The following is a 44,258-nucleotide window of genomic DNA, read 5'->3' on the forward strand; positions in this document are numbered from 1 at the left end:
AAGAGGGCGTTACCACGCGGAGCGTGGTAACGAGGGCGTCTCTGGCGGCAGTGCCTTTGGGGAGCTCGCCCCCCTGGTTACGACGCTCCGCGTCGTAACCCACCGCCTTGGACGCTCTGCGTCCTGCCCGGGGCGGTGGTGGACGTTTGGCGTGGTTGCCTTCGTTTCGCACGACGCGGAGCGTCGAAGAGGGCGTTACCACGCGGAGCGTGGTAACGAGGGCGTCGCTGGCGGCAGTGCCTTTTGGGGAGCTCGCCTCCCTGGTTACGACGCTCCGCGTCGAAACCCACCGCCTTGGACGCTCTGCGTCCTGCCCGGGGCGGTGGTGGACGTTTGGCGTGGGTGCCTTTGTTCCGCACGACGCGGAGCGTCGAAGAGGGCGTTACCACGCGGAGCGTGGTAACGAGGGCGTCGCTGGCGGCAGTGCCTTTTGGGGAGCTCGCCCCCCTGGTTACGACGCTCCGCGTCGTAACCCACCGCCTTGGACGCTCTGCGTCCTGCCCGGGGCGGTGGTGGAGTTTGGTGTGGTTGCCTTCGTTCCGCACGACGCGGAGCGTCGAAGAGGGCGTTACCACGCGGAGCGTGGTAACGAGGGCGTCACGAGGACGTCTCTGGCAGCAGTGCCTTTTGGGGAGCTCGCCTCCCTGGTTACGACGCTCCGCGTCGTAACCCACCGCCTCGGACGCTCTGCGTCCTGCCCGGGGCGGTGGTGGACGTTTGGCGTGGGTGCCTTCGTTCCGCACGACGCGGAGCGTCGAAGAGGGCGTTACCACGCGGAGCGTGGTAACGAGGGCGAGGGCGTCTCTGGCGGCAACGCCTTTTGGGACCGCTTATCTTGTCCGAACAATTGATTAGTTTTTTCTTCTTCTCCGAGCGAGGGTTTCCTCCCGTGCGGTGGCATCCCCATGCCACCCCCGATACCCTAACGCCTTTTCCCAACCACCCGTTTCGGAGTCGCCATGCTGGACTACCTCTTCTTCGTCGAACCCCCCTTCCGCAAGTTTCTCGCCTTCCTGGAGGAGAAGGGCGTCCCGGTGGAGCAGGAGGTGGGAGAGGAGCAGTTCGAGGTGCGGATTCCCGAGGAGCTCGACGACGACCTGATCGACGCGATCGAGGTGCGCTATGAAGAACTGATGGACGAGGGGATGGCGATGATGGAGGAGGAGGACCACCACGCCGCCGGGGTGGTGGTCAACCTGAAGGATGGCGAGACCGCCTATGCCATCGTCCGTCCGGAGCTGCTCAACCGGGTGCTCGGGGTGATCTCGCCGGAGGAGTTGGGCGAGCTGGTCAACGCGGTGGTCGATGCGGTGGAAAATCCGGATCAGCGTACCTTCTGTCAGCGGCTGCGCGACGGCGATTAGCGTCGGGTGTTGCCCCCTTCGTCTCAGGCCATAGCGTTTTTTTATGACTTGACGGGACGTCCTCCGCGGGACCGCAGGGATGACCGGGCCGCGTGGGGGGTGGGGCAAAAACGCCGAGCAGGGGCGAAACGGGCCACGGAAGGTCCCGTTGCCTGCACTCTTTCCAGGCGCTTTGCGAAAAGCGCGGCGAAAGGGCGAAAAAGCGCTTCGCGTCCACCCTTTTTCATTCATGGCGCGGCCAAAACCGGCCCGTCATCCGATATCGATTTTCGCTACCGCGCCGGTTCCCGCAGGCGCTTCATGCGGCCCTTCCCCGGCCTCCCTGATTGCCCTTTTTTCGGCCGAATTCGCCATTTTTCCGATTCCCGTCGAAAAGGGAGGCGTAATTCGCCGGTAACGTTTCGGCGCGCGCTGCGCCGCACGTCGACGGCCCTCCCTCGGGACCCCCGAACTCCCTGTTTCCCCAAAAAATTTCTGCTTTCGAGCGGCGGTGTGCGGCGATAGATTTTTGCCGCCGATCGCCATGCCGGGAAGGAGGCGGCTTCGCCGTCCGGATTGGGAGGGGTCGGCAACCAAAACCGATCCCTCAACCCCCCATTCGGAGCACGATGCCATGATCGTCGGATCAGTCTATCCCGCCGACCTCTTCGCCAGCGAAGGTTACCCGACGCTGGACCAGTTCCTTCCCGACACCATCTCCGGGGCGATCGGCCGCGGGGTGGTCTCCCGCGCCGATTGGCGCGCCGGCCAGGTGATCGCCCGTTTCACCGGCTGGATTACCCACGAGATCACCCAGCACACCCTGCAGGTCACCCCCCAGCTGCATATCCACGACCCCTGGTTCAGCGGCCTGCTGACCCACGCCTGCTCGCCCAACGCGATCCTCGACATGAACCGCCTGGAGCTGCTCGCCCTGCGCGACATCGCCGCCGGCGAGATCCTCACCATCGACTACACGGTGACCGAGGACCGCCTGTTCAAGCAGTTCCCCTGCCACTGCGGGGCGGCCGACTGTCGCCAGTGGATCACCGGGCGGCGCGAGGAGATCAGCGAAGAGGGGCGGCAGTGGATCGCCGCCGAGCATAGCCACTGAGCGTGGCGGCGGTGAGCGGCGAGTGGTGGAGCCGCGACGATCTCCACTACCGGGACGGCCGGCTCCTGTTGGCCGGTCGCAACCTGGGGGAACTGGCCGCCCGCCTCCGCGGGCCGGTCTTCTTCTACAGCGCCGAGCGGGTGCTCGCGAACCTGCGTCGCCTGGCGAACGCCCTGGCCGGGACCGGCTTGGATGCGCGCATCCACTACGCGATGAAGGCCAACCGCTTCATGCCGCTGCTGGCGCGGATGAAGGCGAGCGGCCTGTGCGGGATCGATGCCTGTTCCCCCGGCGAGGTGGAGTGGGCGCTGCAGTGCGGCTTCGAGGCGGGGGATATCTCCTACACCAACACCTCGGTCTCCAACGACGATTTGGACACTTTGGTGCGCCATCCGGAGATGTGGATCAACCTCGATTCGCTCTCCTCGATCCGCCGCTACGGCGAACGGGCGCCGGGGCGCGCCATCGGCCTGCGGATCAACCCCGCCCTCGGCGTCGGCTACGGCGACAACGAGCTGCTGCGCTACTCCACCCCGGGGGCGACCACCAAGTTCGGCATCTACCGCGAGCAGTTCGAGGAGGCGCTGGAGACGGCGGCCCGCTACGGCCTCCAGGTGAAGGGGATCCACTTCCACACCGGCTGCGGCTATCTCTCCAGCCAGCTGCCGCTGTGGGGGGAGATCCTCGAGCGCTGCCGCGATTTCCTCGACCGCCTCGATCGGCCGCAATTGGTCAACCTCGGCGGCGGCCTCGGCGTGCCCCATCAGGCGGGGGACGAGCCGCTGGACCTGGCGCGCTGGAGCGGCGAGATCCGGCGGGTGTTCGGTGACCGCGGGGTGCGGGTGCTGGTCGAGCCGGGCGACTATGTGGTGAAGGATGCGGGCGTGCTGGTGCTGCAGGCCAACACCGTCGAGGATAAGCGCGACACGCTCTTCGTCGGCGTCGACGGCGGCTTCAACCTGGCCATCGAGCCGGCCTTCTACCACCTGCCCTGCGCGCCGCTGCCCTGCCTGGCGCGCCCGGGCGAGCCGGTGGTGGCGACGATCGCCGGCAACATCAACGAGGCGCTCGATCTGTGGGCGCGCAATGTGCGGCTGACGCCGGTGGAGGAGGGGGATCGGATCGCCTTCATCAACGCCGGCGGCTATGCCAGCGCGATGTCCTCCAACCACTGCGTGCGGGGGCGGTTCAGCGAGTTTCTTCTCGGCTGAGAACGGGCGTTCGATTCGGGATGGAGGTAAGTTTAGAATGACGCCGCCCCGTTGCCGCGCATCATTCAAGGACGAACCCGATGAACCGAATCTCCACCCGTACCTATTGGCTGGCCTCCCTCGTTCTCTCCCTGCTGGCGGTGGTCGCCATCGGCACCCAATGGGCGCAGGTGGAGCGGAAGTACGGCGAGGAGGTGCATCGGGTGGCCGACCAGGCGGAGCTGGAGCGGATGCTCGCCGACACCTCGACGGTGGAGTTCCGCGGTGGTCGGCGGCCGGTGCTGATCCCTACCGGGCTGTTCATCCAGTCGCTGGCCTTCGTCTCGGCCAGTGACGTCAACGTCACCGGCTACGTCTGGCAGAAGTACCCGCAGGACTTTCCCGAGCGTTTTGCCAAGGGCTTCATCTTCCCGGAGGAGGTGGCCTCCGGTGATACCACGATCCAGGAACGCTACCGGGAGCAAGTCACCGATCACGGCAAGCCCTATCAGCTGATCGGCTGGTACTTCGACGTCACCGTCCGCCAATCCTTCGATTATTCCGCCTATCCGCTGGACCTTCCCACCATCTGGCTGCGTCTCTGGCGCAAGGACTTCGCCAACGACGAGCACATCCTCTTCGTCCCCGACTTCGATGCCTATGCCAACGGTGGGGCGAGGCGCTTCGGTCTCGACCAGCAGATCGTCCAGGGGACCTGGGAGATCGACGAGACCTTCTTTAGCTTCAACGACATCCCCTATGACACCAACTTCGGCTGGCCAGAGGCCCAGAAGCAGGTGAACTATCGGGAGTTCTTCTTCAACCTCGGGGCGAAGCGCAAGTTCATCAACGCCTTCGTCGTCCACCTGGTGCCGCTGCTGGTGGTGGCGCTGCTGCTGTTCGGCGCGTTGATGACGCTGTCCAACGACGAGGAGCAGGCCTCGCGCTTCGGCTTCAACACCTCGGGCATCCTCGGTGCCTGTTCGGCGCTGTTTTTCGTCGTGCTGCTGGCCCACGTCCAGGTGCGCAGTCAGTTCGCCGGTTCCGGGATGGTCTACATCGAGTACTTCTATCTGGTGATGTACGGCTTCCTGCTGTTCGTCGCCCTCGACGCCTATCTCTTCTCGCTGCGCTCGCTGGACGGGCGGGGATGGATCAACTTCCGCGACAACCTGCTGGCCAAGGTGCTCTTCTGGCCGGTGCTGCTGTGGACGATGGTGCTGATCGGATGGTGGCGGCTGTGAGGGGGCGTGTCAGGGAACCCACCCTACGAAGCTTCGTCGGCGGGGAGTGTCAAACGAAAGCACCAACTGCCCAGACGCGCCGAGACGCCCGTGGGGCGCCCCATGTCGGCCTGTCCGTCGTCGGGGAGCCCCTCAACGCTTCCCCGGCCCTTCGGGGAGCATCACGTTGAGTTCCAGCACCTCGCAGTCGCCGTCGCGGTCGAAGCTCACCTGCACCTGATCGGCGTCGATGTGGACGTACTTGGCGATCACCTCCAGCAGCTCCTGCTTGAGCATCGGCAGGTAGTCGGGGCTGTTGCGCAGCCCGCGCTCCTGGGCCACCAGGATCTGCAGCCGCTCCTTGGCCACCGCGGCGCTGCCCTGGCGGGAGCTGCGGAAATAGTCGAGCAATCCCATGGCTTCAGCTCCCGAAGAGGCGCTTGAGCAGCCCCTTCTTCTCCGCCTCGATGAACCGCTGCGGCCGCTCCTCGCCGAGGAAGCGGGCGACGATGTCGTGGTAGGCCTGGCCGGCGGTGCTGGTCTCGTCGTAGATCACCGGGGTGCCGGCGTTGGAGTTGTTGAGCACCGCCGGCGACTCGGGGACCACGCCGAGCAGCGGGATGCCGAGGATCTCCTGGATGTCGTCGACGCTGAGCATCTCGCCGGAGGCGACCCGCTCGGCGTGGTAGCGGGTGATCACCAGGTGCTCCTTGACCGGCTCCAGCCCCTGCTCGGCGCGCCGCGACTTGGCGGCGAGGATGCCGAGGATGCGGTCGGAGTCGCGCACCGAGGAGACCTCCGGGTTGGTCACCACCAGCGCCTCGTCGGCGAAGTAGAGCGCCATGAACGCCCCCTTCTCGATGCCGGCGGGCGAGTCGCAGATGATGTAGTCGTGATCCTTGGAGAGCTCGTCGATCACCCGCTGCACCCCCTCCTGGTTGAGCGCGTCCTTGTCGCGGGTCTGCGAGGCGGGGAGGATGTAGAGGTGGTCGGTGCGCTTGTCCTTGATCAACGCCTGGTTGAGGGTGGCTTCCTCGTTGACCACATGGACGAAGTCGTAGACCACCCGCCGCTCGCAGCCCATGATCAGGTCGAGGTTGCGCAGGCCGACGTCGAAGTCGATGACCGCGGTCTTGTGTCCCTTGAGGGCGAGACCGGTGGCGATGCTGGCGCTGGTGGTGGTCTTGCCCACCCCGCCCTTGCCGGAGGTGACGACGATTACCTTGGCCAAAGTTGTGATCTCCGTGTGATGTCGCGGGATACGTCGCATTACAGCGGCGTTTCGTTACAGGGGTTGGATCTCCAGCCGCTCGCCGTTCAGCAGGATCTGCACGGAGCGGCCGCGGAGCGATTCGTCGATGTCGTCGGCGAGCCGGTAGTTGCCGGCCACCGACACCAGTTCGGCCTCCAGGGAGCGGCAGAAGATGCGCGCCCCCTCGTCGCCGCGAATGCCCGCCAGCGCCCGCCCGCGCAGCGGAGCATAGGCGTGGATGTGGCCGTCGGCCAGTACCTCGCCGCCGGAGCTGACCGGGGCGAGCAGGATCAGGTCGCCGGGGCTGTAGACCTGCTGGCCGGAGCGCACCGGGGTGGCGACGATCTTCGGCGGCCGGCGGACCGGGGGCGGCGTGCTCGCCGGCGGCGCCGGTTCGGCGCTCGCCTCGGGTTCGGGGGCGGCCGGCCCCTCGGTCCGTTCGGTGGCCGGTGCGCGTCCTTCCGGGAGAATGCCGAGGCCTGCCGCCAGTGCCTCCTCGCGGCGCTCGGCGGCGAGGTTGCGCACCCCCACCGGCACCAGTCCGCGCTCGCGCAGCAGGTCGCGCAGCGCGTCCAGCGGCAGCGCTTCGCTCTGCCTCTGCAGGTCGATGACCATCGGTGCATCGGCGAAGAAACCGGGCAATTGCTCCAGTTTTTCGTCCAATTGCGCGCCGATCGCCCCCAGATCGCCGCTCAGCGGGTGGAGGACGAGCAGCGTGAAGACGCTGCCCTTGAGTTCGATATGCTGGGAGAGGGCATCCATGGGGCCCAATATATGGGGATTGAGGCTTGTCGTCCATACCATATGGGGCGAAGGAGCCGCTGTTTCCTATAGGGCGGCCTGTGGCCGCCGCGTCGAACGAGGGCACTTCGCAAACGGTTCGCCAGGAACCGTCGAGGGCAGGGCTTCGGTCACCGCCCGGCGCGCACGGCACGCCCTAGGCGGGCCGCGTGGCGGCCTCGACCAACTGGCCCCAGCCCAGGCCGGCATCGTTGGCGGGGACTTCGCTCGGCAGGTGGACAGGAAAGCCCGCGGCGCTGAGTTCCGCCGCCGCCGCCTCGGCGAGGCGGCGGTTCTGGAACACGCCGCCGGTGAGGCCGACGGTGAACGCCCCCTCCCGTTCGCGGATTGCCTCGGCCTGGCGGCGGAGCAGGCGGGCGAGGGTGGCGTGGAAGAGGGTGGCGCGCTGTTCGATCGACGCTCCACCGTCGATCAGCGCCGCTATCAACGGCGACCAGTCGCCACGCAGCAGACCGTCGTCCGCCGATTCCAAGGGCAGCTCCAGCGGCGCCTCTACGCCGGATGCGCGCGCCTCCAGCCACATCGGCCCCTGCCCCTCGAAACTGCCGGCATGGAGGATTCCGAGCAGGCTGGCCGCGGCGTCGAAGAGGCGTCCGGCGGCGCTGCTGAGCGGGGCGTTGAGCCCGCGTGCCCACGCCTCTTTGAGCAGGGCGCTTCCAGCAGGGAGGAAGGGTGGTTCGGCGCCGATTTCCCAGCACAGCGCGGCGGCCGAGCGCCACGGCTCGCGCCCCGCCTTGTCGCCGCCGGGGAGACGGAACGGGCGCAGGCTCGCCACCCGCCGCCACGCGCCGGGGCGGCCGAGCAGCGCCTCGCCGCCCCACAGGGTGCCGTCCTCGCCGTAGCCGACGCCGTCCCAGGTGAAGGTCAGCCAGCGCTCCTCCGCGGGAAATTCACCGGCCAGCGCGGCGGCGTGGGCTTGGTGGTGGAACACCTCGATCAACGGCAGGCCGCTCTCCGTCGCCCAGCGGCGGTAGCTGTAGCCGGGGTGGGCGTCGAGGGCCAGCGCCTCGGCACGGACGCCGTAGAGTCGTTGCAGGTCGGCGCCCACTTGGCGCAGCAGAGCCAAGCCGCGCGGGGTATCCAGCTCGCCGATGTGCGGGGAGAGCACCGCGCGATCATACCAGCCGAGGGCGACGCACCCCTTCATCTGGCCGCCGAGGGCGAGCACCGGGCGTTCCAGCGGGCGGGGCAGGCGCAGCTCCAGCGGGGCGTTGCCGCGGCCCAGGCGCAGCGGTCGCGGGCGGCCGGCGATGGTGCGGTAGAGGGGGTCGTCGGCGGGGCGCTCGATCGGCCGGTCGTGGTGAAGGAAGGCGTCGGCGACGTGGGCGAGGCGTCGTTCCGCCTCGTGCTCGTCGGTGAGCACCGGCTCGCCGCTCGGATTGCCGGAGGTGGCCACCAGCGGGCCGCCGAAGCCTTCGGCGAGCAGGGCGTGGAGCGGGGCGTAGGGGAGCATCGCCCCGACCTCGTCGAGGCCGGGGGCGATCGCCTCCGCCAGCGCGCCGCCGGGGCGGCGGGCGATCAGCACGATCGGCCGCATCGGCGAGGCGACCAGGGCCTCCTCGGCCGCGTCGGGGGAGAGGACGGCGCGCAGTTCGGCTGCCGGATCGTCGCCGGGACCCGGCGGAAACAGTACCGCCAGCGGTTTGTGCGGGCGCGGCTTGCGTCGGCGCAGGCGGGTCACCGCCGCCTCGTCGCGGGCGTCGCACAGCAGGTGGTAGCCGCCGACGCCTTTGACCGCCACCACCTCGCCCCGGCGCAGCGCGGCCAGCGTTGCTTGTAGACCCTCCTCGGCGAACAGCGGCCGATCCGCTCCACGCCGGAAGGCGAGTCGCGGGCCGCACTCGGGGCAGGCCAATGGTTGGGCGTGAAAGCGCCGGTCCAGCGGATCGCCGTACTCGGCGCGGCACGCCGCGCAGAGCGGGAAATTCGCCAGGGTGGTGTTGGAACGATCGTAGGGCAGGGCGCGGATCAGGGTGTAGCGCGGGCCGCACTGGGTACAGTTGATGAAGGGGTAGCGGTGGCGCCGCTCGCCGGGATCGCGCAGCTCCGCCAGACAGTCGTCGCAACAGAACTGGTCGGGCGGAACGTGGACGTCCGCCTCGCCGCCGTCGTCGCTGTGGTGGATCGCGAAGTGCTCGCCGGTGGCTCGGTCGCTCGCCTCGCTGGTGAAGGGTTCGGGCCGCGCCAGGGGGGGCGCCCGTTCGATCAGCTCCCGTTCGAAGCGCTCCAGGGCGTTCTCGTCGCCGGCCGCCAGGATCTCCACCCGGCCGGCGCGGTTGCGCACCCAGCCGGTGAGCCGGTGGGCGTGGGCGAGGCGGTAGACGAAGGGGCGGAAGCCGACCCCCTGGACCCGGCCGGTGAGGGTGATGAGCCGTGTGGGCATGATGGCGCTGCGGTCGCTGGATTGGGTGCGGCGGACGGTGCCGGTGGCTGAGTCCGCCACTATACGCGGAGGGGGAAATTAGAAAACCGTCAAATGCTCCCCCCGGGGGCATCGACAGTAGTTCAGTACATGTTAAAAAACCTTCATTTACACGCTTCGTATCTTCCATATACTCAGTAGCGGAATCGACGACGCGGGTGCGTGGAGATACGGTATCCGCGGCGAAAATCAAGAACCGTCGACGACGGAGCGAAAAGCCGATGAATGCCAGCCGCTATCTTCCCCGCGAGCGCTTCGGGAGCCTGATCTCGGCGTTGCGCGACGCGGGCTTCCGGGTGGTCGGGCCGCGGCTGCGCGACGGGGCGATCGTGGTCGACGACCTCGACGCCGCCGAGCAGTTGCCGCGGGGCGTCTCGGTCGAGCAGCGACCGGGGTATTACCGCACCCATGAGGGCGAGGGTCCCCGCTACTTCGCCTGGTCCAACGGGCCGCAGATGCTCAAGCCCTTTCTCTTCGCGCCGCGCGAGGTGCTGTGGAAGGCCTTCGGCAGCAATCGCGGAATCCGCTTCGAGACGGTGGAACCGCCCGCCGAGCGGATCGCCGCGATCGGCGTGCGCCCTTGCGATCTGGCCGCCCTCAAGCTGCAGGATGCCCACTTTCTCCGCGAGCCGCTGGCCGATCCCTACTACGCCAAGCGGCGCGAGGGACTCTTCGTGGTGGCGGTCAACTGTTCCCACCCCGCCGACACCTGCTTCTGCGACTCCACCGGCGACGGCCCGGGCGTGATCACCGGTTTCGACCTGTCACTCTCCGAACTGGACGACGGCTTCGTCATCGGTGCCGGCAGCGAGGCCGGGCAGGCCCTGCTCGACGGGCTGCCGACCGACGAGGTGGCGGCCGAACAGTTGATCGCCGCCGATCATCAGGTGGAAGCGGCGGCGGCCGGCCAATCGCGCCGTCTCCCCTCGCGAGACCTGCGTCAGCCGCTGTTCGACCACCTCGACCACCCGCGCTGGGGCGAGGTGGCGGGGCGCTGCCTCGCCTGTGGCAACTGCACCCAGGTCTGCCCCACCTGCTTCTGCCACAACGAGGAGGAGGTGCCGCAGCTCGACGGCAGCGAGAGCGCCCACGTCCGCGAGTGGGACTCCTGTTTCACCGAGGGCCACAGCTACATCCACGGCTTCATCATCCGTTGCGAGACCGGTATGCGCTACCGCCAGTGGCTGACCCACAAGCTGGGCAGTTGGCACGACCAGTACGGGCGCAGCGGTTGCGTCGGGTGCGGCCGTTGCATCACCTGGTGCCCGGTGGGGATCGATCTCACCGAGGAGGCGGCGGCGATCTGTAGCGACGACGAGGCGGAGACGAGCGATGTTTAACCCCTATCAACTCCACGAGGCGGAGATCGTCGAGCGGATCCAGGAGGCCGACGGGATCTTCACCCTGCGCCTGAAGCTGTTGGGGGAGGGGGCGATGGCCCGCTACTGCGCCGTCGATGCCCGCACCCCGTTCTGCTTCGAGCCGGGCCAGTTCAACATGGTCTACCTCTACGGCGTCGGCGAGATCCCGATCTCCATCGTCTCCGATCCGGAGGACGACGAGATGCTCGACCACACCATCCGGGTGGTGGGGCGGGTCACCCGTGGCATGGCCCACCTGGAGCAGGGGGACCGGATCGGCCTGCGCGGCCCGTTCGGCCGCGGCTGGCCGATGCGCGAGTCCCTGGGCAAGGACGTGGTGATCGTCACCGGCGGCCTCGGCTGCGCGCCGGTGGTCTCGGTGATCAATTACATCATGCGCCGCCGCGAGCAGTTCCGCCGCCTCTCGATCCTGCAGGGCGTGAAGCACCACAACGACCTGATCTGGCGCGAGCGTTACGAGAAGTGGGAGAAGGAGAAGGATACCCGGGTGTTCCTTGCCGCCGACGTCGGTGGACGGGGCTGGCCGTGGCACGTTGGGCCGGTCACCGTGCTGTTCGAGAATTTGGAGGTGGACCCCGACAACACCGTCGCCATGATGTGCGGCCCCGAGGGGATGATGCGCGCCGCCGCCGGTGAATTGGTCAAGCGCGGGGTGCGCGAGGAGAGCCTGTGGCTGAGTATGGAGCGCAACATGCAGTGCGGCGCCGGTCACTGCGGCCACTGCCAGATCGGCGGCAACTTCGTCTGCAAGGACGGACCGGTGTTCAACTATCCGGACGTCAAGGAGCTGTTCGGGGTGAAGGGTTTTTGAAGAGTTTTTTCCGCAAATGAACGCGAATGGACGCAAATGAGAAGAGGGGCGTGGGCGTGTGTTCGTGGTTGTTTGTGGATAAGGGCTTGAAGGGTGGCCTGTGATCGCGGTGTCGAGGGATCGCGCTTCGAAAACAGGTCAGCGGGAAACGGCGAGAGCGCGGTTTCGATCACCATGGCGCGCGCGGCGCGCCCTATAGGGCGGCCCGTGGCCGTCGGGCGTGCCGGTGGGCACGGCGGTTGGATGGATTGCCGAGCGTTGCGGCGGGCAAGGCCCGGCCGATGAACATGTATCGTCCGCAAACGGATGCGATGATTTCCCTTCTCTTCATTTGCGTCCATTCGCGTTCATTTGCGGATAAATCTTCTAGCGGGACTAGCACAGAGGTCAGACCATGACCAAGAAGGTACCGATCCACAGCAAGCCGCGGGTTGCGGTGCATAAGTTCAGCTCCTGCGACGGCTGCCAGCTCGCCTTTCTCAACATGGGCGAAGAGCTGGTTACCCTGACCCAGTTGGTGGATATCGTCCACTTCGCCGAGGCGGGCCCGGTGGACCCGGAGGCGAAGGTGGACATCGCCTTCGTCGAGGGCAGCGTCACCACCATGGAGGAGGTGGAGCGGATCAAGCGGGTGCGGGAGAATTCGAGCTATCTGGTGGCGATCGGCGCCTGCGCCACCTCCGGCGGCCTCCAGGCGCTTCGTTCATTGGCCGACGTCCGCGACTGGACCGCCGATATCTACGCCTCGCCGCAGTATATCCACACCCTCGACAACGCCACCGCCATCGGCCAGCACATCAAGGTGGACCTCACCCTGTGGGGCTGCCCGGTGAATACCCGCCAGGTGGTCGCCGCGGTACGTGCGCTACTCTTCGGCGTGGAGCCGGCGGTCTCCCGCGACAAGGTCTGCCTGGAGTGCAAGCGCTCCGGCACCGTCTGCACCCTGGTGGCCCACGGCAAGCCCTGCCTGGGGCCGGTGACCAATACCGGGTGCGGTGCCCTCTGTCCCCGCTTCGGCCGCGACTGCCACGGCTGCTTCGGTCCCTCCGACAACGTCAACGCCAACGCCCTCGGGCGCCGTTTCGAGGGGCTGGGGCTGCTGCCCGACGAGGTGGCGCGCCGTTTCCTCTGCATCTACAGCGGCGCCCGCGATTACGCCGAGGTGGGTTTGAAGTACAAGTTCAAGGAGCCGGCCCATGGCTGAGTCCCGCCAAGTCTCGATCAAGGTTCCGCTGCTCGCCCGTGTCGAGGGCGAGGGGGCGCTCGATGTGGCCATCCGTGACGGGGCCATCGACAAGCTGAAGCTGCGCATCTTCGAGCCGCCGCGCTTCTTCGAGAAGTTCCTGGAGGGGCGCGACTACCACGAGGTGCCGGACATGGTGGCGCGCATCTGCGGCATCTGTCCGGTGGCCTACCAGATGAGCGCGGTGCACGCCCTGGAGAAGATCTTCCGCATGGACCCCGGCCCGTGGGTGCGCGAGATGCGCCGCCTGCTCTACTGCGGCGAGTGGATCCAGAGTCATGCGTTGCACATCCATCTGCTCGCCGCCCCCGACTTTCTCGGCTTCGGCAGTGCCCCGGAGATGGCCGGTCAGTACCCCGACGAGGTGCGCCGCGGGCTCAAGCTGCAAGGACTCGGCAACGAACTGATGCGCCTGGTGGGCGGCCGTTCGGTACACCCGATCGGTACCCGCATTGGCGGTTTTCATCACGCCCCCGATCCGCGGGATGCCGCGGCGCTGGCCGACAAGTTGCGCGCGGCGTTGCCGGATGCCGCGGCGCTGATCGGTTGGACCGCTTCCCTGGCGATCCCCGACGACCGCCAGCGCTTCGTCAGCGTGGCGTTGCGCCACCCCGACGAGTTCGCCTTCTGCGAGGGGCGGCTGGTCTCCGACAACGGTCTCGACATCGAGATCGGTCAGTACGAGCAGCGTTTCGAGGAGCTGCACGTCGCCCACTCCACCGCACTCCATTCGTTGTTCGACGGCAAGCCCTATCTGGTGGGGCCGCTGGCGCGGGTCAATCTCAACCGCGATCAGCTCCCCGAGTCGACCCGTGACCTGCTCGATGCCAGCGGCATCCGTTTCCCCTCCGACAACATGTTCCACAGCGTGGTCGCCCGGGCGGCCGAGCTGCATTACGCGCTGCTGGAGGCGATCCGCATCCTCGATGGGTACCATAAACCCGATTCGCCCTATATCGAGGCGACGCCGCGGGCCGGGGTGGGCTACGGCTGTACCGAGGCGCCCCGCGGCATCCTCTGGCACCGCTACGAGACCGACTCCCGCGGGCGTATCCGTTCGGCGCGCATCGTCCCGCCCACCAGCCAGAATCAGGCACGGATCGAGGAGGATCTGCGGCTGTCGCTGACGGGCTTGGGGTTGGATCTGCCCGACGACGAACTGCGGCTGCGCGGCGAGATGGTGATTCGCAACTATGACCCCTGCATCTCCTGTTCCGTGCACTTCCTCAAGTTGAAGGTGGATCGCGGTTGAACGCCGGTGTTTTCGTTCGGTGGTGGTTTCGATCGTGAAGGGGATGGGGGCGGTTGTCTTGGGGGGGGGCGTTTCCCGATGCCTCCGTAGTCTGCAACGCTCCGGGTTCCCCAGCAGTGTGCGGCAACGAGCGTTCGTGCCTTCGTTCAGCACGACGCGGAGCGTCGAACAAGACGTTTCCACGCAGAGCGTGGAAACGAGGGAGTGCAGAGCGTGGAAAGGAGGGAGTGCAGAGCGTGGAAAGGAGGGAACTCTCCGCGTTCGGCCGGGAGGTGGTGTTTGTGACGGCGCTGGTACTGGGGGTAGGGTCGCCGTTCGGGGACGATCGGTTGGGTTGGGTGCTGGTTGAGCGATTGCGGGCGTCGGGTTTTCCGGCTCGCGTCCCCGAAGTGCGGTTCGAGACCGCCGACCGTCCCGGTGCGTTGCTCCTCGCTGCGCTGGAGGGGGTGGAGGAGGCGATCCTGGTCGATGCGGTGGAGGGAGGGCTGGCGCCCGGGGAGATCGTTCGTCTGGAAGGAACGGCGGTCGAGGGGCGGGCGGAGAGCCTCTTTTCCAGCCATGGGCTTGGGGTCGGCCCAGCCCTCCAGTTGGGGCGGGCGTTGGGGCAGTTGCCGCCGCGGTTGATCCTCTACGGCATCCAGCTTTCCACGGTGCCGTTCGCGGAGACGGTGGATGCTCCGTTGAGCGTGGCGGTGGCGGATGCGATCGATTTGTTGTTACCGATGATCGAACGGGATCTCTCCGGGTTCGCGTAGGGTGTCCCACGAAAATTCCTGACCGTTCACCGCCCCCGAGCGAAGCGACGGGGGCGGTGAACGGTCAGGAATTTTCGTGGTGGAGGAACTTGCGGCGGTATTCGTCCCACTGCTCCCTGACTCGCTCTCCCAGGCTGGTGATCCGCTCATCCTTGACGAAGTAGTGAAACGCCCCGGCCCCCAGGCACTCGTCGGCGACCCGCCCGTCGGCGACGCCGGTCAGGATCAGGATCAGGGTGTGGGGTGCGCTGTCGGCGATCCGCCGGGTCAGTTCGACGCCGTTGACGTGGGGCAGGTTGAGATCGACCAGGGTGATGTCGGGGTTGAGTTCCGCCACCTTCTCCAGCCCCTCCTCGGCATCACCGGCGGTGGCGAGCACCTCGAATCCCGCCTCCCTCATCACCTTGGAGACCACCAGCCGCAGACTCGGCTCGTCGTCGATGATCACGGCACTGGCGATGGCCATAACCCCAACTCCCCGCAAGATGGAAACCTCACGAAAAGTGTAGTTCGAATTCCCCGCCGAAGCGGCATTCCAAAATCAATGACCGATAAACCATCCGCCCGCCCTCCGCCCCTCCGAGCGAAGCGAGGGAAGGGGCGGAGGGCGGGCGGATGGTTTATCGGTTGAGGAAGGCGATCAGCGCCTCTTCGGGCAGCGGCTTGCTGAAGAAGAACCCCTGGATGTAGCGACCGCCGAGGCCGCGCAGGAATTCGAGCTGCTCGGCGGTCTCCACCCCCTCGGCGACCACTTCCAGGTTGAGGGTGGCGGCCATCGCCATGATCGCGCGCACGATCGCCGAGTCGTCGCCGTCGCCGGGCAGGTCGCGGATGAACGAGCGGTCCACCTTGAGGACGTCCAGCGGGAAGCGCTTGAGGTGGGCGAGCGAGGAGTAGCCGGTGCCGAAGTCGTCGATCGCCAGCTGTACCCCCAGTTCGTTGAGGCCGTTGAGCATCGATACCGCGCGGGGGACGTCGCGCATGATGGTGCTTTCGGTCAGCTCCAGCTCGAAGCGGTGGGGCTGGATCGCGTGGAACTGGAGGATCTCCTCCACCTGGGTGGTAAGGCCGGCGTCCATGAACTGGGTGGCGGAGAGGTTGATCGCCACCTTGATGTCGCCGAAACCCTGCTCGCCGAGGCGGTTGAGGAAGCGCGCGGCCTCCTCCATCACCCACTGGCCGGCGGGGATGATCAGCGAGCGGTCGTCCTCCAGCAGCGGGATGAACTCCATCGGCGGCACCAGCCGGCCGTCGCTGCGCTGCCAGCGGATCAGCGCCTCGACGCCGGCGACCCGGCCGGTGGTGATGTCCATCTGCGGCTGATAGTGGAGGACGAACTCCTCGCGCTCCAGGGCCTGGCGCAACTGGGTGGCCAGCGTCAGGTGGTCGAGCGCCTTGGCGTTCATCTTCGGCGCATAGAACTGGTAGGTACCCTTGCCCTGGGCCTTGGCGTGGTGCATCGCGATGTCGGCCTGGGCGAGCAGGGTCTCCGGGTTGCGGCCGTCGTCGGGGTAGACGCTGGCGCCGACGCTGGCGGTGGCGTAGATCATCTGGTCGGCGATGGAGAAGGGCTGGGCGACCACGTCCTGGATGTGCAGCACCGCGTCGGCCAGCTCGTCCACCTCGTTGGCCGCCGGCAGCAGCACGCAGAACTCGTCGACGCCGAGGCGGGCGACGGTGGCCTCCTCCAGTGCCGGCATGATCGCGGAGTTGTTCCCCTCGGTGATGTGGTGGGCGAGCCGTTCCCCCACCTGCTTGAGGAACTCGTCGCCCCACTGGCGACCGAGGGAGTCGTTGATCAGCTTGAAGGCGTCGATATCGAGCACCAGCACGCCGATTCGCCGCTCGCGCAGCTCGGCGTGCTTGATCGCCTGGGTCAGGCGGTCGAGGAACAGCACCCGGTTGGGCAACCCGGTGAGGTCGTCGTGGGTGAACTGGTAGCGCAGCTCCTCGGTGCGTTCGGCGACGGTCGCCTCCAGCGCCAGATTCTCCTCGCTCAGCAGGTGGTAGAGCTCGGCGCTCTCCAGCACGTAGGCGGAGTGGTGGAGGATGATCGAGAGCAGGTGCAGGCTCCCCTCGGGGATTGAGTCCAGCGGTTGGGAGGGGACACCGATGAACATGCCGCGGATGCGCGTCTTGGTGGTCAGCACGTGGAGCACCATCGAGCAGTCGCGCAGCTTCGCCTGGTAGATCACCTCACGGTTCTGGTTGATCGCCCAGGCGAACTCGCCCGATTCGATGATCCGGTCCACCTCCTGCTGCATCCACTCCCAGTCGCTCTCCGGGAAGGCGTCGAAGAGGACGAAGCTGGCGTCCTCCTCGCTGACCGTGAGGAAGGCGACGGTCTGCCAGGGGAACAGCCGCTCCAGGTACTCGCGGGTGCTGCGCAGGATCACCGCCGGATTGCGGCCGTGCCAGACGTTGTTGTGGACCTCGCGCAGGGAGAGCAGCAGGTCGAGGCCGAAGAGGTGCCAACGGTTGGTCTCCTCCAGGTACGCGACGCGTGCCTGGAGGGCCTCAAGGTCTCGCTTGTCGCCTTGCGGGACGCTCATGGTCACTCCTCATCATCCAGGAATAGCCGAATTGCCTCACCGGTCTGCTCGTCGGTGTGGGCGACGATCGCCTCCAGGTGGCGCTCGGTGAGTTCCAGCCGCTGCCATGCCTCGGCGTTGAAACGCGGCACGAAGCCCTCGCCGCTGGTACCCCACTGGAGCGCGTTGGCGATGACGTCGGCGATGTGCAGTACCGCCGCCTCCATCGGGTAGTGCTGGGCGACGTGGGGGGCGTGGTGGTAACCGACCGCTTCGATCTGCGCCTTGGGCAGCTTCCACATCTGCAGCAGCAGCCGGCCGATGTCGGCGTGGTTGAAGCCGAGCTGCTCCTTTTCCACCTCGAACAGCAGACGCCGGTCGCGCTGTGCCTCGTCGATGATCCCGGCGCACACCTCGGGGATGCGGTTGTACATCACCAGCCGGCCGATGTCGTGGAGCATGCCGAGGACGAAGAAGCGTTCGATGTTGTTCTCCCGCCGTGCAGTGGCGATCACCCGCGCCGCGGCGCCGCAGCAGATGCTGTGACGCCAGAACGACTCCATCGACACCAGGCTGTTCTCCATTCCCTTGAACATCCGTACTACCGTGGTGGCGAGCGCCAGCTCGCGCAGTTGCTTGGTGCCGATGATCGACATCGCCCGCTCCACCGTCTCGATCTTCGACGGGAAATTGTAGAGCGCGCTGTTGGCGATGCGCAGCAGGCGGGCGGTGAAGCCGGTGTCGTCGGCGACGATCTTGCCGATATGGGCGAACGACGAGTTGGGGGCGTCGATCGCCTCGTCGAGCCGGCGGTAGAGGCTGGGCAGCGAGGAGACCTGGGTGGTCCCGCGCATCAGCTGCTCGGCGCTAACGGCCATGGCCGGCCCCCGCGTTGTGCTTGACGAAGCGCTCCACCACCAACGAGGCGAGCGCCGCCGCGGCCGGGTGGTTCATGTCGACGTGACGGAAGAGCTGCTCGGCGTGGGCCATGCCGCGGGTGACCAGCTCGGGGTCGGCGGCGGCCAGCGGGTGGGGGTGCTCCACCGCATCGCGCTGACGGGTCTGTTCGTCCTCCTGCACCGTCACCTCGGCGATGCCCCAGGTGCGCAGCACCTTGAGGGAGCGCTCGGTCAGCGCGACGCCGGCGCGCACCAGCAGTCGACCGCTGCGATCCTTCACATCCTGCTCCAGGACCATGCCGGAGGTCAGGTCGTCGGTCAAAAGGGTAGGCATGAAGAGACGTTCCGGGGGATTCAGATTCAGACTAGCAGACGGGTAACGTTTGTAATGGTCGATTGTAGCGTGTTTTTTACCACGCTTTGAGGGTGGCGGGCAATGCGTAACCCCTCGTACGAGGAGTGGTTTTGCCTCTCAACCGACCGTTTCGACGGGGGACGGCGCGGGTGTCTGGAAACGTCGCGCCATCCAGATCAGCAGCAGCAGACCGGGCAGCGCGGCGAAGGTGGTGAGGACGAAGAAGCTGACCCAGTCGAGACGGTCGGCGAGCCAGCCGCCGCCGGAGGAGAGGAGCGTGCGGCCGAAGGCCATGAATGAGGAGAGCAGGGCGTACTGGGTGGCGGTGTAGGCGACGTTGCACAGGCTGGAGAGGTAGGCGACGAAGGCGGCGGTGCCCATGCCGCCGCTCAGGTTCTCGATGGCGATGGTGGCGGTGAGCAGGCCGAGGTCGTGGCCGGCCATCGCCAGGATGGCGAACATCAGGTTGGAGACCGCCTGCAGCAGGCCGCAGTAGAGCAGGCTCTTCAGGATGCCGAAGCGGCTCACCATCAGCCCGCCGAGGATGCCGCCGATGATCGTCGCCGCCAGGCCGAAGGCCTTGCTGATGTTGGCGATCTCGATCTTGGTGAAGCCCAGCTCCACGTAGAAGGGGTTGCTCATGACGCCTGCCAGCGCGTCGCCGAACTTGTAGAGCAGGATGAAGGCGAGCACCAGCAGCCAGCCCCGTCGGCCCATGAACTCGGCGAAGGGGGCGATCACCGCGCCATGGATCCAGGCGAGCGCGGTCCCAAGCCGCGGCGGCAGGTCGGGGCGGCGGGCGAGGAAGGCGCTCACCCGCGCCTGCTGCTCGCGCGACTCGCGGCTCTCGTGGACCCGCGGTTCGGGGTTGAGGAGGACCGTGACCATGCCCACCACCATCAGCGCCGCCATGGCGAAATAGGTGGTGTGCCAGCCGAAGAAACTGGCGGCGTAGAGGGCGCCGGCGCCGGAGACCAGCATGCCGATGCGGTAGCCCAGCACGATCATCGCCGCGCCCGCGCCGTAGCGCTCCTCGTCGAGGATCTCCACCCGGTAGGCGTCGATGACGATGTCCTGGCTGGCCGAGCAGAAGGCGACCAGCAGGGCGAACAGCGCGGTGAGGACGGGATCTTCCGCCGGGTTGGTGGTGCCGAGACCGAAGATCGCCCCCATCAGCGCCAGTTGGGTGAACAGCGCCCAGCCGCGGCGGCGGCCGAAGCGGCGGGTGAGCAGCGGGATCGGCAGCCGGTCGACCAGCGGGGCCCACAGGAACTTGAAGGTGTAGGGGGCGCCGACCAGGGCGAACAGACCGATGGTGGTCTTGCTGATCCCCAGCTCGGCCAGCCACAGGGTCAGGGTGCCGAAGGTGAGCGCCAGCGGCAGGCCGCTGGAGAAGCCGAGAAAGAGGATCGCCAGCACCCGCCGGTCCCGATAGACCCCGGCGGCCTTCAGCCAGGGGTGGTTCGCCAGAGTCATTTGCGTGGATCTCGTTGAGGGGGTGTTTTCAACACGAAGCGTGAATGGTTTGTTGCTGGGCCGGGTATTCGGAAAGTCGGCGCCGGGAGATTCGGTAGGGGCGGCTTCGATAAAGGGTTAAAACTCTCACCGTACGGGACGACTTCGTCGCAGACGGTCTGCACGGAGCACGGAGGCCGCATGGTACTATAGGCGCCCCGCGGAAAAACCCTCCCCGTCAATATGTCCCTCTCCGAATTCGGCCTGATCGAGCGCTTTTTCACCCGTCCGTCGCGTCGCGCGGGGGTAGCGCTGGGGGTGGGCGACGATGCGGCGCTGCTGCGGGTGCCGGCGGGGATGGAGTTGGCGGTGACGGTAGACACCCTGGTCGCCGGGGTCCATTTCCCGGAGGAGAACGGGGCGGCGGAGATCGCCCACAAGGCGCTGGCGGTCAATCTGAGCGATCTGGCCTCGATGGGCGCGGAGCCCGCCTGGGTGACCCTGGCGCTGACCCTGCCGGAGGCGGACGAGGCGTGGCTGGCGGCGTTCGCCGAGGGCTTCTTCGAGCTGGCCGACCACCACGGGGTGGCGTTGATCGGTGGCGACACCACCCGGGGACCGCTGAGCATCACCGTACAGGCCCACGGGCTGGTGCCCCACGGCCAGGCGTTGCGCCGCGACGGCGCGCGGGCCGGTGACGGGATCTACCTCACCGGCACGGTGGGCGACGCCGCCCTCGGCCTGGCGGACCATTTCGGCAAAAGGGCGCTGGAAGGTTCGGCCCGGGAATATTGCCGGGAGCGGCTCCACCGGCCATGGCCGCGGGTGCTGGAGGGGATCGCCCTGCGCGGGGTCGCCTCCGCCTGCATCGACGTCTCCGACGGGGTGGCCGCCGATCTCGGCCACATCCTGCGGCGCAGCGGCTGCGGGGCGCGCATCGACGCCTCGCGGCTGCCGCTCTCCGAGCACTTCGCCGCCGCCTTCGAGCAGCCGGAGGAGGGGTGGCGGGTGGCGTTGAGCGGTGGGGATGACTACGAACTGCTGTTCTGCGTGCCCGAGGCGCGGGCTGTCGAGCTGGCGCGACAACTGCCGGCCGACGGCTGCACCCGTATCGGCGAGATCCTGCGTGAGCCGGGACTGCGCTGCGTCGATGGTGCGGGGCGGAAGCTGGAGATCGGTGGTGGCTATCTCCATTTCGGGTAGGGTGTGCCCGTGACCAAACCCAATCTGACCAACCCGATTCATCTGCTTGCCTTCGGCCTGGGCTCGGGGTTGGCGCCGAAGGCGCCGGGGACCTTCGGCACCCTGGCGGCGGTTCCCCTCTACTTCCTGATTGCGCCGCTGCCGTTGCCGCTCTATGTGGCGTGGCTGGTAGCCGCCTTCATCCTCGGTGTGGCGATCTGTGACCGCACCTCCCGCGACCTCGGAGTCCACGACCACTCGGGCATCGTCTGGGACGAGTTCGTCGGCCTCTGGGTGACCCTGATCCTGGTCCCGCCGGGGTGGTGGTGGGTCGTGGTGGGCTTCCTGCTCTTCCGTCTCTTCGACATCTGGAAACCGTGGCCAATCGGCTGGGCCGACCGGCGGGTCGGCGGCGGCCTCGGCATCATGCTCGACGACCTGCTCGCCGGGTTCTATGCCTGGGGGTTGCTGCAGCTCGCGGCACGCGGGTTGGGATGAGGTTTTTTGGGGCGGCGAAGGCGGCGCCCGGATCGGGTGGTTGGTGACGTATGCGGAGAGGCGTTCCGTTCGGCAACGGCGGCCGCAGGCCGCCCTATAGGGCGCGCCGCGCGCGCCGTGTCAAACGAAGGCAGCGCTCCGGACGGGGCGCCGGGAGACCTGCCCGAAGGCAGCGGCCGTAGCCGCGCGCCATCCGACGGGACTACTGTGCGTCCAGCGCCTGACCATTGATCCCCTTCGAATCGGGGCCGAGGAGATAAAGAAAAGGGGCGATGATCTCCTCCGGCAGCGGGTTGATCGTCGGCACCTCGCCGGGGTAGCTGCGGGTGCGGAAGCGGGTACGCACCGCGCCGGGATCGATGCTATTGACCCGCACCACGGTCTGTTCCAGCTCGTCGGCCAGCGCGCCCATCATCGCCTCGCAGGCCGCCTTGGTGACGCCGTAGGCGCCCCAGTAGGCGCGCGGCTTGCGCGCCACGGCATCGGAGACGAAGAGCAGGGAGGCGTCCTCGCTCTTCAGCAGCAACGGGGCCAGCGCGCGGGTCATCAACAGCGGCGCGTTGAGGTTCACCTGCACCACCTTGAACCAGGTCTCCAGGTCGTGCTGCACCAGTGGCATCTGGCGGCCCAGTTCGGCGGCGTTGTGGACCAGCCCGTCGAGGCGGCCGAACTCCCCTTCGATGGACTCGGCCAGATCGTCGTAGTCCTTGGGCGCCGCGCCCTCCAGGTTCATCGGGAAGATCGCCGGTTGGGGGTGGCCCGCCTGTTCGATCTCGTCGTAGACCGCCTCCAGCTTGGCGGTGGTGCGGCCGAGCAGGATCACGGTGGCGCCAACGGCGGCGCACCCCTTGGCCAGCGCGCGGCCGATGCCGTCGCCGGCGCCGGTGATCAGGATGACGCGCTGGTGCAGCAGGTCGGTGGCGGGGGTGTAGTTCTCCGGTATCGGCATGGGCGGGCACTCGTGACGAGGAATGTACAGGAAAAATTGAAGAACATTCGAACCGCAGATTAACGCAGATTAACGCAGATTAACGCAGACTTGGACTGAGATATTCATCTGCGAAAATCTGCGTCAATCTGCGGTTACATTCTTTCTTTCCTCGTCCCTGAGGATTCGGGAGGCGCATTGTAACCCGCTTCGCACGGCCCCTTCGAGGGTCGCGGGCAGCCCGGTGGCGGTGTAATCGCCGGCCAGTTGGAGGCCGGCGATGGGGGTGTCGGCCGTCGGGCGCAGGGCCTCGGCGGCCGGAGTGGCGGAGAAGGTGGCACGCTTCTCGCGGATCACCCGCCACGCCAGCGGCGCCGGCCACCAAGGGAAACGCCGCGCCAGTTCCGTCGCCACCAGGTGGCCGAGGGTGGCGTTGTCGAGGGCGTTGTGGGCCCCCTCGGCGCTCAATACCACCGCCATCAACCCCGGCTGGCCGGCGCCGCGGCGGTCGAACAGCCACTGGGAGAGGGTGCCGAGCAGGCCGCTGATCGGCGCCGCCGCGGTCTCCGGCGGGTAGCGCAGGTAGACCGTGCAGATCGGCTGGTAGGCCAGCGCGGCGAGATCGGCGGCGGCACGCGGCAGCAGCGGCTCCAGCAGCCGCCGCGCCCCGGCGGGGTGGGTGGCGAGGATCACCTGTCTGCCGTCGATCCGCTCGCCGCCGCTCTCCACGCCGACCATCCGGCCCCGCTCGGCGACGAGCGCGGTGACCCGTCGGCCGGTCTCCATCCGGCCACCGCGGGCCTCGACGAAGCGGCGGGCCGGCTCCGGCAGGGCGCGGCCCAGGTCGACCCGCGGGATCAGCAGTTCGCTGTTGGCCCGCGGCGGGGCGAAGGCGTCGCGCAGGGTCCGCTTGAGGAGCCGGGCGGAGGCGATCTCCAGGGGGGTGTTGAGGGCGGCGACGCAGAGCGGCTCCCACAGCTTGCGGATCAGTGCCGGCGGTTGGCGGTAGGTCTCCAGCCAGGCGCGGGCCGTCCCTTCCGGCTCCTCCTTCGCCTTCAGCGCGGGATCGATGGCGAGTGCCCGCAGCCGCTCGCCGAGGGTCAGGCCGCCCGCCCGCAGCAGCCCCGCCGCGACGTGGAACGGGGCGGGCAGCGGGGCGGCGCGCAGGCGGAGGCCGTCGCCGTCGGCCGCCCACTGGTTGAGTTCCAGCGGGAGGCGCTGGAAACAGGTTTCCGGCGCGCAGCCCAGTTCGCGGATCAAGGCGAGGGTGTCGCGGTAGGCACCGATCAGCAGGTGTTGACCGTTGTCGATGGCCTGTCCGTCCCAGTGGACGGTACGGGCGCGGCCGCCCAACTGCGGGGCGGCCTCCAGCAGCCGCACCCTGCGCCCGGCGGCGCTCAATTGGACGGCGGCGGCGAGGCCCGCCCAGCCGCCACCGACAACTAGGACTTCGTCTTCAGCCATCGTCGGTGGCGCCGTTTCTCCCGCCAGGCGCAGCGCAGGGCGAGCCAGACCTTGCGCGGCTTGGGGATCGAGATGCGGTGGTCGAGCACGCGGAGGCCGTCGTGCTCGATCTCCTCCAGGTTGGTGCGGTAGATCTCCGCCATGATCAGGCCGGGAAGCTGGCTCAGGCGGTCTCCCTCCGGCAGCAGCTCGAACGCCTTGTCGTACTGTTCGCGGGCGCGGGCCGCCTGGAAGCGGAAGAGCTCGATGAACGGGGTGGAGTCGCGGGCGGAGAGGAGCTGGCCGGGGGTGTGGCCGAAGCGGGCCAGCTCGTCCAGGGGGAGGTAGAGGCGTCCCCGCTCGGCGTCCTCGCGCACGTCGCGCAGGATGTTGGTGAGCTGGAAGGCGAGCCCCAGGGCCTCGGCGTACTTGCGGGTGGCGCGGTCCTCATAGCCGAAGATCTCGGCGGCGAGCAGCCCCACCACGCCCGCTACCCGGTGGCAGTAGAGGGCGAGTTCGCGGAAGGTGGGGTAGCTGGCGTGGTCGAGATCCATCTCCATGCCGTCGATGATCTCGATCAGCAGGTCGCGGTCGAGGCCGAAGCGCTCCACCGGCCCGCTCAGCGCGAGGCCCACCGGATGCTGCGCCTGCCCGCCGTAGATCCGCCCCACCTCCTCGCGCCACCAGGCGAGCTTGATCCGCGCCAGGGCCGGCTCCGAGCACTCGTCCACCACGTCGTCCACCTCGCGGCAGAAGGCGTAGAGGGCGGTGAGCGCGCGCCGGCGCTCCGGCGGCAGGAAGCGGAAGCTCTGGTAGAAGCTGGAGCCGCTGCGCCGGGCGCGATCCTCGCAGTACTCGTCGGGGGTCATGGGAGCGGACTTTACCACGACCACCGGTACACACGCGCCCCAATATCGGCAACGTCGGCGACTCGCCGACGTTGCCGATATTGGGGCGCGTGTGTACCGGAGAATCGTCCGTCGGTCGGAGGGGGATTGGCTCCGTTTTTATGGTTTGCTTATGCTGTAACGATGCACGCGAAAAAAGGGTCGTTTGTTGGGGGGGGATTGAGACCCTTACGGCAACATTCGTTTTTTATATTTCTTCATTTTCCGGGAGGGAGTCGCCATGTCCGAAGGGTATTGCGTGATGTTTACGGGGGAGTTGCATGAGGGGGTGGATCCGGCGCGGGTGCGCGCCGGGCTGGTCAAGGTGTTCCAGATCTCCGAGGGGCAGGCGGCCTCGATCCTCGCCGGCGGCGAGCGGTTGATCAAGCGCGACCTCACCGAGGAGAAGGCGGCGCGCTGGCTGGAGGTGCTGGGCGGGCTCGGCATGGTCGCCCGCGTGGAGGCGCCGGAGCCGCCCCTGCTCGACCTGCCGGAGATGGGCGAGGAGGTCCCGGCGGCGGAGCAGGGGCCGGCCGAGCACGCCTTCCGCTTCACCGGCCAGGCCGGCGAGTATTTCCGCATCTGGATCGTCAACGTGCTGCTCTCCATCGTCACCGTGGGCATCTACTCCGCCTGGGCCAAGGTGCGCAACAACCGCTACTTCTACGGCAACACGGAGGTGGCGGGCGACCGTTTCGACTACACCGCCCGGCCGCTGGCGATCCTCAAGGGGCGGATCATCGCGGTGGTGCTGTTTCTGATCTACGCCTTCGCCAACAGCACCCATTCGCCGCTGGCCCTGGTGGCGCTGCTGCTGCTGATGGGGGTGATGCCGTGGCTGGTCGCCCGTTCGCTCGCCTTCCGCAACCGCAACACCACGCTGCGTAACATCCGCTTCGGTTTCGACGGCGGCTATGGCGGGGCGGCCAAGGCGTTCATCCTCTGGCCGCTGGTCGGCGCCCTCTCCCTTGGCCTGCTGATGCCGCTGGCGCTGCGTGAGCAGGACCGCTACATGGTCGGCAACGCCCGTTACGGCACCACCCCGTTCGCGTTCGACGCCGCGCTGAAGAGCTACTACAAGATCCTCGGCGGCACGCTGTTGATCCTCATCGGGGGCATCGTCGGCACGGTGTTGCTGAGCATGGCGATGGGCGGTGGGCTGGCGGCGCTCGGCGGGCCGCAGGCCGCCGGTTCACCGGCGATGCAGGTCGCGGCCATGGTGCCGACGCTGTCGATTCTGGTCGCCTACCTCTTCGCCTTCGCCTATTTCGCCGCCAAGCGTCACAACCTGATCTACAACAGCAGCCGTTTCGCCGACCACGGTTTCACCGCCAGCCTGGCGCCGCTGCGGCTCGGCTGGATCCAGGCGAGCAACTGGCTGGTGACCCTCCTCACCCTCGGTCTCGCCCGCCCCTGGGCGAAGGTGCGGCTGGCCCGTTACAAGGCCGACTGCCTCACCCTGGTCGCCGCGGGCGGCCTCGACGCCTTCACCGCCGCCGAGGAGGTGCGGATGAGCGCCCTGGGCGAGGAGGTGGGTGAGGCGTTCGATTTCGACATCGGTTTCTGAGCGGGGGCGCGGCGTGATCTCCATCGAAGGACGGCTCCACGACGGCACCACCTCGCGCGTCGTTCCGGCACGGCTCGATTTCTACGACGGCGGGGAGGTGGTGCTCGCGGCGGAGGGGGCGACGGCGGTGCGCCACGGCCGGTCGACACTGGAGATCACCGACCGGCTGGGCAACACCCCGCGGCGCATTCGCTTCCCCGACGGTGGCCAGTTCGAGACCGCCGACAACGACGCCGTCGATCGTGCCCTGCGTCACCGTCGGCTCGGTGGCGCCGGCTGGGTCCATCGACTGGAGCGCAGCTACCTGATCGCCGTCGTCTCCCTGCTGCTGGTGATTGTGCTCGGGGTGCTGTTTTTCCGCGACGGGGTGCCGGCGCTCTCCAAGGCGATCGCCTTCGGCCTGCCGCCGGCCGCCAGCAGCGCCCTCGGCAAGGAGACCTTCCATCTGCTCGATGAGCAGTTGTTCGACCCCAGCACCCTGGAGGAGGCGACCCGGGGGCGGCTGCGCGGCGAGTTTGCCGAGCTGAGCGCCGGACTCGGTCCCCACTTCCAGCTCCACTTCCGCCACGGCGGCGAGCGCATCGGCGCCAACGCCTTCGCCCTCCCCGATGGCACGGTGGTGATGACCGATGAGCTGGTGGCCCTGGCCGACAACGACCAGGAGCTGCTGGCGGTACTCGCCCACGAGGCGGGCCATGTGGTCGACCGCCACGGCCTGCGCCAGGTGTTGCAGCACTCCATCATCACCCTGTTCGTGCTCTACGCCACCGGGGACGCCTCCAATCTGGTGGCGGCGCTGCCGATGGTGCTGGTGCAGGCGGGCTATTCGCGGGCGTTCGAGCGGGAGGCGGACGGCTTCGCCCTGGAGCTGCTACGCGAGCGGGGGATCGCCCCGCGCAACTTCGCGCTCATCCTGCGCAAGATCGAGGCGGAGAACCGGGAGCGGCGGGAGGGAGCGGAGCGGGAGGGGCGGACGGTCTTCTCCTACCTCTCTACCCACCCCGACACCGAGGAGCGGGTGCGGGCGTTCCTGCATTGAAAAGAGGCCACCTGCGACCGACGTTCACCAGCGGTTTTAAGCTTCGTGACGCAGCTCGCCCGCCGGTTCGGCGGCGAACTCCACCCCCGGCTCCTGCCGCTTCATCCGCCACACCTCCAGCAGACCGGTCACCCGCTCGGCGATTTCCTCGTCCCGTCCCGGGGCGTCGTGCCAGTCCCAGCGCGAGGGAATGGAGATCTCGTTGCGTAGCGAGAGGATCTCGCCGGCGACGAAGGGGGCCCACGACTCGCCCACGTGGGCGGCGGAGTGCAGCAGGTGGAGCATCTTCTCCAGGTTTTCCCCACGCAGTCCGAGGTGGGTGTCGCTGATCTGGTGCTCCTCCTTCATCCGCTGGAGGAGCAGTACCGGGTGCTGGGGCTCGAAGCCGATCCGCTCCAGCCGCCCCTCGCGCAGCCCCCGTTCGGCGGCGTGGAGCGGTCGGTAGTGGATCTCGGTGGGGGCGTCGATCGACTGCAGGTGGCGCTTGCCGAAGGGCGCGACGACGATCCAGCGGCGGTCAGTGCCCTCACCGCCGGTAATCGAGATGCCGCCCTGGTAGATCTCGCCTTCTGTGAACTGCATGGCAGGACTCCTCCTGGCTAGAACAGCGAACGGGTGGGACGCAGCTCGGACCAACGGTCGGGAGCGACGCGCCGGGTGTGGCCGTCGGCGTATTCGATCAGGATGGTGTGGTGGGATGCGCTGAGCACGAGAAAGCTGCGCTGGCCGGCATCGCGGTAGATGCTGCCCACCTCGGGGGGGTGGACCGTGGTGCGGGGTTCTTCGGCAAGGTGCTCCATGGTGCGGTTCCACTGTCGCGGGAATTGGGAAAAATACGGTACCGCTTCGGTGTTACCGGGGAGTGAAGGATTTGTGAAATCCATACGCCGCTGTCCCCCTTTGTCGATTGTCGCTCAGGGTGGCCGCGCCCGTGCCGGACTTCGGCTTGTCGGCGGTGCCGGCGGAAAGGTTGCGGTGGGCGCAGCCCGCCCTATAGGGCGCGCCGCGCGCGCCGTGCCGAACGAGGGCACCTTGCGGGAAGGGTGGGAAAAAGCGTACTGGAAGGCGGTGCGCCCTATGCCGCCGGGAAGAGCGCGCGGCCGAGCATCCCGAGATAGTCGCCGCGACGCAGCCGCGGCCGTGCGAAGGGCGGCGCCTCCTCCAGCCGCCGGCAGACCCGCAGTCCCCCCTCCACGATCAACCGGATCTCTACCCCGAAGCGCCCTCGCAGCGCCCGCCCCAGCGGCGCGCCGCGCAGCATCAGCTCCCGCGCCCGGCGGATCTGGAAAGCCATCAGCTCACCCATCTCCGGGGTGACCCGCTCCGCGGCGATGTCCGCCTCGCTCACCCCGTACCGCGCCATCTCCTCCTGCGGCAGGTAGATGCGCCCCTGCTCGTGGTAGTCCTGCTGGACGTCCTGGTGGAAGTTGATCAGCTGCAGCGCCGAGCAGACGGCGTCGGAATGGGCCAGGTTCTCCTCGCTCGCCTCGCCGTTGAGGTGAAGCAGCAGCCGGCCCACCGGGTCGGCCGAGCGCCGGCAGTAGTCGAGGAGCGCCTCGAAGGTGGGGTAGCGTCGGGTGGTGACGTCCTGGCGGAAGGCGTCGAGCAGGTCGTGGAACGGCCGCGGGGGGAGGTCAAAGCGCGGTATGGCTTCGCTCAGCGCGATGAACACCGGATGGTCGGGGGGCGCGCCGGCCACCGCTCCGTCCAGCCACTCCCCCCACCGGGCCAGTTGGCGCAGCCGCGCCTCTGCCGGCGCATCCCCCTCGTCGGCGAAGTCGTCGGCGGCGCGGGCGAAGGCGTAGATCGCCGCCACCGGCCCGCGCAGTCGCCGCGGCAGCAGGATCGAGGCGACCGGGAAGTTCTCGTAGTGGCCGCGGGCGATCCGCAGACAGGCGGCGTAGGCGTCACGAAAAAGGGGCGAATCGGGCATCGGGCGATGATAGCAGCCGGCGCTTTCCCGCCGGGCCGCATTTTCACATTGCGGAAAAACGGTCGTATTATCGTCCCGGCGGTATCTACCGCCCATCGTCAATTCGCCCGCCTACCGTCAATGGTGCGGATACGCTCGGCACTCCCCGGACCGGGGAGTCCCTGGGACCTGTTGAGTGGTATGAAATGGAAGCGATCCTTCCCGGCCGTCCTGCCGGCCCCCCTCCGCTGGCCTTCTCCTTCGACGCCAACCGAGCCCCCGATGCACCGTCCCCCATCGCCGATTCCGACGCGCGCTCGCCGGCCCGCTGGCGACGGTTGGCCGACGCGCTGGCCAGGGAGCAGGGACTGAGCCGCTACCGGGCCGAGACGCTGTTCGAGCGCTGGTGCCAGGGGCGGGCGGCGATCGCCCTGGTCGGCGAGGAGATCGTCTCCTACGTCAGCCTGATCCCGCTCTTCGACGAGGCGGTGGAGGGGCGCCTGCGCCGCCGCCTCGGCGCGCCGGCGGGGACGGGGGAGGGGGGAGCGCTCTACGAATCGGCCACCGGCTGGACTCACCCCCAGTGGCGCCGCCGGGGGCTCAGCCTCCATCTGCGCCGCGCCCTGCTGGCCGGATTCGCCGCGCCGGACCGGCTGTTTCTCAGCGCCACCATCGGCCTGGGGGCCTCCCGGGTGCTGCCCGGGCTCGGTTGGCAATTGGTCTCCTGGGGGGCGTATCCTTTCGCCTCGGCGCTGATCGGGATGCCTGCGGACGGGGTCGCGGCGCTCGCCTCCCTCCGCTCGCGCCAGCCGGCGCGGCTCGCCCCCTATCTGGGGGACCACATCACGCCGCAGGGCGAGCCGCGGCACCGCTGGGCCGACCACTGCCACCTGTGGTTCTCGGACGAAGGGCAGGCCGCCGTCCTCGACCGGTGGCTGGCCGGGCTGGCGGGCGGCGATCTGGCGCGCTGGCGCAGGGCGGTGGCGGAGGGGGTCTACGGCAACCCCGGTGAGCCCGGTTGGAAGCCGTTTCTGTTTCGGGGGGCGTTCGGTCATTCGTACTGAGGCGCGACAAGAACAATCAATTATCAGGTTCGGATTCGGGAGAGGGAAAATGCTGGATGGTCGGCGCTCGCGCGTGGTTGGAAGGGGGTGGTGGGGTCTGTTGCTGCTGCCGCTGCTGTGGTCGCCGCTGAGCCACGCTGAGGAGGCGCCGGCGGCCAAGCCGGCCGCCGCGGCGACGCCGCTCAACCGGCTCGACAACGACCGTCTGATCAGTCAGGCGGAGGAGATCCTGCGCACCGCGCGGGAGCGCTACGCCGCCGACGTACGGGGCCTCTCCCACATCCAGCGGAGCATCGACCGGGGCATGGAGGCGATCGACGCCGAGGCCCCGCTGGACTCCCCGGCGCAGGGGGCGCTCCCCGCTTCGCTGGAGCAGGTCGACCAGCGCCTCGGCGAGCTGGACGCGTACGCCAAGCAACTGGACGGGCGCCGTCAGCGGCTGGAGCGGCAGGCCGGATTGTTCGATCAGGCGCTCAGGCAGGTGGACGCGGTGCTGCGCTCCCTCGAAGGGCTGATCGAGCGCCTGCGCGGCCTGCGCGACTACGCCTTCGAGGCGCAGATGCGGGTCCGCGACGCGACCCTCGCGGAGCAACGGCTCCCCGAGTGGCTGAACGAACGGCGACTCATCCAAGGCATCCTCCGCCGCCACAAGATGATCGCGCGCTGGCAGCAGCGCCGTGCCGAGCTGAACGAGTTGCAGGCGGCGCTGGCCACGCGATTGGAACGGCAACGGCAGACCATCGCCGAGGCGCAGGAGACGGGGGAGCGCATCCACGGGCTGCGCACCAAGCTGCAGCACGAGCAGGAGATGGCGGCGCGCTACCGCGAGGAGCCGGAAGCGCGGCTGCGCAACCGGCTGGCGGTGCTGCGCTTCAGCAAGGAGCGGCTGGCGGTGGCCTTCGCCCGCGCCCGCGAAGGGTTCGCCGCCGGGCGGCAAGGGGTGGCCCCCCTGGTCCAGGCCTTCGAGGAGCAGGTGGCCCGGGCGATCGAGCTCACCCCGAACGGCGGCGAGGTCGGCATTCTCGACCAGGCCGCGGTGGCCCGGGAGGCGCAACGGGTCGATGGGCTGGCGCAGGCGTTGCAGGCGCGGCAGACGGCCTTCGAGGCCTATCGCGGCGCCCTGGAGAAGGCGCGCAAGGGGGGCGAGCTGGCCATCGCCAAAGGCACCACGCTGATCGACCTGCAGCGCCAGATCAACGTCCTGCTGCGGGTGCTGCCCGAGGAGAGTGCCGCCGAGCAGGCCACGCTGGGGCGAGAGGAGAAGGCCGCGCGCACGGCGCTGGCGGAGCTGGAACCGGCAGTCAAGGCGGTGCGCCAGGAGCTGGATGGGTTGGCCGGCGAGGCGCAGCGGGAGCAGGCCCTGGCCGATGGGGTGCGCGCCCAGCGCTACCGGGTGCAGCGGCTGGAGCGGGCCATGGAACGCCTCGCCTGGCAGGCACCCGAGGGGCTGGAGACGGTGGCCAAGGAGGAGCTGCTGTCGCGTTTCCGCACCCTCTACAACGACTCCACCGATCTCGCCGCAACGCTGCAGGAGCGGGCGGCGGCGGTGAGCGCGGCGCGCAACGCGGTGGCCGAGGCGCAGGCCGCCCTCGACGGCGGCGGGCATGCCGCGCCCGCGGCGGAGGGGCACGCCGACGACGGCCTGGAGGCGGCCCGCCACGCCCTGATGCAGGCGGCCCGGCTCGACGCGCCCCCCCCCGTGGTGGCCGCCCCGGCAGCGGCACCGCCGGTCCCCAAGGCGGAGGCTGACGCCGCCGAGGCGGAGAGCGCCGCGGCCCCGGAGCCGGACGGCAAGGCCCCCTCCCTCTTCGCGGCGATGACGCCGGTGGTGCAGGCCTATCAGGGGTCGCTGATCGACATGCGTGAGGCGATCGTCGGCCGGCGCGACCGGCGGCATCGGTTGGCACAGGCCCTCGACCATCAAGTGGCCGCCGCCGAGGCCTACCTGGAGGCGCAGCAGCGGGTCTCGCAGAACCTCAACGACCGCTTCGCCCTGGCCGAGATGATCCAGGCGCGCCTCTCCGCCGAGGAGCTGGAGGGTTTCGATCTGGCCGAGGAGGTGGCGGAGACCCTGCGCAACGACGGCCGCGCGCCCCTCCAGGCGGAGCTGCTGCGCCACTACTTCGACCTCACCGTGCTGCGCCAGCGCCAGGGAGTGCTGCCCTCGGAAGAGGCCTCGGAGGCGGCCCTGCTGAGTAGCCTGGAGCAGCTCAACGACGGTGCCGGACAGCGCCTCGGTGCGCTGCAGAAGTGGCAGAAGATCCAGGAGCAGATCGACCAGGGGGCCGACGGGCGCTCCGAGACCGAGCAGGAGGCGCTGGGGCAGATGGCGTGGCGGCGCCTGGAGGCGGAAAACCGCCCGCTGGAGAGCCTGCTCTCGATCCTCCCCTCGGAGCGGGGCGCGACCCTCGACAAACTGCTCCACCGCTTCTACCTGGAGGTGCTCGAACTGGAGCGGCGCGACAAACTGCTCGGCGACCAGTCCCGGGTGGTGGCGGAGCTGACCGCCTCGGTCGACGGGGAGCGCAAGCGCGTCGGCGAACTGCTGCCGGTGCTGAAGGAGCGCCGGGAGGCCCTCGACCGGGACCGCGAGGTGCTGCTCGCCGTCGCCGAGGCACGCCTCGCCCCGGAGCAGGCGGACGACCGGTTCCAGGCGCTGAAGGCACAGAGCGGCATCGAGCTCACCCCGGTCGCCTACCCGGTGCTCGCCGATGACGAGAAGCGGGCGGTGATCGACGCCACCCTGCACACCCTCAGCGGCCTGCGCGCGCGGCAGGCGGCCATCGACGGGTGGGTGAAGCGCCTCGAACCGCGGGCCGAAGAGGGGGCGGGGGAGCCGGAGCAGCCCCGCTACCGCGAGGCCGCCGGCCTGATCGAGGGCCAGATCGCCGCCACCGCCCGCCAGATCCGCACCCTCGGGCCGCGCACCGGCGCCGATGGGAAGGCGGTGGGCGGGAGCGGCGCTCGGGGGGGCAGCCCGGCGGCGATCGGCGAGATCGGCCACCTGCGCGACGAGCGCCTTGGCGCCCTGGAGCAGTCGGGGCTGGCGGTGGCGCTGGAGCTGGCGGCGATCGTGCTGATCGCCCCGCTGCTGTTCCTGGCCGCCCGGCTCCACCACCGCCGCGCCCTCAAGCGCATCGAGGGGGGCGAGCTGGAGGAGAAGGACAAGGACCAGCGCCGCCTGCTCGCCTCCTTCTGGTACGGCATGGCGCGCTTCGCGGTGTGGGCGGGGGTGATCCTCTCGATTCTCAGCGTGCTCGGCTTCAACGTCGGCGCCCTGCTCGCCGGCCTCGGCATCGGCGGTCTGGCCGTCGCCATGGCCCTGCGCAGCACGCTCGCCGACATCATCGGCGGCCTCAACCTGCTGTGGACCCGTTTCATGCAGGTGGGCGACCTGGTGGAGTTCAAGGGACGGATGTACGCGGTCAAGGAGATCGGCCTGCGCTACAGCCAGCTCACCGACTTCAGCCGGCGCCACGTCATGCTGATCCCCAACGCGCTGCTCTCCGAGATCGAAGTGAAGAAGATCTCCGCCCACCCCGGCATGCGCATGACCAACAACCTGATCCTGCCGCTGGAGAGCACCGCCGAGCAGCACGCCAAGGCGATGGATCTGGTCCGCCAGACCCTGGAGGAGCACGCCGAGGCGCGGCTGATCTTCGTCCGCCACGACGGCCTGCAGGAGAAGGGTTTCCAGATCAAGTTCGGCTACGACATCGCCCTGTTCCAGAACCGCAACCGGGTGATGACCGAGGTGCAGCTGCGGCTGATCGAGCTGTGCACGCAGGCGGGCATCTCCTACGCCAAGTTGCCGGTATCGGTGGAGATGACCGCGCCGCCGACGTTCGAGGCGGATCCGGCCGACGTCGCGGATGCGGTGCCGGGTGGGCAATAGGAAGGTGCAAGGGCAGGGCGCCGGCTTCCGATGGTCGGCGCCCACCGCGCCAACGTGGCGTTTGGCGGCTCCGACAGGCGCTGCTTTTCAACACGAAGGGCACGAAGGAAGAGTCACGAAGAACACGAAGAGCCCGAAGGCTGGAAGCCTGTGGGATTGTGGGGGGGCCATCCCGCTTTTACGGCCGATTCATCGATGTGGGGTGGGAAGAGCGCAGCGAAACCCACCATGATGCCGTTGGGTCCCCCCCCCCCGCCCGCATCTTGGAACCTGCCGCAGAGCGAGTCTCGATTTGACGTCCGGTCCGGTGCTGAAGGGAAAGGCGCTTTCTCCGATTACCCTGCGCAAGGGAGTTCGTTTATCTCCATGTCGAGATTTTCAGCATTTTCTTACAGACTTTACACCTAAATAATCGGTATTCTAAAGAGGTGCATGACAAGCCGCTTGTTAGGGGAACGCTAATTTAATCGATCTTTGTCAATTTGATGCTTAAATGATGGCGGCGCGGTGGCGTCTCCATTCTTCTGTGCGATGCTCCTGTAGTTGTCTTTGCGAGACCATGGATGGTAAATAATAAGCTATTTTTCTTTGCGATTCTTGCGTTATTTCAGGGCTGTGACTATCTTGGCCACGAAGATCCAGATGAGATAATCTATAAAGCAAATCAAAGCTTTGCCAAGGCAGACTTTGCGGAATTTGAGGATAATATTTCTAAGTTGAATGATATTGATTTTCCACTTAGTAGGGCAGACATCTTTTCCTTTTATAAAAATGAAAGCCGCATAGAGATATCTTTATTAACTCCGCAAAACTCCTTTTATCTGATCAGCCGATTAAGCTTAGATGGTGATAGAGCATGTATTTGCCATCTTTATATGTTGGGTCTGAATAATATTTTTTATAAAAATAAAATATCCAGAATTTTAGATGATAAGGCCCTATATCAACAGGCTGTTTTGATGCTGAAAAGATCAGCAGAAGAATGCAATGACTTTAATTCTGTGATGCTTAGATCCTTATTGGTGATTGGAAAGGGGATTGGTTTTGGGGGAGGGTATAAAAAAAGCCTTAATGCGTCGCCTGGGGGGCAAGATTTATATAGATTAGAAAAGGGAATGATGCTGTGGATCATGAATGATTACGACTTAGCATATGAATATTTTGTTAGTGTTGAAAATTCACATCTATTAACAAGTGAAGCAAATGAAATTATAGGTCGGTTCATGCGGCAATATGATGTGTATAAATCATATTACGGTATCATAAACGAAATCAGAGAAGGGGCAATAAGATCGGATAAACTTGCTTCTAAACTCAAAAAAGAGCTTGGAATAAAGGATTCGGAAATCGAAGACCTGTTTTCTATTGGCTCTGTTGATATCGGCCTCTTTGTGCTGGAGCATGCGGGGATCAAAGACCCACCTATTTCTAGGGCGGCAAGTGGGGTTGGAAATATTCTAACATTGATTGATATTTTTCAAGCTGTTTCCGCTATTAGATCCGCATACGATACCCGTTCAGATTTGGAGCGTGAAAAAGAGCATTTAGAGAAATTAACTGAGAGGAAAAGAAATATGAAAGATCCTAGAGATAAAGAGGAAATGATTCCCGATATAGACGTTAATACATTGGAATCTTTGTCATTAAAAATATTGTCCAACTCAACGCTTAGAAGAAAGGCCATGGCGGGGGGGTGCAAGCCATGAAGTATCGTTGGTATGTTTTTGTTATGGCTGTCTCTATTTGCAACATTGTTTCGGCGGGCTCGGGTTCTTCTGAACTCTATGACAGGGCTAAAAGGCTTTATCCTCAGAATATTGATGAGGCTGTTTCTGTGGCAGAAGAGCTTCTCATTCGCTATCCCTCATCGAACGAGGCTGATGAGGTTAGGCAGACTGTTCCAAGATGGCGTCTAGAGCAAGTGGCCAAAGGAATGTCGGACACCCTTAAGAGGCTTTCCTCAGGTGGCTATTCTGGAGGGAAGGTTGTTGACAATAAATATATTGATCAATTAATCAAAATTGTCGAGGATTATCCTGATCATAAGTTGAGTGAGGGTATCGAGGCGTCAATAGTCGGATTTATATTCATGAATGAAATGCTTCCCGCAATGTACTCTATCAAGAAGAAGTCGGACCAGATGAGTCGGGATATAGGAGATGTGGTTAGGCGAGAGGGGGATTACGATCAGATGTTGTCATGGCGAGTAGATGTTATGATAAAAACGTTAGATAATCAGGTGGATATGTTTTCTTCTATGATCTCGGCGTTCAACTCTAGCGCAGGCGCTCTAAGAACGTTGTCTGTGAAACATTCTCTTAGTGATGTGTTTTCTGATATGGCGGACTTGTTTGAGCATGGAGCATATATATTCAAAAGAATGATTCCGGTAGTAGAGAATTATTTGTCTTTCTATCGAAGAGAGGGATATAACTGCGTCAAAGCACAAAATAGTCTTAAGGATGGCGGGTTCTGGGAAAACATTGAACTAAATAAAAAAATATTAGAGTGCAAAGAGAAAGAAGACGAGCTTAAGGAAAAAATGGCTCCAATCCAACGCGAGCTGGATAGTTTTAAGTCAAGAAAAGATGCTGTACTTGAAAAGGCTGCTTCTGCTGCAGAAGAATTTAGAGCGCTGATGAAAAATGCAATGTCGGAAAAATAACTTGGTGCATGGAAAATCGAACCATCCGTTATGTCGGAGCGGCGCTATCTAAGTATTACGTCTTTATCTGTTCTTAGTGAAGCATCGTTTTAGGATCGGAATCCTTCCGCAAGCCAACCTTCACGACCGCGGCTCAATCTCCGGCATATGCTTCGACAACGGCGTCAACGGCCGCCCCAGCCGCCACTCGTAGATCAACGTATAGGAAAGAATCCGCTTGATGTACCCCCGCGTCTCGTCGAACGGCACCCCTTCGATCCACGCGTCGGCCGGCTGCGCCTCGTCTTCCGGCAGCCACTTGCGGATGCGGTGGGGGCCGGCGTTGTAGGCCACCGCGGTGAAGATGCGGTTGTCGTTGTATTGGTGCATCAGGTGATTGAGGTGGCTGGTGCCGAGGCGGATGTTGGTGGAGGCGTCGAGGATCTCCCAGTTGCTGCGCACCGGGCGCTTGATCAGTTGGCCGGTGCGCTTGGCGGTGGCGGGCATCAGCTGCATCAGCCCCAGGGCGCCCACCGGTGAGCGGGCGTCGCGCTTGAAGGCGCTCTCCTGGCGGATCAGGGCGTAGACCATGGCGGGGTCGAGCTTGGCCTGCTTGGCGGAGTTGAGGATCGGCTCGCGGTAGGGGGTGGGGAAGCGCAGCTCCAGGTCGTCCAGGTGGCCGGTGCGGGCGACGGTGAGGATCGCCCGGTGGTGCCAGCCCCAGCGCTCGGCCAGCTTGGCGGCGGCGCGCTTGGTCTCGACGTCGAGGTCCTTGGTGAAGTAGTACCACTCGCGGTCGGCGTCGGAGGAGAGGTTCAGCTCGAACAGTTCGCGGGCCCGCTGCATCGCCGGCTGCTTGGCCAGCTGGTCGAGCACCCACGGCTGAACCGGCAGCGGTTCGTTGTGTACCTGCGGGCTCTGCCCGGCGTGCTCGGCGGCGAGGAAGCTGTAGTAGCCGTTGCCGGCGGCGGCCGCGGCGTAGAGGCGCTGGGCCTCGGCGTGGTTGCCGATCCCCTCCATCGCCCGCGCCCGCCAGTAGCGCCAGCGGTCCTCCTTGGCTTCCTCTTCCGGCAGGGCGTCGAGGGCGCCGAGCAGTTCGGGCCACTCGTGGTGCCAGATGTGGTTGGCGATGCGCCACTGGCGGGTCTCATCGTCGGCGCCGGGCAGGCCCGCCAGCACCTCGTCGGCCTGCGGGTGGTGGCGGTAGGCGAGGCGCAGGCCGAGGCTGCGCTCGGTGGCGGCCTTCAGCTCGTCGCTCAGGGCGAATTCGCCGGCGCGCTTGCGCCACACCTCCAGCGCCTTCTCCTCGTCGCGGATCGCCAGCCGCTTGACCCCGTAGGCGAACAGCCTGGCGCGCCACTCGGGATCGGCGCCGGCGGTGAGCTTGTCCAGCTCCTTGTCCGGGTTGCGGTGGAGGCGCTGCCAGCGGTGGACCCAGGCGGCCTCCTTCTTCGGCAGCAGCTTGGCGAGGTAGGTCACCAGGCTCAGGCGGCGGTGGTCCATCGCCAGTTGGATCCGCTTCAACACCTGCTCCCGGGTCATCCCGCCGGCGGCGCGCCAGGCGTCGAACGCCGGGTCGCAGGCGTTGGGTTGGGATTTGCCCACCAGCCAAGTCTCCTCCACCTCCTGCCACAGGCCGTCGGTCTTGCCGCTGCGCAGCCGCGCTTCGAGGTAGTGGCAGTGGCGGGTGGCGCTGTAGTCGGGGCGGTAAAAGGCGAGGTACGCCTTCCAGCGTTTGCTCTTGGCCAGGTGGTCGAGCCAGTGGCGGCGCAGCAGGATCGCCACCGCCTCGCCGTCGTGCGCCTCGAGGAAGGCGGCGATCTCCTTGGTCTTGGCGGCGGCGAGGTTGCGGCGCAGCTCCTCGTAGCGCAGGTAGGGGTAGAGGAGATAGCCCTCGAGGCCGCGGGACAGCTGGTGGAAGCGCTTCATCTGCCCCCGCTTGACCGCCCGCCGGGCGTCGAGAAAGGCCTGGCGCTGTGCCTGCAGGGAGGGGGTGCCGGCCACCGCGGCCGGCGCGGGGAGGGCGGTCAGCGTTGCGATCAGGGCGGCCAGCAGGAGAGACGGTATATATGGATGCATCGTGCCAGGGGGGTAGCCGCATTCCGGGGCGGCAGGTTTGAAGGCCCTATTTTAGCAGTCATCGGGGTGGCTGTCCGCGACCGTCGGGCGGCATTTTGGATCGTTGTTCATCGGAAGAATCAGGGGGCTGGTTGTACCCGATTGGGGAGCGGTGACCGTTCGCGGCAATCCTTCGATCCAGCGCCGCTCTTTAACACGAAGGGCGCGAAGGAAGATGCACGAAGAACACGAAGGGAAAAGGTCTTGGGGCCTGCCAGGCGAAACAGCCTCCCACCCGGATGGGTAGCGGTGTCCATGGGGTGTGCCCTGTGAGCCATTTTCCTCCCTTCGTGTCCTTCGTGCCTCTTCCTTCGTGTTCTTCGTGTTGAAAAACAGCGTTTGATCGAAGCGCCACCGCGGACGACCCCGGGTGCCCTCAAACCTATCTGTACGGGGTGCTTAATTAACGATCGCCGATGTGGTTGACGCCCGGAAATTCCCCCGCCCATACTCCCCGCTTTGCCGGGTTTCCGGTTTTTGGGGGACGGATGATCGAGAACTACGCCCGTTGGGTGGTGCGTTGGCGCTGGCTGCTGATCCCGCTGTGCGTTCTCGCCGTCCTCCTCGCCGCCGTTGGCGGGCAGCGGATCCGCTTCCAGTCGGACTATCGGATGTTCTTCGGCGACGACAACCCGCAGCTGGCCGCCTTCGAGGCGCTGCAGAACACCTACACCAAGAACGACAACGTGCTCTTCGTGCTGGCGCCGCGGGAGGGGGAGGTATTCACCCCGGAGGTGCTGGCGGCGGTGGAGGCGGTGACCGCGAAGGCGTGGCAGGTCCCCTTCTCGATCCGCGTCGACTCCCTCACCAACTTCCAGCACACCCACGCCGAGGGCGACGACCTGATCGTCGAGGACCTGGTCCGCGACGGCGCCGACTACGGCCCCGAGGATTTGGCGCGGGTACGCCGGATCGCCCTCCATGAGCCGCTGCTGGTCAACCGCATCGTCTCCCCCGACGGCCGGGTCACCGGGATCAACGTAACCATCCAACTGCCGGGGGTCGATCAGACCCGCGAGGTGCCGGAGGTGGCGGCCTACGCCTACGCGCTGGCCGAGGAGATCCGCGCCGCCTACCCCGGGATCGACGTCCATCTCACCGGCATGTCGATCATGAACAACGCCTTCCCGGCGGCGGCCAAGCACGACATGGCGACCCTGGTGCCGCTGATGTTCGCGGTGGTCATCGTCACCCTCGGGCTGCTGCTGCGCGCCGTCGGTGGCACCGCGGTGACGGTGCTGGTGATCGCGCTGTCGATCGCCGGCGCCATGGGGTTGGCCGGCTGGCTCGCCATCCCGCTGTCGCCGCCGGCCGCCTCGGCGCCGACCATCATCCTCACCCTGGCGGTGGCCGACTGCGTCCACCTGCTCTCCACCTTCTACTACAACCTGCGCCACGGCATGGCGCGCCGCGAGGCGGTGGTCGAGACCCTGCGGGTCAACTTCGGCCCGGTCTTCCTCACCAGCCTGACCACCGCCATCGGTTTCCTCTCGATGAACGCCTCCGATGCACCCCCCTTCCGGGCGCTGGGCAACATCACCGCCATCGGCGTCACCTGGGCCTTCCTCCTCTCGGTGACCCTGCTGCCGGCGCTGATGGCGGTGCTGCCGGTGCGGGTGCGGCCGCGCCCCGAGGGGCGGCTCCATCCGATGGAGCATCTGGCGGAATTCGTCATCCGCCGGCGCAATGCGCTGCTGTGGGGGGCGGGGGTGGTGATCGTGGTGCTGATCGCCTTCATTCCGCGCAATGAACTCAACGACGAGTTCGTCAAATACTTCGACAAGAGCGTCGACTTCCGCGCCGCCACCGACTTTACCGCGGAGCACCTCACCGGCATCTACTACATCGACTTCTCCCTCGCCTCCGGCGAGCCGGGCGGGGTGAGCGAGCCGGCCTTCCTGGCCAAGGTGGAGGAGTTCGCCAACTGGCTGCGCGAGCAGCCGGAGGTGATGCACGTCTACTCCATCACCGACATCATGAAGCGGCTCAACCGCAACCTGCACGGTGACGACGACGCCTGGTACCGCCTCCCCGAGGCGCGGGAGATGGCCGCCCAGTACCTGCTGCTCTACGAGATGTCGCTGCCCTTCGGCCTCGACCTCAACGACCGGCTCAACGTCGACAAGTCGGCGACCCGCCTCTCCGCCACCCTGCACAACCTCTCCACCCAACAGGTGCTGTCGATCCAGGACCGCGCCTCCCGCTGGCTGGAGGAGAACGCCCCGGCCTCCATGCACACCACCGGCTCCAGCCCGACGGTGATGTTCGCCCACATCGGCGCGCGCAACATCCGCAGCATGTTGAGCGGCACCACCCTGGCGCTGATCCTGATCTCCATCCTATTGATCTTCGCCCTGCGCTCGACCCGGGTCGGGGCGATCAGCATCATCCCCAATCTGGTGCCGGTGGCGATGGCCTTCGGCCTGTGGGGGCTGCTGGTGGGGGAGGTGGGGCTGGCGCTGTCGGTGGTCGGCGGGATGACCCTGGGCATCGTGGTCGACGACACCATCCACTTCCTCAGCAAGTACCTGCGGGCGCGGCGCGAGAAGGGGCTCGACCCGGAGGGGGCGGTGCGCTACGCCTTCTCCACGGTGGGTACCGCGCTGTGGGTGACCACCGTGGTGCTGATCGCCGGCTTTTCGGTGCTCGCCTTCTCCACCTTCAAGGTCAACGCCGGCATGGGCATGCTCACCGCCATCGCCATCGCCCTGGCGCTGGCCGCCGACTTCCTCTTTCTCCCCCCGCTGTTGATGAGACTCGAAGGGACCAAAAAATGAATAGATCCGTCGCCGCGCTCCTCTTCTCCTTCGCAACCCTACTTTCGGTTTCCGCCCTGGCGGAAACCGACGAGGAGAAGGGGCTGGCCATCGCCCAAGAGTTCGACCGTCGCGACCAGGGCTTCCAGGACTCGCGGGCGGAGATGACCATGACCCTGCGCAACCGCAACGGCGACGAGAGTGTCCGTCAGCTGCGGGTCAACACCCTGGAGATGAGTGGCGACGGCGACCGAAGCATGAGCATCTTCGACGAGCCGCTGGACGTGAAGGGGACCGCCATGCTCACCTACTCCCACGGCCTGGAGCCCGACGACCAGTGGCTCTATCTGCCGGCGCTGAAGCGGGTCAAGCGGATCTCCTCGCGCAACAAGTCGGGCCCCTTCATGGGCAGCGAGTTCGCCTACGAGGACATCGGTTCCCAGGAGGTGGAGAAGTACCACTACCGCTACCTGCGCGACGAGACGGTCGACGGCATGGAGTGTTTCGTGCTCGAAGAGGTACCGGCCTACGAGTACTCCGGCTACACCCGCCGCGTGGTGTGGATCGACCAGGCGGAGTACCGGCCGATCCAGGTGGAGTTCTACGACCGCAAGGAGGCGCTGCTGAAGGTCCTCCACTACCGTGACTACCGGCAGTATCTGGATCGCTACTGGCGGGCCGCGGTGATGGAGATGGAAAATCGGCAGACCGGCAAGCGCACCACCCTGCGTTGGGACCACTACCGCTTCCAGACCGGCTTGACCGAGCGTGACTTCGACAAAAATGCGCTGAAGCGCGCTCGCTGAGCGCGCTTCAGCGCATTTTTGCATGTTGAAGCGAAAGGCTATAGGGCGGGCCGTGCCCGCCGCGGGGGGGAGGGGGGCGCCGCGCTATGGCTGTGGCGCGGCACGACCTGTGCGTGACGGGCGACCGGTGATGTTGCGAGCGTTTGGTCTATTGCTGCTGTGTGGATGGATGGCAACCACCCGGGCCGGCTGGTCGGGCTATCTGGCGACCGAGGGGCGGGCGTTTTTCGACTCCCCGGCCGATCCGCGGCAGGCCAGCGACGGGCTCTCGCTCTCCTTCCAACCGGAGTACTCCACCACCTGGGACGGCGGCCGGCAGAGCTTCGCCTTCGTCCCTTTCCTGCGCGTCGATGCCAACGACGAGGAGCGCAGCCACGCCGACATCCGCGAACTCACCTGGGTGAAGGCCGCCGAGCGGTGGGAGCTGCGCCTCGGCATCCGCAAGCTCTTCTGGGGGGTCACCGAGTCCCAGCACCTGGTCGACATCATCAACCAGACCGACCTGGTGGAGTCCCCCGACGGCGAGGAGAAGCTGGGCCAGCCGATGGCCAATCTGGCGTTGATCGGCGACTGGGGCGCCATCGATCTCTTTCTCCTGCCGGGCTTTCGCGAACGCACCTTCCCCGGCGTCGAGGGGCGTCTGCGCGGCGCGCCGCCGATCACCACCCGCGTCGAATATCAGTCCGCCGAGGGACGCGACCATGTCGATGCGGCCCTGCGCTGGTCCCAATACGCCGGCAACTGGGACTTCGCCCTCTCCCATTTCGCCGGCACCTCCCGCGAACCGACCTTCCGTGCCGACGTCGACGGGGCGGGCAATCCGGTGTTGATCCCCCGCTACGAACTGATCCGCCAGACCGGCCTGGAGCTCCAGGGTACCTTCGACGCCTGGCTGTGGAAGCTGGAGGCGATCTCCCGCGCCACGCCGGGCGGCCGTTACGCCGCGCTCACCGGCGGTTTCGAGTACACCCGCTACGGGGTGTTCGACGACGCCGACCTGGGGCTGCTCGGCGAGTATCTGTGGGACGAGCGGGGCGATGCCGCCACCACGCCGTTCGCCGACGATCTCTTCCTCGGCGCCCGCCTCACCCTCAACGACGTCGACAGCTCGGAGCTGCTCGCCGGGGTGATTCAGGACCTGGGCGGGGCCGGTCGCGCCTTCAGCGTCGAGGCCAGCCGGCGCTTCGGCAATCACTGGAAGCTCAACCTGGAGGCGCGCTTCTTCGACGGCGATACCCGCGATGATCCGCTGAGCGGGTTGGAGCGCGACGACTACCTTCAGGCGGAACTCGCCTTCTATTTCTGAAGGGCGCTGACAGGATGTACCGGGCGAGTTCCGCCTCATTGGGGAGCACGTGGGTTGAGAGATACGGGGCAGTACACTTAAGGGTCCGCGAAAAAATAACTTCCTGTTTTGGAACGCCGATCTGCCCTCCGCCCGGCGGCGTTGCGCAAAGGGTTGCATACGGCAAGTATGCGCCCCTTTGCGCG

36 protein-coding genes are annotated in these 44,258 nt (G+C 66.7%); 20 read left to right on the plus strand and 16 right to left on the minus strand.

Annotation, left to right across the window (positions count from 1 at the left end; all coding sequences use genetic code 11):
• The first annotated feature begins 959 nt into the window (after positions 1-959).
• The 4 genes from ACYQ2W_RS12330 to ACYQ2W_RS12345 all read left to right on the plus strand — a co-directional run bounded on the left by ACYQ2W_RS12330 (position 960) and on the right by ACYQ2W_RS12345 (position 4,891).
• Positions 960-1,364, plus strand: a complete 405-nt coding sequence (locus tag ACYQ2W_RS12330; protein WP_459867223.1) for a hypothetical protein — start codon at positions 960-962, stop codon at positions 1,362-1,364.
• Positions 1,365-1,977: 613 nt separating this feature from the next.
• On the plus strand, positions 1,978-2,457 hold the full coding sequence (locus ACYQ2W_RS12335) for an SET domain-containing protein-lysine N-methyltransferase (RefSeq protein WP_459867226.1): 480 nt from the start codon (positions 1,978-1,980) through the stop codon (positions 2,455-2,457).
• An 11-nt stretch (positions 2,458-2,468) separates the two neighbouring features.
• Positions 2,469-3,668, plus strand: coding sequence for a diaminopimelate decarboxylase (locus tag ACYQ2W_RS12340; RefSeq protein ID WP_459867229.1), 1,200 nt, complete (start codon positions 2,469-2,471; stop codon positions 3,666-3,668).
• 80 nt (positions 3,669-3,748) lie between these two features.
• Entirely contained in the window at positions 3,749-4,891 is a 1,143-nt protein-coding gene (locus tag ACYQ2W_RS12345) for a hypothetical protein (protein ID WP_459867232.1), read from the plus strand.
• Positions 4,892-5,023: 132 nt separating this feature from the next.
• Here the strand turns inward: ACYQ2W_RS12345 and minE are convergent, their stop codons facing one another.
• The 4 genes from minE to hypF form a co-directional block, all read right to left on the minus strand.
• Complete coding sequence (gene minE / locus ACYQ2W_RS12350) at positions 5,024-5,287, minus strand: cell division topological specificity factor MinE (protein WP_459867235.1); 264 nt, start codon at positions 5,285-5,287, stop codon at positions 5,024-5,026.
• 4 nt (positions 5,288-5,291) lie between these two features.
• A complete protein-coding gene (minD, locus tag ACYQ2W_RS12355) occupies positions 5,292-6,101 on the minus strand; it encodes a septum site-determining protein MinD (RefSeq protein WP_459867238.1) in 810 nt (269 codons plus the stop codon).
• Between the two features lie 54 nt (positions 6,102-6,155).
• On the minus strand, positions 6,156-6,884 hold the full coding sequence (gene minC / locus ACYQ2W_RS12360) for a septum site-determining protein MinC (protein ID WP_459867241.1): 729 nt from the start codon (positions 6,882-6,884) through the stop codon (positions 6,156-6,158).
• A 175-nt stretch (positions 6,885-7,059) separates the two neighbouring features.
• The gene (gene hypF / locus ACYQ2W_RS12365; protein WP_459867244.1) at positions 7,060-9,306 is read right to left on the minus strand and encodes a carbamoyltransferase HypF; all 2,247 of its coding nucleotides are present in this window, start codon (positions 9,304-9,306) and stop codon (positions 7,060-7,062) included.
• A gap of 260 nt (positions 9,307-9,566) precedes the next feature.
• Here hypF and ACYQ2W_RS12370 point away from each other — a divergent pair, with 260 nt between their 5' ends.
• The 5 genes from ACYQ2W_RS12370 to ACYQ2W_RS12390 all read left to right on the plus strand — a co-directional run bounded on the left by ACYQ2W_RS12370 (position 9,567) and on the right by ACYQ2W_RS12390 (position 14,788).
• Positions 9,567-10,685 carry a 4Fe-4S dicluster domain-containing protein gene (locus tag ACYQ2W_RS12370; RefSeq protein WP_459867247.1) on the plus strand — a complete coding sequence of 373 codons (1,119 nt, stop codon included), beginning with the start codon at positions 9,567-9,569 and terminating at the stop codon, positions 10,683-10,685.
• Positions 10,678-11,538, plus strand: coding sequence for an FAD/NAD(P)-binding protein (locus ACYQ2W_RS12375; protein ID WP_459867250.1), 861 nt, complete (start codon positions 10,678-10,680; stop codon positions 11,536-11,538). Before ACYQ2W_RS12370 ends, ACYQ2W_RS12375 begins: the two co-directional genes overlap by 8 nt.
• 394 nt (positions 11,539-11,932) lie before the next feature.
• Positions 11,933-12,742: an NADH-quinone oxidoreductase subunit B family protein gene (locus tag ACYQ2W_RS12380; RefSeq protein ID WP_459867253.1), complete on the plus strand. Its 810-nt coding sequence runs from the start codon at positions 11,933-11,935 to the stop codon at positions 12,740-12,742.
• Positions 12,735-14,033, plus strand: coding sequence for a Ni/Fe hydrogenase subunit alpha (locus ACYQ2W_RS12385; RefSeq protein WP_459867256.1), 1,299 nt, complete (start codon positions 12,735-12,737; stop codon positions 14,031-14,033). Before ACYQ2W_RS12380 ends, ACYQ2W_RS12385 begins: the two co-directional genes overlap by 8 nt.
• A 236-nt stretch (positions 14,034-14,269) precedes the next feature.
• A complete protein-coding gene (locus ACYQ2W_RS12390) occupies positions 14,270-14,788 on the plus strand; it encodes a hydrogenase maturation protease (RefSeq protein WP_459867259.1) in 519 nt (172 codons plus the stop codon).
• Between the two features lie 64 nt (positions 14,789-14,852).
• On the opposite strand, the gene ACYQ2W_RS12395 is transcribed toward ACYQ2W_RS12390, so the two are convergent.
• From ACYQ2W_RS12395 to ACYQ2W_RS12415, 5 genes are all read right to left on the minus strand, one after another.
• Positions 14,853-15,254: a response regulator transcription factor gene (locus ACYQ2W_RS12395; protein WP_459867262.1), complete on the minus strand. Its 402-nt coding sequence runs from the start codon at positions 15,252-15,254 to the stop codon at positions 14,853-14,855.
• Positions 15,255-15,408: 154 nt separating this feature from the next.
• Positions 15,409-17,340, minus strand: a complete 1,932-nt coding sequence (locus ACYQ2W_RS12400; protein ID WP_459867265.1) for a putative bifunctional diguanylate cyclase/phosphodiesterase — start codon at positions 17,338-17,340, stop codon at positions 15,409-15,411.
• Between the two features lie 2 nt (positions 17,341-17,342).
• On the minus strand, positions 17,343-18,197 hold the full coding sequence (locus ACYQ2W_RS12405; protein ID WP_459867268.1) for an HDOD domain-containing protein: 855 nt from the start codon (positions 18,195-18,197) through the stop codon (positions 17,343-17,345).
• Complete coding sequence (locus ACYQ2W_RS12410; RefSeq protein WP_459867271.1) at positions 18,187-18,552, minus strand: hypothetical protein; 366 nt, start codon at positions 18,550-18,552, stop codon at positions 18,187-18,189. Before ACYQ2W_RS12410 ends, ACYQ2W_RS12405 begins: the two co-directional genes overlap by 11 nt.
• 138 nt (positions 18,553-18,690) lie before the next feature.
• A complete protein-coding gene (locus ACYQ2W_RS12415) occupies positions 18,691-20,049 on the minus strand; it encodes an AmpG family muropeptide MFS transporter (protein WP_459867274.1) in 1,359 nt (452 codons plus the stop codon).
• A 222-nt stretch (positions 20,050-20,271) separates the two neighbouring features.
• Here ACYQ2W_RS12415 and thiL point away from each other — a divergent pair, with 222 nt between their 5' ends.
• Positions 20,272-21,231 (plus strand): thiamine-phosphate kinase, encoded by a 960-nt coding sequence (thiL, locus tag ACYQ2W_RS12420; protein ID WP_459867277.1) that lies wholly within the window; start codon positions 20,272-20,274, stop codon positions 21,229-21,231.
• Positions 21,232-21,240: 9 nt separating this feature from the next.
• Positions 21,241-21,708, plus strand: a complete 468-nt coding sequence (locus tag ACYQ2W_RS12425; RefSeq protein ID WP_459867280.1) for a phosphatidylglycerophosphatase A family protein — start codon at positions 21,241-21,243, stop codon at positions 21,706-21,708.
• Between the two features lie 202 nt (positions 21,709-21,910).
• Here the strand turns inward: ACYQ2W_RS12425 and ACYQ2W_RS12430 are convergent, their stop codons facing one another.
• The 3 genes from ACYQ2W_RS12430 to hpnD all read right to left on the minus strand — a co-directional run bounded on the left by ACYQ2W_RS12430 (position 21,911) and on the right by hpnD (position 24,948).
• Positions 21,911-22,657: a YciK family oxidoreductase gene (locus tag ACYQ2W_RS12430; RefSeq protein WP_459867283.1), complete on the minus strand. Its 747-nt coding sequence runs from the start codon at positions 22,655-22,657 to the stop codon at positions 21,911-21,913.
• A 123-nt stretch (positions 22,658-22,780) separates the two neighbouring features.
• Positions 22,781-24,100, minus strand: coding sequence for a hydroxysqualene dehydroxylase HpnE (hpnE, locus tag ACYQ2W_RS12435; RefSeq protein ID WP_459867286.1), 1,320 nt, complete (start codon positions 24,098-24,100; stop codon positions 22,781-22,783).
• The gene (hpnD, locus tag ACYQ2W_RS12440; RefSeq protein WP_459867289.1) at positions 24,079-24,948 is read right to left on the minus strand and encodes a presqualene diphosphate synthase HpnD; all 870 of its coding nucleotides are present in this window, start codon (positions 24,946-24,948) and stop codon (positions 24,079-24,081) included. The genes hpnE and hpnD overlap by 22 nt, the downstream gene beginning before the upstream one ends.
• Before the next feature lie 259 nt (positions 24,949-25,207).
• On the opposite strand from hpnD, the gene ACYQ2W_RS12445 reads away from it, so the two are divergent.
• On the plus strand, positions 25,208-26,533 hold the full coding sequence (locus ACYQ2W_RS12445) for a YjgN family protein (RefSeq protein ID WP_459867292.1): 1,326 nt from the start codon (positions 25,208-25,210) through the stop codon (positions 26,531-26,533).
• Positions 26,534-26,546: 13 nt separating this feature from the next.
• Positions 26,547-27,572, plus strand: coding sequence for a M48 family metallopeptidase (locus ACYQ2W_RS12450; protein WP_459867295.1), 1,026 nt, complete (start codon positions 26,547-26,549; stop codon positions 27,570-27,572).
• A 36-nt stretch (positions 27,573-27,608) separates the two neighbouring features.
• Here ACYQ2W_RS12450 and ACYQ2W_RS12455 read toward each other — a convergent pair whose 3' ends face one another.
• The 3 genes from ACYQ2W_RS12455 to hpnC form a co-directional block, all read right to left on the minus strand.
• Complete coding sequence (locus ACYQ2W_RS12455) at positions 27,609-28,154, minus strand: hypothetical protein (protein WP_459867298.1); 546 nt, start codon at positions 28,152-28,154, stop codon at positions 27,609-27,611.
• 17 nt (positions 28,155-28,171) lie between these two features.
• Positions 28,172-28,372 (minus strand): hypothetical protein, encoded by a 201-nt coding sequence (locus tag ACYQ2W_RS12460; protein ID WP_459867301.1) that lies wholly within the window; start codon positions 28,370-28,372, stop codon positions 28,172-28,174.
• A 275-nt stretch (positions 28,373-28,647) separates the two neighbouring features.
• Complete coding sequence (gene hpnC, locus ACYQ2W_RS12465) at positions 28,648-29,505, minus strand: squalene synthase HpnC (RefSeq protein WP_459867304.1); 858 nt, start codon at positions 29,503-29,505, stop codon at positions 28,648-28,650.
• A 185-nt stretch (positions 29,506-29,690) separates the two neighbouring features.
• On the opposite strand from hpnC, the gene ACYQ2W_RS12470 reads away from it, so the two are divergent.
• From ACYQ2W_RS12470 to ACYQ2W_RS12485, 4 genes are all read left to right on the plus strand, one after another.
• Positions 29,691-30,548: a hypothetical protein gene (locus ACYQ2W_RS12470; RefSeq protein ID WP_459867307.1), complete on the plus strand. Its 858-nt coding sequence runs from the start codon at positions 29,691-29,693 to the stop codon at positions 30,546-30,548.
• A 49-nt stretch (positions 30,549-30,597) separates the two neighbouring features.
• A complete protein-coding gene (locus ACYQ2W_RS12475) occupies positions 30,598-34,443 on the plus strand; it encodes a mechanosensitive ion channel domain-containing protein (protein ID WP_459867310.1) in 3,846 nt (1,281 codons plus the stop codon).
• A 563-nt stretch (positions 34,444-35,006) separates the two neighbouring features.
• Positions 35,007-36,149 carry a hypothetical protein gene (locus ACYQ2W_RS12480; protein WP_459867313.1) on the plus strand — a complete coding sequence of 381 codons (1,143 nt, stop codon included), beginning with the start codon at positions 35,007-35,009 and terminating at the stop codon, positions 36,147-36,149.
• A complete protein-coding gene (locus ACYQ2W_RS12485) occupies positions 36,146-37,108 on the plus strand; it encodes a hypothetical protein (protein WP_459867315.1) in 963 nt (320 codons plus the stop codon). Before ACYQ2W_RS12480 ends, ACYQ2W_RS12485 begins: the two co-directional genes overlap by 4 nt.
• Before the next feature lie 120 nt (positions 37,109-37,228).
• Here the strand turns inward: ACYQ2W_RS12485 and ACYQ2W_RS12490 are convergent, their stop codons facing one another.
• Complete coding sequence (locus tag ACYQ2W_RS12490) at positions 37,229-39,166, minus strand: transglycosylase SLT domain-containing protein (protein ID WP_459867317.1); 1,938 nt, start codon at positions 39,164-39,166, stop codon at positions 37,229-37,231.
• Between the two features lie 527 nt (positions 39,167-39,693).
• Between ACYQ2W_RS12490 and ACYQ2W_RS12495 the strand changes: the two genes are divergently transcribed.
• The 3 genes from ACYQ2W_RS12495 (at position 39,694) to ACYQ2W_RS12505 (ending at position 44,073) form a co-directional block, all read left to right on the plus strand.
• Entirely contained in the window at positions 39,694-41,982 is a 2,289-nt protein-coding gene (locus ACYQ2W_RS12495) for an efflux RND transporter permease subunit (RefSeq protein WP_459867320.1), read from the plus strand.
• A complete protein-coding gene (locus ACYQ2W_RS12500; RefSeq protein ID WP_459867322.1) occupies positions 41,979-42,767 on the plus strand; it encodes an outer membrane lipoprotein-sorting protein in 789 nt (262 codons plus the stop codon). Before ACYQ2W_RS12495 ends, ACYQ2W_RS12500 begins: the two co-directional genes overlap by 4 nt.
• Positions 42,768-42,936: 169 nt before the next feature.
• A complete protein-coding gene (locus ACYQ2W_RS12505; RefSeq protein ID WP_459867325.1) occupies positions 42,937-44,073 on the plus strand; it encodes a hypothetical protein in 1,137 nt (378 codons plus the stop codon).
• Positions 44,074-44,258 lie beyond the last annotated feature (185 nt).

The organism is Endothiovibrio diazotrophicus (assembly GCF_054657215.1).

Bases quoted from the DNA above. Each gene is read 5' to 3' on its own strand.
- ACYQ2W_RS12330 (WP_459867223.1), top strand. From the start codon at position 960: ATGCTGGACTACCTCTTCTTCGTCGAACCCCCCTTCCGCAAGTTTCTC.
- ACYQ2W_RS12335 (WP_459867226.1), top strand. From the start codon at position 1,978: ATGATCGTCGGATCAGTCTATCCCGCCGACCTCTTCGCCAGCGAAGGT.
- ACYQ2W_RS12345 (WP_459867232.1), top strand. From the start codon at position 3,749: ATGAACCGAATCTCCACCCGTACCTATTGGCTGGCCTCCCTCGTTCTC.
- minE (WP_459867235.1), bottom strand. From the start codon at position 5,287: ATGGGATTGCTCGACTATTTCCGCAGCTCCCGCCAGGGCAGCGCCGCG.
- minC (WP_459867241.1), bottom strand. From the start codon at position 6,884: ATGGATGCCCTCTCCCAGCATATCGAACTCAAGGGCAGCGTCTTCACG.
- hypF (WP_459867244.1), bottom strand. From the start codon at position 9,306: ATGCCCACACGGCTCATCACCCTCACCGGCCGGGTCCAGGGGGTCGGC.
- ACYQ2W_RS12370 (WP_459867247.1), top strand. From the start codon at position 9,567: ATGAATGCCAGCCGCTATCTTCCCCGCGAGCGCTTCGGGAGCCTGATC.
- ACYQ2W_RS12375 (WP_459867250.1), top strand. From the start codon at position 10,678: ATGTTTAACCCCTATCAACTCCACGAGGCGGAGATCGTCGAGCGGATC.
- ACYQ2W_RS12380 (WP_459867253.1), top strand. From the start codon at position 11,933: ATGACCAAGAAGGTACCGATCCACAGCAAGCCGCGGGTTGCGGTGCAT.
- ACYQ2W_RS12385 (WP_459867256.1), top strand. From the start codon at position 12,735: ATGGCTGAGTCCCGCCAAGTCTCGATCAAGGTTCCGCTGCTCGCCCGT.
- ACYQ2W_RS12395 (WP_459867262.1), bottom strand. From the start codon at position 15,254: ATGGCCATCGCCAGTGCCGTGATCATCGACGACGAGCCGAGTCTGCGG.
- ACYQ2W_RS12400 (WP_459867265.1), bottom strand. From the start codon at position 17,340: ATGAGCGTCCCGCAAGGCGACAAGCGAGACCTTGAGGCCCTCCAGGCA.
- ACYQ2W_RS12405 (WP_459867268.1), bottom strand. From the start codon at position 18,197: ATGGCCGTTAGCGCCGAGCAGCTGATGCGCGGGACCACCCAGGTCTCC.
- ACYQ2W_RS12410 (WP_459867271.1), bottom strand. From the start codon at position 18,552: ATGCCTACCCTTTTGACCGACGACCTGACCTCCGGCATGGTCCTGGAG.
- ACYQ2W_RS12415 (WP_459867274.1), bottom strand. From the start codon at position 20,049: ATGACTCTGGCGAACCACCCCTGGCTGAAGGCCGCCGGGGTCTATCGG.
- thiL (WP_459867277.1), top strand. From the start codon at position 20,272: ATGTCCCTCTCCGAATTCGGCCTGATCGAGCGCTTTTTCACCCGTCCG.
- ACYQ2W_RS12430 (WP_459867283.1), bottom strand. From the start codon at position 22,657: ATGCCGATACCGGAGAACTACACCCCCGCCACCGACCTGCTGCACCAG.
- hpnE (WP_459867286.1), bottom strand. From the start codon at position 24,100: ATGGCTGAAGACGAAGTCCTAGTTGTCGGTGGCGGCTGGGCGGGCCTC.
- hpnD (WP_459867289.1), bottom strand. From the start codon at position 24,948: ATGACCCCCGACGAGTACTGCGAGGATCGCGCCCGGCGCAGCGGCTCC.
- ACYQ2W_RS12445 (WP_459867292.1), top strand. From the start codon at position 25,208: ATGTCCGAAGGGTATTGCGTGATGTTTACGGGGGAGTTGCATGAGGGG.
- ACYQ2W_RS12455 (WP_459867298.1), bottom strand. From the start codon at position 28,154: ATGCAGTTCACAGAAGGCGAGATCTACCAGGGCGGCATCTCGATTACC.
- ACYQ2W_RS12460 (WP_459867301.1), bottom strand. From the start codon at position 28,372: ATGGAGCACCTTGCCGAAGAACCCCGCACCACGGTCCACCCCCCCGAG.
- hpnC (WP_459867304.1), bottom strand. From the start codon at position 29,505: ATGCCCGATTCGCCCCTTTTTCGTGACGCCTACGCCGCCTGTCTGCGG.
- ACYQ2W_RS12470 (WP_459867307.1), top strand. From the start codon at position 29,691: ATGGAAGCGATCCTTCCCGGCCGTCCTGCCGGCCCCCCTCCGCTGGCC.
- ACYQ2W_RS12475 (WP_459867310.1), top strand. From the start codon at position 30,598: ATGCTGGATGGTCGGCGCTCGCGCGTGGTTGGAAGGGGGTGGTGGGGT.
- ACYQ2W_RS12480 (WP_459867313.1), top strand. From the start codon at position 35,007: ATGGTAAATAATAAGCTATTTTTCTTTGCGATTCTTGCGTTATTTCAG.
- ACYQ2W_RS12485 (WP_459867315.1), top strand. From the start codon at position 36,146: ATGAAGTATCGTTGGTATGTTTTTGTTATGGCTGTCTCTATTTGCAAC.
- ACYQ2W_RS12490 (WP_459867317.1), bottom strand. From the start codon at position 39,166: ATGCATCCATATATACCGTCTCTCCTGCTGGCCGCCCTGATCGCAACG.
- ACYQ2W_RS12495 (WP_459867320.1), top strand. From the start codon at position 39,694: ATGATCGAGAACTACGCCCGTTGGGTGGTGCGTTGGCGCTGGCTGCTG.
- ACYQ2W_RS12500 (WP_459867322.1), top strand. From the start codon at position 41,979: ATGAATAGATCCGTCGCCGCGCTCCTCTTCTCCTTCGCAACCCTACTT.
- ACYQ2W_RS12505 (WP_459867325.1), top strand. From the start codon at position 42,937: ATGGCAACCACCCGGGCCGGCTGGTCGGGCTATCTGGCGACCGAGGGG.